54 protein-coding genes and 1 pseudogene (1 of these 55 running past the window's edge) are annotated in these 57,671 nt (G+C 48.4%); 43 read left to right on the top strand and 12 right to left on the bottom strand.

What is annotated here, in order from left to right:
* The 7 genes from DW922_RS05940 to DW922_RS05910 form a co-directional block, all read left to right on the top strand.
* Nucleotides 1-531: the 3' portion of a CPBP family intramembrane glutamic endopeptidase gene (locus tag DW922_RS05940; RefSeq protein WP_118726110.1), read on the top strand. It extends 423 nt beyond the left edge of the window; only the last 531 of its 954 coding nucleotides appear in the window; the start codon falls outside the window, past its left edge; its stop codon occupies nt 529-531.
* A complete protein-coding gene (locus DW922_RS05935; protein ID WP_118718540.1) occupies nt 528-1,547 on the top strand; it encodes a glycosyltransferase family 2 protein in 1,020 nt (339 codons plus the stop codon). Before DW922_RS05940 ends, DW922_RS05935 begins: the two co-directional genes overlap by 4 nt.
* Nucleotides 1,548-2,091: 544 nt before the next feature.
* Nucleotides 2,092-2,583 (top strand): TRAP transporter small permease, encoded by a 492-nt coding sequence (locus tag DW922_RS05930; protein ID WP_118726109.1) that lies wholly within the window; start codon nt 2,092-2,094, stop codon nt 2,581-2,583.
* Complete coding sequence (locus DW922_RS05925; protein ID WP_118718539.1) at nt 2,580-5,924, top strand: TRAP transporter large permease subunit; 3,345 nt, start codon at nt 2,580-2,582, stop codon at nt 5,922-5,924. The genes DW922_RS05930 and DW922_RS05925 overlap by 4 nt, the downstream gene beginning before the upstream one ends.
* 127 nt (nt 5,925-6,051) lie before the next feature.
* Entirely contained in the window at nt 6,052-6,294 is a 243-nt protein-coding gene (locus tag DW922_RS05920) for a response regulator (RefSeq protein ID WP_243032074.1), read from the top strand.
* 62 nt (nt 6,295-6,356) lie between these two features.
* Nucleotides 6,357-6,929 (top strand): M48 family metallopeptidase, encoded by a 573-nt coding sequence (locus DW922_RS05915; protein ID WP_118726108.1) that lies wholly within the window; start codon nt 6,357-6,359, stop codon nt 6,927-6,929.
* Nucleotides 6,930-7,041: 112 nt separating this feature from the next.
* Nucleotides 7,042-7,311, top strand: a complete 270-nt coding sequence (locus tag DW922_RS05910) for an acylphosphatase (protein WP_118718538.1) — start codon at nt 7,042-7,044, stop codon at nt 7,309-7,311.
* Nucleotides 7,312-7,498: 187 nt separating this feature from the next.
* On the opposite strand, the gene DW922_RS05905 is transcribed toward DW922_RS05910, so the two are convergent.
* Entirely contained in the window at nt 7,499-8,545 is a 1,047-nt protein-coding gene (locus DW922_RS05905; RefSeq protein WP_118726107.1) for a sugar phosphate isomerase/epimerase family protein, read from the bottom strand.
* Nucleotides 8,546-8,557: 12 nt separating this feature from the next.
* Nucleotides 8,558-9,865: an MFS transporter gene (locus DW922_RS05900; RefSeq protein ID WP_118726106.1), complete on the bottom strand. Its 1,308-nt coding sequence runs from the start codon at nt 9,863-9,865 to the stop codon at nt 8,558-8,560.
* Nucleotides 9,866-10,169: 304 nt separating this feature from the next.
* Here DW922_RS05900 and DW922_RS05895 point away from each other — a divergent pair, with 304 nt between their 5' ends.
* Nucleotides 10,170-10,961 (top strand): DeoR/GlpR family DNA-binding transcription regulator, encoded by a 792-nt coding sequence (locus tag DW922_RS05895; protein ID WP_118726105.1) that lies wholly within the window; start codon nt 10,170-10,172, stop codon nt 10,959-10,961.
* Between the two features lie 21 nt (nt 10,962-10,982).
* On the opposite strand, the gene DW922_RS05890 is transcribed toward DW922_RS05895, so the two are convergent.
* Nucleotides 10,983-11,282 (bottom strand): helix-turn-helix transcriptional regulator, encoded by a 300-nt coding sequence (locus DW922_RS05890; RefSeq protein WP_118718535.1) that lies wholly within the window; start codon nt 11,280-11,282, stop codon nt 10,983-10,985.
* A gap of 130 nt (nt 11,283-11,412) precedes the next feature.
* Here DW922_RS05890 and DW922_RS05885 point away from each other — a divergent pair, with 130 nt between their 5' ends.
* Together DW922_RS05885 and DW922_RS17380 are read left to right on the top strand one after the other, a co-directional pair.
* A complete protein-coding gene (locus tag DW922_RS05885) occupies nt 11,413-12,306 on the top strand; it encodes a GGDEF domain-containing protein (protein ID WP_195715011.1) in 894 nt (297 codons plus the stop codon).
* On the top strand, nt 12,255-12,542 hold the full coding sequence (locus DW922_RS17380) for a hypothetical protein (protein WP_147353362.1): 288 nt from the start codon (nt 12,255-12,257) through the stop codon (nt 12,540-12,542). Before DW922_RS05885 ends, DW922_RS17380 begins: the two co-directional genes overlap by 52 nt.
* Before the next feature lie 274 nt (nt 12,543-12,816).
* Here DW922_RS17380 and DW922_RS05880 read toward each other — a convergent pair whose 3' ends face one another.
* The 3 genes from DW922_RS05880 to DW922_RS05870 are packed head-to-tail and all read right to left on the bottom strand — an operon-like array spanning nt 12,817 to nt 15,993.
* A complete protein-coding gene (locus DW922_RS05880; RefSeq protein WP_118726103.1) occupies nt 12,817-13,716 on the bottom strand; it encodes an alpha/beta hydrolase in 900 nt (299 codons plus the stop codon).
* Nucleotides 13,655-15,391 (bottom strand): DUF2156 domain-containing protein, encoded by a 1,737-nt coding sequence (locus DW922_RS05875; protein WP_118726102.1) that lies wholly within the window; start codon nt 15,389-15,391, stop codon nt 13,655-13,657. Before DW922_RS05875 ends, DW922_RS05880 begins: the two co-directional genes overlap by 62 nt.
* 32 nt (nt 15,392-15,423) lie before the next feature.
* Nucleotides 15,424-15,993: an isochorismatase family protein gene (locus tag DW922_RS05870; protein WP_118726101.1), complete on the bottom strand. Its 570-nt coding sequence runs from the start codon at nt 15,991-15,993 to the stop codon at nt 15,424-15,426.
* 198 nt (nt 15,994-16,191) lie between these two features.
* Between DW922_RS05870 and DW922_RS05865 the strand changes: the two genes are divergently transcribed.
* The 22 genes from DW922_RS05865 to DW922_RS05765 all read left to right on the top strand — a co-directional run bounded on the left by DW922_RS05865 (nt 16,192) and on the right by DW922_RS05765 (nt 44,457).
* Complete coding sequence (locus DW922_RS05865) at nt 16,192-16,980, top strand: nucleoside phosphorylase (RefSeq protein ID WP_347560271.1); 789 nt, start codon at nt 16,192-16,194, stop codon at nt 16,978-16,980.
* A 217-nt stretch (nt 16,981-17,197) separates the two neighbouring features.
* Nucleotides 17,198-17,800 (top strand): ECF transporter S component, encoded by a 603-nt coding sequence (locus DW922_RS05860; RefSeq protein ID WP_118543812.1) that lies wholly within the window; start codon nt 17,198-17,200, stop codon nt 17,798-17,800.
* A gap of 120 nt (nt 17,801-17,920) precedes the next feature.
* On the top strand, nt 17,921-18,694 hold the full coding sequence (locus DW922_RS05855) for an energy-coupling factor transporter transmembrane component T (protein WP_118706877.1): 774 nt from the start codon (nt 17,921-17,923) through the stop codon (nt 18,692-18,694).
* The gene (locus tag DW922_RS05850; protein WP_118726100.1) at nt 18,685-20,382 is read left to right on the top strand and encodes an ABC transporter ATP-binding protein; all 1,698 of its coding nucleotides are present in this window, start codon (nt 18,685-18,687) and stop codon (nt 20,380-20,382) included. The genes DW922_RS05855 and DW922_RS05850 overlap by 10 nt, the downstream gene beginning before the upstream one ends.
* Nucleotides 20,383-20,516: 134 nt before the next feature.
* Nucleotides 20,517-21,890 carry a sodium-dependent transporter gene (locus DW922_RS05845; RefSeq protein WP_118726099.1) on the top strand — a complete coding sequence of 458 codons (1,374 nt, stop codon included), beginning with the start codon at nt 20,517-20,519 and terminating at the stop codon, nt 21,888-21,890.
* 275 nt (nt 21,891-22,165) lie between these two features.
* Nucleotides 22,166-22,303, top strand: a complete 138-nt coding sequence (locus DW922_RS17580) for a hypothetical protein (protein ID WP_182436785.1) — start codon at nt 22,166-22,168, stop codon at nt 22,301-22,303.
* A gap of 352 nt (nt 22,304-22,655) precedes the next feature.
* On the top strand, nt 22,656-24,149 hold the full coding sequence (locus DW922_RS05840) for a hypothetical protein (RefSeq protein WP_118726098.1): 1,494 nt from the start codon (nt 22,656-22,658) through the stop codon (nt 24,147-24,149).
* 43 nt (nt 24,150-24,192) lie between these two features.
* Complete coding sequence (locus tag DW922_RS05835; protein ID WP_118543823.1) at nt 24,193-24,576, top strand: VOC family protein; 384 nt, start codon at nt 24,193-24,195, stop codon at nt 24,574-24,576.
* Nucleotides 24,577-24,686: 110 nt separating this feature from the next.
* On the top strand, nt 24,687-25,148 hold the full coding sequence (locus tag DW922_RS05830) for an SseB family protein (protein ID WP_118726097.1): 462 nt from the start codon (nt 24,687-24,689) through the stop codon (nt 25,146-25,148).
* Between the two features lie 279 nt (nt 25,149-25,427).
* Nucleotides 25,428-26,051 (top strand): Holliday junction branch migration protein RuvA, encoded by a 624-nt coding sequence (gene ruvA / locus DW922_RS05825; protein WP_118726096.1) that lies wholly within the window; start codon nt 25,428-25,430, stop codon nt 26,049-26,051.
* Nucleotides 26,052-26,155: 104 nt separating this feature from the next.
* Nucleotides 26,156-27,163, top strand: coding sequence for a Holliday junction branch migration DNA helicase RuvB (ruvB, locus tag DW922_RS05820; protein WP_118726095.1), 1,008 nt, complete (start codon nt 26,156-26,158; stop codon nt 27,161-27,163).
* A gap of 116 nt (nt 27,164-27,279) precedes the next feature.
* Entirely contained in the window at nt 27,280-29,412 is a 2,133-nt protein-coding gene (locus DW922_RS05815) for a hypothetical protein (RefSeq protein WP_118726094.1), read from the top strand.
* Between the two features lie 189 nt (nt 29,413-29,601).
* Nucleotides 29,602-32,022, top strand: coding sequence for a DUF3656 domain-containing protein (locus tag DW922_RS05810; protein WP_347560270.1), 2,421 nt, complete (start codon nt 29,602-29,604; stop codon nt 32,020-32,022).
* A 6-nt stretch (nt 32,023-32,028) separates the two neighbouring features.
* Nucleotides 32,029-33,354 (top strand): FtsW/RodA/SpoVE family cell cycle protein, encoded by a 1,326-nt coding sequence (locus tag DW922_RS05805; protein ID WP_118726093.1) that lies wholly within the window; start codon nt 32,029-32,031, stop codon nt 33,352-33,354.
* Nucleotides 33,341-34,792 carry a penicillin-binding transpeptidase domain-containing protein gene (locus tag DW922_RS05800; RefSeq protein WP_243032073.1) on the top strand — a complete coding sequence of 484 codons (1,452 nt, stop codon included), beginning with the start codon at nt 33,341-33,343 and terminating at the stop codon, nt 34,790-34,792. Before DW922_RS05805 ends, DW922_RS05800 begins: the two co-directional genes overlap by 14 nt.
* Before the next feature lie 59 nt (nt 34,793-34,851).
* A complete protein-coding gene (locus tag DW922_RS05795; RefSeq protein WP_118726091.1) occupies nt 34,852-35,628 on the top strand; it encodes an FAD binding domain-containing protein in 777 nt (258 codons plus the stop codon).
* Nucleotide 35,629: 1 nt separating this feature from the next.
* On the top strand, nt 35,630-36,088 hold the full coding sequence (locus tag DW922_RS05790) for a 2Fe-2S iron-sulfur cluster-binding protein (protein ID WP_118543831.1): 459 nt from the start codon (nt 35,630-35,632) through the stop codon (nt 36,086-36,088).
* A gap of 3 nt (nt 36,089-36,091) precedes the next feature.
* The gene (locus tag DW922_RS05785; RefSeq protein ID WP_118726090.1) at nt 36,092-38,377 is read left to right on the top strand and encodes a molybdopterin cofactor-binding domain-containing protein; all 2,286 of its coding nucleotides are present in this window, start codon (nt 36,092-36,094) and stop codon (nt 38,375-38,377) included.
* Between the two features lie 115 nt (nt 38,378-38,492).
* Nucleotides 38,493-38,945, top strand: coding sequence for an NUDIX hydrolase (locus DW922_RS05780; RefSeq protein WP_118533268.1), 453 nt, complete (start codon nt 38,493-38,495; stop codon nt 38,943-38,945).
* Between the two features lie 180 nt (nt 38,946-39,125).
* A complete protein-coding gene (locus DW922_RS05775; protein WP_118706889.1) occupies nt 39,126-40,499 on the top strand; it encodes an FAD-dependent protein in 1,374 nt (457 codons plus the stop codon).
* Between the two features lie 169 nt (nt 40,500-40,668).
* Nucleotides 40,669-42,495 carry an ABC-ATPase domain-containing protein gene (locus DW922_RS05770; RefSeq protein ID WP_118726089.1) on the top strand — a complete coding sequence of 609 codons (1,827 nt, stop codon included), beginning with the start codon at nt 40,669-40,671 and terminating at the stop codon, nt 42,493-42,495.
* 345 nt (nt 42,496-42,840) lie between these two features.
* Nucleotides 42,841-44,457, top strand: coding sequence for a carboxypeptidase M32 (locus DW922_RS05765; RefSeq protein ID WP_118726121.1), 1,617 nt, complete (start codon nt 42,841-42,843; stop codon nt 44,455-44,457).
* Nucleotides 44,458-44,561: 104 nt separating this feature from the next.
* Here DW922_RS05765 and DW922_RS05760 read toward each other — a convergent pair whose 3' ends face one another.
* The 3 genes from DW922_RS05760 to DW922_RS05750 form a co-directional block, all read right to left on the bottom strand.
* The gene (locus tag DW922_RS05760; protein WP_118726088.1) at nt 44,562-44,909 is read right to left on the bottom strand and encodes a type II toxin-antitoxin system HicB family antitoxin; all 348 of its coding nucleotides are present in this window, start codon (nt 44,907-44,909) and stop codon (nt 44,562-44,564) included.
* Entirely contained in the window at nt 44,906-45,160 is a 255-nt protein-coding gene (locus DW922_RS05755) for a type II toxin-antitoxin system HicA family toxin (protein WP_118726087.1), read from the bottom strand. Before DW922_RS05755 ends, DW922_RS05760 begins: the two co-directional genes overlap by 4 nt.
* 296 nt (nt 45,161-45,456) lie before the next feature.
* On the bottom strand, nt 45,457-45,879 hold the full coding sequence (locus DW922_RS05750) for an MATE family efflux transporter (protein ID WP_118726086.1): 423 nt from the start codon (nt 45,877-45,879) through the stop codon (nt 45,457-45,459).
* Nucleotides 45,880-45,896: 17 nt separating this feature from the next.
* On the opposite strand from DW922_RS05750, the gene DW922_RS05745 reads away from it, so the two are divergent.
* The 4 genes from DW922_RS05745 (at nt 45,897) to DW922_RS05730 (ending at nt 48,895) form a co-directional block, all read left to right on the top strand.
* Nucleotides 45,897-46,091 carry an anion permease gene (locus tag DW922_RS05745; RefSeq protein ID WP_118726085.1) on the top strand — a complete coding sequence of 65 codons (195 nt, stop codon included), beginning with the start codon at nt 45,897-45,899 and terminating at the stop codon, nt 46,089-46,091.
* A gap of 117 nt (nt 46,092-46,208) precedes the next feature.
* Complete coding sequence (locus DW922_RS05740; protein ID WP_118726084.1) at nt 46,209-46,850, top strand: nitroreductase family protein; 642 nt, start codon at nt 46,209-46,211, stop codon at nt 46,848-46,850.
* A 92-nt stretch (nt 46,851-46,942) separates the two neighbouring features.
* The gene (locus DW922_RS17805; protein WP_207666297.1) at nt 46,943-47,101 is read left to right on the top strand and encodes an ArsR family transcriptional regulator; all 159 of its coding nucleotides are present in this window, start codon (nt 46,943-46,945) and stop codon (nt 47,099-47,101) included.
* Nucleotides 47,102-47,188: 87 nt separating this feature from the next.
* The gene (locus tag DW922_RS05730; RefSeq protein ID WP_118726083.1) at nt 47,189-48,895 is read left to right on the top strand and encodes a S8 family peptidase; all 1,707 of its coding nucleotides are present in this window, start codon (nt 47,189-47,191) and stop codon (nt 48,893-48,895) included.
* On the opposite strand, the pseudogene DW922_RS17950 reads toward DW922_RS05730, so the two are convergent.
* Both DW922_RS17950 and DW922_RS17940 read right to left on the bottom strand, forming a co-directional pair.
* Nucleotides 48,892-49,164: pseudogene (locus DW922_RS17950) on the bottom strand (LysR family transcriptional regulator substrate-binding protein); the annotation flags it as partial. The gene DW922_RS05730 and the pseudogene DW922_RS17950 overlap by 4 nt on opposite strands.
* 150 nt (nt 49,165-49,314) lie before the next feature.
* Entirely contained in the window at nt 49,315-49,602 is a 288-nt protein-coding gene (locus DW922_RS17940) for a LysR family transcriptional regulator (protein ID WP_279221323.1), read from the bottom strand.
* A 113-nt stretch (nt 49,603-49,715) separates the two neighbouring features.
* Between DW922_RS17940 and DW922_RS05720 the strand changes: the two genes are divergently transcribed.
* From DW922_RS05720 to DW922_RS05695, 6 genes are all read left to right on the top strand, one after another.
* Nucleotides 49,716-51,077 (top strand): MATE family efflux transporter, encoded by a 1,362-nt coding sequence (locus DW922_RS05720; RefSeq protein WP_118726082.1) that lies wholly within the window; start codon nt 49,716-49,718, stop codon nt 51,075-51,077.
* A gap of 135 nt (nt 51,078-51,212) precedes the next feature.
* Entirely contained in the window at nt 51,213-51,533 is a 321-nt protein-coding gene (locus DW922_RS05715) for a helix-turn-helix transcriptional regulator (RefSeq protein WP_118718508.1), read from the top strand.
* A 101-nt stretch (nt 51,534-51,634) separates the two neighbouring features.
* Nucleotides 51,635-52,306, top strand: a complete 672-nt coding sequence (locus DW922_RS05710; RefSeq protein ID WP_118726081.1) for a hypothetical protein — start codon at nt 51,635-51,637, stop codon at nt 52,304-52,306.
* A 139-nt stretch (nt 52,307-52,445) separates the two neighbouring features.
* On the top strand, nt 52,446-52,820 hold the full coding sequence (locus DW922_RS05705) for a GntR family transcriptional regulator (protein ID WP_118726080.1): 375 nt from the start codon (nt 52,446-52,448) through the stop codon (nt 52,818-52,820).
* Nucleotides 52,817-53,716, top strand: a complete 900-nt coding sequence (locus tag DW922_RS05700) for an ABC transporter ATP-binding protein (protein ID WP_118718505.1) — start codon at nt 52,817-52,819, stop codon at nt 53,714-53,716. The genes DW922_RS05705 and DW922_RS05700 overlap by 4 nt, the downstream gene beginning before the upstream one ends.
* Complete coding sequence (locus tag DW922_RS05695; protein WP_118726079.1) at nt 53,691-55,943, top strand: DUF6449 domain-containing protein; 2,253 nt, start codon at nt 53,691-53,693, stop codon at nt 55,941-55,943. The genes DW922_RS05700 and DW922_RS05695 overlap by 26 nt, the downstream gene beginning before the upstream one ends.
* A gap of 126 nt (nt 55,944-56,069) precedes the next feature.
* On the opposite strand, the gene DW922_RS05690 is transcribed toward DW922_RS05695, so the two are convergent.
* Entirely contained in the window at nt 56,070-56,501 is a 432-nt protein-coding gene (locus DW922_RS05690; protein WP_118543846.1) for an Rrf2 family transcriptional regulator, read from the bottom strand.
* A 245-nt stretch (nt 56,502-56,746) separates the two neighbouring features.
* Here DW922_RS05690 and DW922_RS05685 point away from each other — a divergent pair.
* A partial coding sequence (locus tag DW922_RS05685; protein WP_279221321.1) for a nitrilase-related carbon-nitrogen hydrolase occupies nt 56,747-57,671 on the top strand: 925 nt, incomplete at its 3' end.

The raw sequence follows: 57,671 nt of genomic DNA, 5'->3' as shown, positions 1-57,671 counted from the left end.
CTGAATATGGTGCTGCAGGTTTTCCTGCCACCATCAGAAGGCTGGAGCCATGTGCAGGAAGCCATTTACCAAACACCAGGTGCACTCCGGTTTCTGGTGACGGTTGTGTTAACGCCTCTGACAGAGGAACTCATATTTCGCGGTTTTATCCATAAGGAGCTGCGAAGACATATGGGAACCGCTGCGGCAGTGATTTTTGGGGCACTCCTGTTTGGACTGTATCATGGAAATCTCAGTCAGGGCCTGTATGCGTTTCTGACTGGCTTGTGCCTGGAGCTGGTGACTGTCTGGAGTGGCCGGTTAGCTCCCGCGGTCTTATGCCATGCAGCAGCGAATGCTACAGCAGCGGCGATCCCGGTAATTGCGGATTTTATCAGCCACAGGTCGGAAATCCCGTCGATGCCGGCTGAGTTTTCTTATGGAGCGCCGATGGCCCTGCAGCCGCAAACGGCGGTGATCTTGTCAGCAGCAGGTCTTTTGGTGACATTGGTATCGTTATATAAAACCAAGGAGGTTTTTGAGAAAGCATGAAATTATTATCGATAGCAATTCCTTGTTATAATTCTGAAGGCTATATGAGAAACTGTATCGAGTCTTTGCTACCGGGCGGAGACGAAGTAGAGATCCTGATCGTGGATGATGGCTCCACAAAGGACAATACCGCCCAGATCGCGGACGAGTACGAGGCGCGTTATCCGGGCATCTGCAAGGCCATCCATCAGGAGAATGGCGGCCACGGTGAGGCAGTCAATGCCGGTCTTAGGGCAGCAACCGGTGTCTACTTTAAAGTGGTAGACAGCGATGACTGGGTCAATGAGGAAGCATACAAAGAAGTATTGCAGACGCTGCGAAACTTTGTTATGGGTAACCAGACCCTGGATATGCTCATCACCAACTTTGTCTATGAGAAGCAGGGCGCAAAGCATAAACGGGTCATGCAGTACCGCACGGCGCTCCCGAAGCGCCAGTTATGCACCTGGAAAGATGTAAAGGTATTTATGCTGGGACAGTATATCCTGATGCATTCGGTCATTTACCGCACGCAGATGTTAAAAGAGTGCGGTCTGGAGCTGCCGAAGCACACGTTCTATGTCGATAACATTTTCGTATTCCAGCCGCTTCCGTATGTAAAGACCTTCTACTATCTGGATGTAAACTTTTACCGGTATTTCATCGGAAGACAGGACCAGTCGGTCAACGAGCAGGTCATGATCGGCCGCATCGACCAGCAGCTTTTGGTAACCCGTCTGATGTTAGGCTATTACCACGACGCGAAAATCACAAATTACAAGCTGCGTCATTATATGGTACGCTATCTTGAAATCATGATGACAATCTGCTCCATTCTTGCCATTAAGTCCGGAACCGATGAAAATATGGCGAAGAAAAAGCAGCTCTGGAAGGATTTAAAGGAGCAGGATATTGCCCTTTACATGCGCCTGCGCTGGGGCTTCTTGGGACAGAGCATGAATCTGCCGGGACAGAGTGGCCGGACCGTATCCATTGCCGGTTACAAGATCAGCCAGAAATTCTTTGGATTTAACTAAATCCCGGGTGCTCAGAAATCTGGCTGCCGTTCACAGCAATGAAACTTTTATAAAGTTTATGGAAAATTTAGAATTGACGATATCATCAAAATAGTGTATCATTGTTTCGTTAATACTTTACTGAGAAAAAGTAATAATGAAAGATACCGGTACACGTGTTTGTATCTGTTTCTTACTTGAAACAGGGTGGTTTCAAACGAGAGATGAAGGTCCGTCCCTGAATGGGATGGGCCTTTTTTCATCTGTAAACTCAGAGCATGCACATTGCGTGTCTGAGGGTGATCTGATTTCTGGATGTATGGGGCGACTGCCGACAGCAGGTCTTATGCATTTGGTGTCTGAAAATCAAAATCTGTAACTGGGAAGCTCTATACGGAACAGTTACCAAAACTCTTAATACATAGGGTGTCTGCCGACAGCAGGTTCTTTGTATGCCAAAAATTCCAAAATAAAACAGGTAGTATCAAAACAGGTATCGTAACTGTGTCTGTGCTATATGCAGGGCAGTTACCATTTATCACAAGGGAAAGGGGTTAAAAGGTATATGAAAACCTACAAAAAACTCATGAATGCCCTCGCAGGACTGGAAAAGCTGGTGCTGGAAATCGCAACTGTGCTGATCCTGGTTCTGACCGTGGGAAACGTATTTTCACGAAAAGTCATTCATCAGTCCTGGTCTTTTACCGAGGAACTGGTTGTTGCAGTTTTTGTACTGATCACGCTGCTTGCAGCAGCACTGGCATGCCGTGACGGCGAACTGGTCAATTTAACACTTCTGACTGACCGTCTTCCGACACAGGCAAGAAAGGGATTTCTGCTTCTAAGCACGATCCTTTCTGTAGCCTTCACCGCAGTTTTATTCAAGTATGGTCTGGATAAGGTCATCACCCAGATGCAGAACGGCAAGCGCACGTTCGTGCTGAACTGGCCGGAGTGGATCTTCTGGTCCTTCGTGCCGATCGGCGCAGCTTGCATGATCCTGCATTTTATCGAATTTTATCTGGACAGCTGTGGAAAGGAGGGCGATGACAAATGATCAGTGCGGTACTGTTTATTTCATTTTTCATTTTCCTGATCATGGGTATCCCGATCGGAATCTGCCTCGGACTTTCCTCCGTTTGTGCGATCCTGTATTCCGGGACATCCTTAACGATCGTTGCAACCAACATGTATTCCGGTATCAGCAAGTTTTTGCTGCTTGCCATTCCGTTCTTTGTACTGTCCGGTAACATTATGGCGAAGGCAGGCATTTCCAAGCGTCTGATCAAATTCGTGAATACCTGTGTCGGACACAGAAGAGGCGGTATCGCGATCGTGTGCGTTATCGTAGCCTGCTTCTTCGGCGCGATCTCCGGTTCTGGCCCGGCAACCGTGGCTGCACTGGGCGCCGTGCTGATCCCGGCTATGATCGAGCAGGGCGGCTTCTCCGCTCCGTTCTCCGCGGCTCTTATGGCAACCGCCAGCTCCATCGCGATCGTCATTCCACCGAGTATCGCATTCGTGGTATATGCATCCATTACCGGCGTTTCCATCGCAGATATGTTTACTGCAGGTATCGTTCCGGGTATCTTAATGGGTGTGGCTCTGGTCATCGTGGTTATGATCGAGGCGCGCAAAAATAACATCCAGTCCAGCCAGAAACGTGCAAGCGGCAAGGAGCGCTGGGAAGCATTTAAGGATGCATTCTGGGGTCTGCTGATGCCGGTCATCATCCTGGGTGGTATTTACGGCGGTATCTTTACCCCGACTGAGGCAGCAGCTGTTTCTGTTGTATACGGTCTGTTTGTTGGTATTTTCATTTATAAGGAAGTTACCTTTAAGGATTTAAGAGGACTTTTGGTAGAATCCGGAAAGACCACCGGCGGCATCATGCTGATCGTAGCCAGTGCGTCTCTGTTCTCTTTTGTATGTACCAAGTTTGGTATCGCACAGGCGGCATCCGACCTGCTTGGAAGCATTGCACACAACCAGTTCACCTTCCTTCTGATCGTGAACGTGATCTTCCTGATCGCAGGCTGCTTTATCGATGCAAACTCTGCGATGTACATCTTTATCCCGATCATGCTGCCGGTATGTAAGGCACTCGGATACGATGTCGTTGCATTTGGTATCGTGGCAACCGTAAACCTGGCGATCGGACAGGTAACCCCGCCGGTTGGCGTAAACTTATTCGTTGCAATTTCTGTCAAGCTGAAAAAGGGTATGGAAGTCGATATTCCGAAGATTTCCCGTGCAGTTATGCCGATGATCGGCGCATCCGTGATTGTCCTGCTTCTGATCACCTATGTGCCGGTTGTGTCCACTTTCTTGCCGAAGGCATTGGCCGGGGATTCCTACAGCGGGGCAGTTACTGCTTCGGCAGACAGTGATCAGAGCACAGCCGTGGATGGTGGAAGCGCAGACTTCGACACCATTGGCGATTACAGTGACTTAGACTGGAAAGAGCAGACCTGGAACTTTACCTGTTCCACCACAGAGACCAGTACCTGGGCTGAGGGCGGACGCAAGTTCGGCGAGCTTATGGAAAAGGCAACCGGAGGCAAGATCAAGGTCAATGTATATGCAGCAGACCAGCTGACTAACGGAAACCAGTCCGAGGGAATCCAGGCGCTGATGAATGGTGATCCGGTTCAGATCTCCATGCACAGCAACCTGATCTACTCTGCGTTTGACCCGCGCTTTAACGTGGTATCCCTGCCATATCTTTTCAGCTCCGTAGAGGAGGCCGACGCCATGTTAGACGGCAGAGCCGGTGATATGTTAAAAGACATCTTAGCCGAGTATGACTTGCACTGCATGGGTATTGCAGAGAACGGCTTCCGCCAGCTGACCAACAGCGTCCGCGAGATCAGATCCGTGGATGATATGAAAAACTTAAAGGTCCGTGTTGCAGGAAGCAACCTGCTGATGGAGTGTTACAAGAGATGGGGCGCAGATGCCACGAATATGAACTGGTCCGAGACCTATACCGCGCTGCAGCAAAAGACCGTAGACGGACAGGAAAATCCGCTTCCGGCAATTGACGCGGCAAGCGTACAGGAAGTACAGCCGTATTGCTCCTTATGGAACGCAAACTACGACTGTCTGTTCTTCTGCATCAACCAGAAGATCTATGATGCTCTGACACCGGAGCAGCAGGCAGTGGTCGATGAGGCAGGCCAGAAAGCGGTTGATTATGAGCGTTACATCAACCGTGCCGGTGATGAGGAGATCATGGACCGCTGGCAGAACACCAACGGCGTTACCATTACCAAATACGAGGATATGGATGTAGATTCCTTCAAAAATGCTGTTTCCGGCGTAGCTGAGTGGTATCAGAAAGAGCTGGAGAATCAGGGCTACAAAGATGCAGCAGACCTGATCGCAGTCTTTACCGAGAAATCAGACAGCAGCATCGGTGCGGATTCCGTAGAGGATCACAGTAATCTTGGATGGAAAGAGCAGACCTGGAACTTTACCTGTTCCACCACCGAGACCAGTACCTGGGCCGAGGGCGGACGCAAGTTCGGCGAGCTCGTTGAAAAAGCAACCGGCGGAAAGATCAAGGTGAATGTATACGCGGCAGACCAGCTGACCAACGGAAACCAGTCTGAGGGGATCCAGGCTCTGATCGATGGGGATCCGGTTCAGATTTCCATGCACAGCAACCTGATTTACTCTGCGTTTGACCCGCGCTTTAACGTGGTATCCCTTCCATATCTGTTTGATTCCGTTGAGGATGCAGACGCCATGCTGGACGGTGAGGCCGGTGAGATGTTAAAAGACATTTTAAGCGAGTATGGCCTGCACTGCATGGGCATCGCGGAGAATGGTTTCCGTGAACTGACTAACAGTGTCCGCGAGATCAAGTCCGTGGATGACATGAAGAACTTAAAAATCCGTGTAGCAGGAAGCAACCTGCTGATGGAGTGCTACAAGAGATGGGGCGCAGACGCCACCAATATGAACTGGTCCGAGACCTACACGGCCCTGCAGCAGAAGACCGTAGAAGGCCAGGAGAATCCGCTTCCGGCAATCGACGCAGCAAGCGTACAGGAAGTACAGCCGTACTGCTCCTTATGGAACGCAAACTACGACTGCCTGTTCTTCTGCATCAACCAGGAAATCTACGACAAGCTGACTCCGGAGCAGCAGGCTGTCATCGACGAGTGCGGTGCCTTAGCCACCCGCTACGAGCGTGAGATCAACCGTGCCGGAGACGAAGAGATCATGAGCCGCTGGAGTAGCAAAAACGGCGTGACCATCACCCCGTATGCAGATCTGGATATCGATTCCTTCAAAAATGCAGTAGACGGAATCGATGACTGGTTCATCAGTGAGCTGAAGGCACAGAATTACGATGATGCCGAGGCACTGGTAGCAGCATTCCGCAAGTAAAAAATAACAATATCGCACAGTAAATCTCTGTAGATACGGAAACACAAGCCAGCCGGTGGAGAGAAACGAGGAAAAATCTGAAAAGAAAGTTATTTCACCAGAGCATTATGCAGGAATGCGGATTCTTGTGGCAGAGGATAATGAACTTAACATGGATATCATGATGCCAGTCATGAATGGACTGGAGGCGGCCCATGCGATCCGCATGACAAACCGCAAAGACAGCCAGACCATCTCGATCATCGCAGTAAGTGCCAATGCGTTTGAGGAGGATACCCAGAGCTCGCTTGCAAGCGGCATGAATGCGCATCTGTCAAAGTCGGTCGAGGTGGAAAAGCTCAAGGAGACCCTGCACCGGGTACTGGGCTGACCAAAATTGGAAACAATTGTATGCCCGGAACTATACAAAAATCAGAAACAGGAAGCATAACCATGATACAGGAATTGAATCTACAGGAAAATGATCAGGAAATCCACATTCTGGTCATCCGCTCCGCAAGGAAAAGTCTTGGTCTTGAGGTGCGTGACCAGAATACGGTTCTGGCAAGGATCCCGGTCCGTCTCCCGGACCGGGAACTGAAGCAGTTTGTGGAAACGCACCGGGAATGGATTCTGAAAAAAACGCAGATCGCAGCGCAGCGGGAGGAAAACAGGAAGGCAACACCAGCCCCTCCGTTAGAGTCCTTATCAAAAACAGACCGGATGAAGATCCAGCTGAAGATTGGAAAACGGGTGCGGCATTACTGTGAGATCATGGGCGTGAAAGTAGGCTGGGTCACCGTGAAAAACCAGAAAACCCGCTGGGGAAGCTGCAGCGCAAAAGGAAATGTCAATTTTAATTACCAGCTTGCATTTTTGCCCGAAGAGCTTCTGGACTATGTGGTGATCCATGAACTGGCACACCGGCGGCATATGGATCATTCGAAGGAATTCTGGGCGGAAGTAGAGCGCTACTGCCCGGATTACCGGGAAAGACGAGAGATGTTGAAGCAGTTTGCTTTGTAATGACGGATGGTATGCGGTGGAAAACCAGAATGAATGATCATGAGTGGGATATTGGTGGATATGCCTGTTTTTGATCAATGGTGTATATCTGATGAAAGGATGGAGAATGCACATGGCAGACGTAAGAAAAAGAATTGTTTTCCGTGGACGGGTTCAGGGCGTGGGCTTCCGCTACACCGCAAAATACCTCGCACAGTCCCTGGGGCTGACCGGATGGGTGCGCAATGAATATGACGGAACTGTGCTTCTGGAAATCCAGGGAAGTGAATACATGATCAATAAGCTTCTGGTCGGACTCAATCACAATCAGTTTATCACGATCGAATGGATCGACACAGAAATCATTCCTCTGGAGGAGGAGAGCGGTTTTACGGTGCGGTGAAGCCGTTACTGTTCGCGTAATGTATGAAAAAAGAGCTGTCAGTCAGCTCTTTTTTTATGCCAGAATTCATCGGAACATCGTTTTACCTGTGGACATAAGAAATTTTGCTTCCATGGCTCCAGTAACGTCTTCTTTAAAATATAAGGGAAACGACGGATCTGTTTTGGCACTGCAGCGTAGTATTTGCTTATGATTGATTCCGGTATTCTTCGCACAGCTTTCTGGTGTAAGCAGCGCTGTGCATAACGCCATCCATCTGAAGCTTCAGACATTGTTCCAGTAATTCTTCGGAAATCTCCTGCGGATAGTAGTAATCTCCAGGTTTAACGGTTTCCGGGTCGAAAAGAGGTGCTTCTACCTTAAAACAGCCTTCGCCGACCTGCGAAATACCTCCGGTGCCGGGAGTACGCTTAAATTGTGCACAGTATGGGTAGCACATTTCCAGATTCAGCCGGGTGATGGAAGAATTATCCAGAATGATCTGAAGCAGATGCTTTAGATCCATATTTCCTTTTCCAACCGGGATACCGCATACGACATAACCATATGGATCATCCGGATAGGGGATGACGATGTGATCTTTAAAGTGTGTTGTGATGGTATATGGCGCCATGTTCCTTGCAGCCTGCGCCGGGTCTTCCCAGGCCATCATGGAATTACCAAAATCATAATGAAGACCGATCCATGGCGTGTTCAGCTTTTTCATAACCTGAACCAGTTCTTCGGAAGTTTCATATTCATGGTTTTCCAAAGCCAGGCGGATGCGGCGCTTTTTCAGCTCAGGGATGATCTGGCAAAGTGTCATGGCGGCTTCATCAAATACAACTGGATCGAAGTCACCGCGTACCTTTGCCTGGTCGTATTTCCCTTCTCCGCCGGTAGTGCGTGAGGCGAGCGGATTTAAGGTAATGGGAATGTAGGTGCGGATGATATCTGCTCCCAGGGCTTCTGCAACATCCAGGACTTTAAGAAGATGTTCTCTAGTGATTCCTTTGGTAGCCAGTTCCACATACATATGGTAGGATTCCAGCAATTCCCGTACCTTTTTCAGGTGTTCCGGATCATTACTTTCCAGGGTTCCCCATTCCGGGTCCAGGTTATAATCCTTCAGAATGTTGATCATAACACCATCGAATCCTAATTCATGTGCTTTTTCGATAAAACCGAAAATATCCATTCTCTTGTTCTGAAACCAAAGATGAAGACTTTCTGTATCAAGACCGATTTTTATCATAGATTCTTTCTCCTAGTTCTCATTTGTTTTGGAAGCCTGATGTTTTTTGATGCGGTGGATGAGGAATGTGGAAACAAATAGTCCGATCACAGCCCATCCGATCATAACGCTGAAAATGATACGGAATCCAGTCATGCCAGGGTAGCGGTCAAGAAAACTTCCGTACATCACGTAAGCGAATGCGTTTGGCAGATAAATGACCAGGGAAGCAAGGCTCATGGCCGCACCGGTAATTTCTGCCGGTACCTTGACTTCATCCATAGGAGCAAAGAAGACTGCACGCATGGTGAATACGATCGCACCAAAGCCAAGCGTGCAGGCAGCACCGAGAATCCAGTTTCCGTTCTGACCAAGTGCTTCATGAGGAACCATCAGGAAAGCGGCCATTGCGATGGCGCAGACCAGGAAACCGACACGGATATGTTTTGCAGCAGATTTATGTACTTTATCGGACATAAAGCCGCCGATCGGTCCACCCACCATCTTCAGTCCGTACTGGTTGATGATGCCGTACATGCCGACAGCAGTAGCTGGGAGCATGTAAATCTGATTTAAAAACGGAATGAAATAGGTCAGTCCGCAGTAAATGCAGTATACAACAAATCCATTGAGTGCAACAGCCCAGATATCAATATTTTTCAATGCCTGGACCATACCGCCGAAAGCGGCCTGCGCACGGTTCTGCTCGTTTCCGTTTTTATCGGTACGTTTTTCATCGTTTGGCACGAAAATCAGACAGAGGACGCCGGCAGTTGCGGTAACTGCGGATAAGAATAACAGACCACCTCTTAAGGCTGGAGCACCTTCCCCCATAGCTTTGAAGATTGCCAGTGCACTGGATGCGATGATTACATCGACAATGCCGCGTCCCATTTCCAGAAAGCCAAACATCCGTCCCTGTGTTTTTTCATCGCCAAGTAGCCGGATTGCTTTTAAAAGAACTGGCCAGTAGGTTACTTCTCCTAAAATAGCCATAACGCCGAATGCGATCAGAAATCCCCAGTATCCAGGGAACGTGGAAAGGTAAACGCCAACGGCACCAAGACCAATCAGGGAGCCACCGATCATATATTTTTTGCTGAACATATCACAGATATAGATTCCGAAGATCAGGCCAATGGTCTGAACAATGCCGTATGCGCTTAATGCACCGCCAATCTGCGTGTTTGTGAGTCCCATAAATTGCTGCATGGGAACATAGAACATATCTTTCATAGAAGAAAGCTTAAAAGCGATGCCTCCTGAAAGAGTCAGAATGCAGAAGACAAACCAACGGTTTGGAACTGCTTTCATAGCTTTTTGTTTCATTTCATTACTCATAACTTTTTCTCCTTCCTTAATATCAGTACTGCAGTTTTTTGAATTGCCCGGCATTCCTTGATTCGCTTTTTAGTATATCTGGTTTTTGTTGGGAAATCAATACAAAACACAATAAAACACAGAAAATCAACGAAATACCCAAAAATAAGGTTGGGATTTGTTGAAAATACTGGTGAAAAACAGGATAAATATTGATATAATGGGGAAAAGAAGATTTTGGAAAAGAAAAAGGTGCTAGGAGAATGCAAAAGAATACGTTATAATGGAAGTTAAGTGAAAAAGGCTGCAAATAGGAGGAATATTTATGCTGGCGCAACAGCGGTATGACCGGATTCTGGAATTATTAAATAAGAATGGCATTGTACATAATGCGGAGCTTGTAAAGGAAATGAAGGTTTCTTCGGAGACAGTCCGGAAAGATATGGATGCGTTGGAAAAGCAGGGAAAGTTAAAGCGCGTACATGGTGGTGCGCTTCCGGTATCCGGAAAACAGATGCAGGTTCAGAAAGAAGACTATATTTCTTTAGAGGATAGAAATACCAGCCATATGAAAGAAAAAGCTGCGATTGCTGCCTATGCAGCAGAGTTTGTCAGAGAAAACCAGGCAGTCGGACTGGATTATGGAAGCACAAGTCTTGTTATGGCAAAGGAACTGGCACGCAGATTCACTAGTCTGACTGTAGTGACCAACTCTATCCAGAATGCCGTGATCCTGTCTGAATGCCCTGGATTCACCGTGATTCTGGTGGGGGGAATTTTGGATAAAAAAGAATTATCACTGGGAAATGATTTTTCCCAGACATTGGAGAGCCTTCATCTCGATATCCTGTTTATGTCAGTGAGCGGAGTGCATCCGCAGGTCGGGCTGACAGATCAGGGATTAAGTGAGGCGAGAGTGCAGAAACAGATGTGCCAGATCGCAGACAGGACCGTGGTGCTGGCTGATTCCGGAAAGTTTGGAAAAGCCAGTCTCGTAAAGCTTTGTGTCTTAAATGAGGTGGATGATATCATTACGGATTCGGCAGTTGATGAGCAGATCAAAGAGGCGGTGAAGCAGACTGGTGTCTCCCTGCATGTAGTGCCTGCGGCGGAGTGATCTCTTTTCAAAAAATCGGAATTACTCATCCATACAATCTAAAAACTGAAGAAGTGCAGCCCTCTGTTTCGGACTCATCTGGTAGATCCGGGCCAGAAGCGGATCCTGCCGGAGGTGAAGCTCGAGGGAGTCATCAAAAAAGTCTCGCAGGGAAATGTCCAGTGCTTCACATACATAGGAAAGAACCTCTACTGTGGGGTTCTTTTTTCCTAATTCCACATCCCTCAGATAACTCTGGGATATGCCTGCCATTGTCGCAAGACGGTTTACACTATATTGCTTTGCATTTCTGAAAAAGCTGATTCTCTTACCAATATCCATGTGTGTACTCCCTATAAACTATAGAGATAGGATAACAAATTTAAGGTGAAAAAATTACATCTATAACAATTGATGATTATATCTATAGATGTTATAATGAGACTAAATCAGGTACAAAGGGAGTATGGTTATGGTTGACGAAAAGGGGATGGAGCAGTCTGATGCCTTACTGGCGGCCAGTACAAAAAGTGCGTGCATGAAGCTGCTGGCTTTGGCAGAAGATTGCCGGAAGGCTCTTGTGCAGGTTCTGGAGCTTTTGCAGCAGTATTATCACGCAGACCGGGCTGTTTTTCTGGAATGTGAAGAGCCGGAGACTGTCACTGGGGAAAATACACCAGAGGACAAGCAGCGAGAACTGATTACGGCAGCCGTGCAGTACGGGGAAAACTGTTACGGAATTCTGCAGATCAGGCATGCCCAGTTAAAAAACCGTGATCCGGAGCTAGTGGCAGAGGTTGCCCAGGTTCTTGCTGCTGAGATTGGAAAACAAGAGAAGCAGGAGTATCTGTTACGGCTTTGTTATTTGGATCAGCTGACCGGGATCCGGAATAACACGTCCTACATTCACAGTCTCAAAAGTCTGATGAAAAAAACAGGCAAGTCACTTGGGGTTGCCTTCGCAGATCTTAATGGCTTAAAGTATCTGAACGATACCTTTGGCCATGAATATGGAGACCGTGCCTTAAAGCACCTGGCAGAAGTGTGCAGGGAATATTTTGCAAAAGAGCAGCTTTTCCGGATCAGCGGAGATGAATTTGTGGTGCTTTGCCCAGATATAGACCGGAAGGAATTTATAAAACAGGCTGAGAGACTGAAAGAACGGCTGATGCATCAGGAAAAGGAATTGGCTGCCTTCGGTTACCTCTGGAACGATGGAACCGTCAGTGCAGATGAGTTGATCCACAAAGCGGAACGTCTGATGTATGAAGAAAAACAGCTCCATTACCGGGATGGCATGCGAAGGGTACAAGAGTGCCCACAGTATGCCGGACAACTGATTCTGCGGGAGCAGACGGAAGCATAGGAAAGAAAGTCTCAATTGGGAAAGAGCAAATTGTATCAAAAATACAAATAATAGAAACAATATATTCAGAAAATACAAGAAAAATAGAAAAATATTTTGAAATAATGCTTGACAAATTGTACTTAATGAAGTACAATGAAGACAACAAAAAACAAGAGAGGAAAAAAACAAAAGAACAAACGAAGAGAAAAAACAAAAATCTTCAGAACATGGAGGGCGGTCCAATGGGTTATTAAAATTTACCAGTAGAAAATCTCTTAACGAGTTTACATAGATGTAATCGAAGGAGGGAGATTCCAATGAAAGGCAGAGGCCCATAGCAATTTAACGAAAAAGCGAAAAACAAAATAATGGAAAGAGAGGTTATTAAGTGAAACTTCGGGATATTTCTTAAAAGAGCTATCTGATGACGAGAAAGTCAGATAGCTCTTATTTTGTGTGCATTCCATCGGATGTGGCATTTACAGCACTTCATAGTTTTATGAGATTGTTTGCGGCTGTTATGTTTTTTCACAGATTGTTTTCCTTCAGAAAATACAGGATTTTGCCCAGACAGGTCTGTTCCTGTGAAAACAGTACGTTATGTGTCCCGCCAGTAAGCAGGCATAACTGACTATGCGGAATCTGTTCTGCCATCCATTGCGTATGGGAGGTCTTGATGAGGTCATGGGTTCCGGCTAGAAGCAGGACCGGAGCCTGAATTTTCTGAAGGCGGCCGGGGGAAAGCTTTGGGGAGTCTGTTAAAAGCGTGTTCATCTGCAGCTGGTTGCCGAGCTGTTGATGGAGTTTTCCGCTTGGAAGGACCCTCTGAGCCAGTGTGAGAACGCTGCCAAGCATCAGCGTTCCAAGCCGCACCGGAAATATCAGACCATGCGGCAGGGCATTGCCGCTGGCGGAAATCACTGCAAGCGTACGTTCTGGATAAAGGCTTGCAAATTCCAAGGCAATGTTGGCTCCGTCGCTGTATCCAAAGAGGATGACTTTGGAGATGCCAAGGTGGTCTAACAAGCTGGCGGCGTCGCGGGCCATGTCCTGAATGGTAAAGAATTCTTTTTTGCGTACTGCGGAGTGTCCTGCCTTGCTGCAAAGCAGCTGGGAATGCCCATGTCCCCGGCTGTCCATTAGAATGACCTGATAGGATTTCTGAAGCTTGGAAGCATAGGAATGAAACACATGGTGCGACTGCTGGTTGCCATGGAGCAGGAGTATGGGAAGTCCTGCTCCGGATATTTCATAATAAAGGCGTGCTCCGTTTGTTTCAAAATATCCCCGGTCGGAGCGAAATTTTCGGTGTTTTCCAGACAGCAGCCCGGCAGGTACTGGGATTTGCGGGGCTGACTGCAGAATGTCAGCTGTTTTTTCTTTGATTTTCTGACTGCTTTTGTTGATCGTTTCTTGGATGCTCTTCATGATGTAGTTTCCCCTTTAAAAAAGACTGAACACCTTCACGGATCCCATTCGGGTTCTGGATCTTTACGACTGCGTAGAACATATCCGGGGTCGGGTGCTTTGGCAGATAAATATAGTAGGCTGGTATCCAATCTGTCGGGCTGTATTTTTCTTTGGCCCGGTACAGATCCTTAAATCCGTAACAGTCGTTCAGATTGTCGTAGACGAAACGCAGCAGCCGTTCAACCAGACTGGCTTTTTCATCATCGAGTCCGGCGAGTGGAGCAACGCCGAGACTTCCGTAGTGGATGCCTTCTACGCGGAAGGTCTGGAAAGCTTCGTAGATGATGGTTTCCATGACACCGCTTGGAGCGCCGTTTCCGTGCCGGGTGACATCGGCCATGTAGCCATCTTTGCCGAGAAACGGGACAAAGGCGATGAAGGCAACAATCTTTCCGTCCGCGTCAGCTGCGTAGAAATAGCGTTTATCCATCGGGTTATCCAGTCCGGCTTTTCCCATGGTAAAGGCAAGAAGCGAGCTTTTTTTCTGCCCGAGCCATTCATTGGTCACACGATCGAAGGCATCTTCGATTTCCTTGTTTCGCTGCTCGAGCGGACGGTATTCCAAAACCGTGACACCGGCTTTTTTCGCATGGTTGATATTCATGCGCATTTTTGCCCCCTTTTTGCCGCTGATCTCATAATCTTCAAGGGAAAACCGTGCTTCTTCGCCGCATTTTACATAGCCAAAGCCCTGACGCTTATATTCTTCGAGAAAGTGACCGGTGACACTTAGAAAGAAAAGCTTGTGGGCGCTTTTTTCACAGAATTCCTTAAACTCGGCAAGCAGTGCCGGAAAGTCCGGGTCTGCGCAGACCGGATCGCCGTTGACAATGATGGTATCGCCGGCAACTCCGTAGGGAATGACACCATCTACATTGCGTCCAAAGTAAAGCTGTTTATCGTCCTCCAAGGCGAGATAGGAGCAGCTGTTCTGGCTGTAGAGATTAAGCAGAGTGCGGGCGTGCTGCAGATCCGATTCACGCCGGGTGGATGGGGTAAGCCATGGGCGGACTGCATAAAGCAGGGCGGCCAGAATGCAGGCCCAGCTAAACCAGAACATCACAAGCTCCAGCATGTGGGCGCCATGGGAAACCGGAATGGAGGCACCGTTTCCGAGAAGAATATCGAGGCTTTCTTCAAAGCTGTCGAGCAGTGTATGCCGCCCGCCGCCGAGAATGGGAGTTAAATAATGGTAGCTGATGACTGCGTTGGCAGTGACTCCGACCAGACTGAGGAGCATGATAAAAAGCCCGCGTTTCCGGTTGGTTTTGGAAGCCGGACAGCAGAAGTCGGAGCGGAACCAGAAAAAGACCAGAAACAGGATCACGTCAGATGCCATGCACGCAAGGGAAAACAGGTCTGGAACATGGGGAATGTTACTTACAAAATCCAGCAGCAGAAGTGCCTGGGTAATGAACCGTGCGGCATGCTTCCGTTTCCAGAGCTGCATGCAGAGGAAGAACAGTACGACAGAGGAGGCACGCTGGACCATCCAGTCCATTTCTGTGGAAACTAACAGCGCGGCTTCGGCTGGCAGGTGATGAAAAAAGCTTAAGGCGAACATTCCGAGTGATAAAAAGCCTAAGATCAGAATACAAATATTTTCCACCCGGATGCGAAGAGATTGTGTCATGGAGATACTTCCTTTCTTTCATCAAAAACGGATTACTGTTGTTTCAGATATTCGTCCGTTGTCATGCATTCGGTATGGAGCGGCGCAAAGTAAGAGACGATTTTTTCAGTTTCCTTTTTGGAGTCCCCGGTGAGTCCGGCAACGGCATCGGTCAGGTAGATGACCTTACATCCGGCATCGATGGCAGCAAATACGGTGGAGAGCACGCAGCATTCAGCTACCACGCCGGAAATAATGATCCGGCTGGCTTTTCTTGCAGCAGCCACAACCTCTGGAATGGCAAAGGAAGAGTAGACATCCTTTTTGTAAACCGGCCAGATTTTGGTCCATGGAAGAAATTCCGGCATCATCTCATTCAGCCATGGGTTGGCATTGATAGAAGCATTGACCCGGTTGTATTCGGTCCAGACACCCTCTGGGTGCTCCGGTGCCAGATATTCGGTGAAGATGACTTTCTCTGGAGCATTACTTTTTAAAATGAGCTGGATGGAAGCGGAAGCAGCTTCTATGCCTTCGCAGGCCCATTCCTGCCCTTTGGTGTAAACATTTTGCATATCAATGACCAGAAACAGATCCTGGTTTTTCGATTCGGATTGCTTCATATGAAATTCCCTCCTAACTAAAATATAAAACACAGTATAGTTTTAACACAGAAAAAACTCAAGTCCAACTGCTTGTTATTTAATTAACAAACAGAGCTCTGATTACGCGCTTTTCATTGACTTTACCTAAAGTTAATGCTATCTTTATCATAAATTGTTGTTAAATTCGCAATTGAGTATACATTTTGAAGGGAGGGTATGAAATTGGAAGAAAATCAGCAGACACATTCCAGTAAAGTGCTGGATGTTCCGACTGCGAAGATGCCGCATATCCAGCTTCCGGAAAATCTGGGAATCCGCTATGCCGTGCTTCCGGGTGATCCGGCAAGGGCTGAGCGGGCAGCAGGGTATCTGAAGGATGCAAAGCTGCTTGCATGGAACCGGGAGTACAAAAGTTACAGCGGTTTCTGGAATGGGGTTCCGGTTCTGGTCATGTCTACCGGCATGGGAGGACCTTCCATGGCGATCGCGGTGGAAGAACTGCGAAAGATTGGGGTGACGGCGGCAATCCGTATTGGAAGTTGTGGTGCACTTCAGCCAGAAGCAGGAGTCGGTGACCTGGTTATGGTCGAAGCCGCTGTGCGCGATGAGGGAACGTCCCTTGGCTATGCGCCGCTCAGTTATCCGGCTGTTGCTGACCACAGGCTTTTGACTGCCTGTGAGGAAAGCGCAAGCGAGGCTGGTTACCGGTTCCACACGGGAATTGCCAGAAGTCACGACTGTTTGTATCGCGATGACAATCCGGCCATCTATGCGGACTGGGCGAAAAAAGGAGTCATGGCATCGGACATGGAGACGGCAGCACTTTTTGTAGTCGGCCGGATCCGTGGAATGAAGACGGCTTCTATTTTAAATGTCGTGGCAGCCTGCAAGGGCAATGTGGCAGAAAACATTGGCCGCTATGTGGACGGCGAGACATTGACGGCACAGGGCGAGGAGCATGAGATCCTGACGGCATTTGCGGCATTGGCAAAGCTGGACGCCTGACAGGAAACGCAACTGGCAAAAACGAATCCCGGGCCATCCGGTGAGCAATATGCCAAAACGGAATCCCGGACCATCCAGTGAGCAATATGCCAAAACGGAATCCCGGACCATCCAGTGAGCAATATGCCAAAACGGAATCCTGGATGATCCAGCCGGTAATGAAACAAAACATATCGTTCCGGAAAACGGAACAAAGAAGGGAAAGGGTGTGTGAGTTATGAACAATTTATTTAAAACAAAATTTGACGCGGCAGTGATCGTGCTGATCCCGGCCTGCATCGGTATCAACTATCTTGGAAAACTGTTTGCAAGTGTGTTAAAGCTTCCGCTGTGGCTGGATTCCATCGGAACCTGCATTGGCGGCTGCCTGGGAGGCCCGATCATCGGCGCGATCTGCGGAGCAGCCAACAACCTGATCTACGGCTTTTCAGCAGGTGATAACATTACCTTAATTTATGCGCTGACCAGCCTTGGCATTGGCGCGGCCGTTGGTATTATGGCACGTCTTGGATTTATGAAGTCCTTCCCGAAGGCAATCTTAACAGCATGTGTAGCCGGACTTACCGCAGTTGTGATTTCCACCCCGTTAAATGTTTTATTCTGGGGCGGCACCACAGGAAATGTATGGGGCGATGCGGTATTTGCAGCAACCCAGGCAGCATCCATGCCGGTATTTTTAGGCTCCCTGTTAGATGAGGTTGTGGTCGATGTGCCGGATAAGCTCATCACCCTGATCGTGGTCTTCTTTATCTTAAAGGGACTGCCGAACAAGCTGACCACACTGTATGAGGCAAACTCCGAGATTGAAACCCTGGATTAAGTGCGAAACCGTTTTATTGAACTTAGGTGACTGGGAAGGTACTGAAACAGTTACGAGTTACGAACTTAGAATAAGGAAATGCTTCTGCCTTGAGACAGGGCAGAGGCTGGGAAATAAAACATGAAAAGTATCAGTCTTTTTGTAGATAACGGGACCTACCTGACAAAGGTGCATCCCTTCACCAAATTAATGTACATTGCCGCGGCGATCAGCATTCCGCTGATTTCCGGGCGGCTGTGGATGTTCGGCGTGTTTATCGCAGTCAGTCTCTTGGTGCTGGCGAGTGGAAAAATCTTAAAAAAGACCGTTCCGCTGATCGCGTTTTCCTTTACGATCCTGCTGACTATTTTCCTGATCCACGGATTGTTTAACCAGAAAAATGAAAACGTCTTGTTTCAGATCGGCGGTTTGAAGTTTTACCGGGAGGGCATGTTGTATGCCCTCCGTATTGGTCTTAATATCTTAAACATGCTGCTTTCCTTCGCGGTATTCGTTCTTTCCACCAAACCGTCCGAATTTGTGGATGAACTGGAAAAGCGCGGATTTTCCCCGCGGTTTGGCTATATCGTTACTTCGGTATTCCAGATCATCCCGCAGATGATGGGAACCATGAACACGATCATGGATGCCCAGCGGAGCCGCGGACTCGAGACCGAAGGAAACTTAAGAACCCGTGCCAGGGCATTTCTTCCGCTGATCTCTCCGGTGGTCATGAGCTCCCTGATCAATACCAGAGAGCGTGCCATTGCCCTGGAGGTGCGCGGATTTGGCGCTGGTAAGAAGAAAACCTGGCTGGCAGAGCGAACCCCGCATAAGGGTGACCGTGCGGTCACAATTTTGCTCGGACTCTGCATTCTGGCGGCTGTGGTATGGAGGATCGTAGGATGTCTGTGATAACCGTTGAAAAATTACGTTACCGTTATCCCCACACAAAGGAGCTTGCGCTCGATGGCGTTGACTTTTCGGTGGAAAAGGGCGAGTTCATCGGCATCATCGGGGAAAACGGAGCCGGAAAAAGTACGCTGAGCCAGGCAATTATGGGGCTGGTTCCGCAGTTTTATAAGGGCGCCTACGGCGGCAAGATCATGGTGGATGGGCTCGAAGCCGGAAAAACTCCGGTGGCACAGCTTTGCGGCCATGTGGGGCTGGTATTCCAGAACCCGTTTAACCAGCTGTCCGGCGCGAAAGACAATGTTTACGAAGAAGTGGCATTCGGTATGCAGAACCTTGGCGTTCCGGCCGAAGAAATGAAAAAGCGGGTCGAGGAGGCCTTAAAGCTTCTGGATATCTGGCAGTACCGGGACCGCAATCCGTTCGATCTTTCCGGCGGTCAGATGCAGCGTGTCGCCATCGCCAGTGTGCTGGTCATGCGGCCGGATGTCATGATCTTAGATGAGCCGACCTCGCAGCTGGACCCACAGGGAAGCGATGAGGTCTTCCAGGCAGTTGAAAAGCTGACGAACTCCGGCATCACCATTTTGATGATCGAACAGAAGATTGAGAAAATGGCAGCTTACTGTGACCGGATCTTACTGCTTCACAAGGGAAAGCAGATTGCATTTGACACGCCGCAGAAAGTATTCTCCCTGAAAAACCTGGAAGAGTACGGAATCCTGGCACCGGCATTTACCCGCATCTGCAAAGCCGAGCAGGTGACACTGCCGGATGGAACCTATCCGGTGACGGTGGAAGAGGCTGCCGGGGTGCTGAAAGCGAAGCACGGAAGCGTAGGGAACGCCGGGAATGCGGAAGATGGAAAAAGCGTGGAAAAAGTCGGAAATGTGGAAACAGAGCAGTTTTGTATCGAAAACCTCGATTTCTCCTACCTGGCCGACGTTCCGGTCATCAAAGCACTGAATATGAAACTGGACAAGCGTCCGACTGCCATCATCGGTCAGAACGGCGCCGGAAAAACCACACTGGTGAAACTTTTAAAGGGCTTGTTAAAGCCGGTCTCCGGAAGCATTTATTTCCATGGGGAAGATATTTCCGGCAAGACCGTGGCTATGCTGGCTGGCAATGTCGGATATGTCTTCCAGAACCCGGATGACCAGATTTTTAAATACAACGTGATGGATGAGATCCTGTTTGGCCCGTTAAATATCAGCATGGACCCGGAGTGTGCGAAAAAAGAAGCAGAGCGGGCACTGGAACTGACCGGACTAAAAGGAAAAGAGAAGGAGAACCCGTATGATCTGGAGCTTTACGAGCGGAAGATGACGGCGATTGCCTCCGTCCTCGCCATGGATACCGATGTGCTGATCTTAGATGAGCCGACCATCGCTCAGGACTGGAAGGGCAGACAGATCATCGGCGGCATCATTCGGAGCTTGGCAGAACGCGGAAAGCTGGTCATCGCCATTCTCCATGACATGGATTTTGTGGCAGAAAACTTCGAGCGCGTCATCATCATGGCACACGGACAGGTGCTGGCCGACGGAACCGCAAAAGAGGTGTTTGCTCAGGAAGAAGCACTTCAGAAGGCCCGTTTGCAAAAGCCGTATGTGATGCAGCTTTGCGAGGCGCTTGGATATGAGAAGAGTTACTTAACCGTGGGAGAAATCCTGAAAGACCAGAAATAATCCTTCTTTAACAAATGAGCACTTAAGAAATGAAAGCGATATTTTCAAAACCCCTGCTTGATGCAGGGGTTTTCTTGTGGTATAATTTCCAAATATCCGCTTATAGTTTATTAATTAAAGGAGTTTATTATCTTATGAGCAAAAAACATACGAAGCGAAGCAGCTTCTCCGGAAAGCTCGGTTTCGTGCTTTCTGCGGCAGGCGCTTCGGTAGGACTGGGAAACATCTGGCGTTTCCCGTATCTGGCAGCAAAATATGGCGGCGGCATCTTTCTGCTGATCTACATTCTGCTGGCATTAACCTTTGGCTACACCATGATCGTGGCAGAGACATCCATCGGCCGCATGACGAAAAAGAGTCCGGTTGGTGCATACCATACGTTCGGAAAGTCTGGCTGGTTTTCCTTGGGCGGTTGGATCAATGCAATCATTCCGATTCTGATCGTGCCGTATTATTCTGTCATCGGCGGCTGGGTTATCCGGTATCTGTTTGGCTATCTGACCGGGCAGGGTGCGCAGCTTGCGGAGAATGGTAATTTTTCCGCATTTATTTCGAATGGGGCAGCAACCGAAATCTGTTTTATCGCATTTGCATTTTTCACCCTGTTTATTATCTATGCGGGTGTGAGAAACGGGATTGAACGTGTATCTAAGTTTATGATGCCGATCCTGATCGTGCTCTCCATCATCATTGCAGGTTATTCCATGACCCGGCCGGGGGCAGGCGCGGGAATCAAATATTTCCTGGTGCCGAACGTAGAAAACTTTTCCTGGATGACCGTGGTGACAGCTATGGGGCAGATGTTCTACTCCCTGTCCATTGCCATGGGAATCCTGATCACGTTTGGTTCTTATATGAAGCGCGATGTTTCGATTGAAGCATCCACCGGAAATGTAGAGGTATTTGATACCGCGATTGCCATTATGGCAGGACTGATGATCATTCCGGCGGTGTTCGCATTTACCGGCGGTGATCCGGATACTCTGCAGGCAGGACCGGCGCTGATGTTCATCACCATTCCGAAAGTATTCGCAAGCATGGGCTTTGGAAGTATTGCAGGCGTCTTATTCTTCCTGTTGGTACTCTTTGCGGCAGTTACCAGTTCTATCGCGCTGACGGAGAGTGCAGTGTCTACTTTTGAGGACGAGCTTGGCTGGAGCCGGAAAAAGGCTACGGTCATGATCGGTGGCATTATGCTGGTACTTGGAACACTTTCCTGCCTGGGATACGGTCCGTTAGCAAATGTAACCATCATAGGTATGCAGTTTCTGGATTTCTTTGATTTCCTGACCAACTCGGTCATGATGCCGATCGCAGCAATCGCAACCTGTCTTCTGGTGTCCAGAGTCATTGGAATCAAACGGATCGAAGAAGAGGTGCTCCATGGGGAAGGCAAATTCCACAGAAAGCAGGTCTTCAACATCATGGTGCAGTACCTATGCCCGGTATTTGCAGTCATTATCCTGATCAGCTCCGTGGCCAATGCGTTTGGGTGGATCTCAATGTAATTGAATTTAGAATCCCCGTTGCTGTGTGCGCGTGCATGCATGGCAACGGGGATTTTTTTCATTGCATTGCATATTGGAGAGATGCCGGTGGCGTGTCTGCTGATTCTGTCTGGAAATTGCAGAAAAGTTAGGAAAACGCAAAAGAAAATTGCGGGGTTATAAAGAAACTGTTATCAAGTCATACAGAACCCGTTAAGGGTCATGAAAACCTATTCCCATTTGTCTCATCTCTGAATAAAATACCAGAGGAGACAAAAAAGAAAGGGGATATGGGAATGTTCACATTATTGATCCTGATTATTTATGCAATCATCGGAGGCGTATCGACACTGGCTATGGTCATTGGAATTCCGGGTGTACTCGGCTGGAAAATTTACCGGAAGGTAAAGTACCATATTCCGGTCATGAAATAAACGTGAATAAGAAAAATATAAAGCTGGCAGCATGTTTCGATTTTCAGGGGAACATGCCGCCGGCTTTTAAAATACTTGAACTGTTGTTTTGCAGTTAAGTGGCGGGAGAGCGACCTCTACATAGATAAAATGGTGGCAACCAGTTTCTTACACTGCACAGGCAGACTGGATGGAATGGCATATTTATTCACAGAATGACCCTGACGGGGAGAGAAAATCTCTGGTCAGGGTCATTTTTTGCACAGCATATTGAAGTAAAATCAGTGGTATGTTCGCTGATTTGCGGTCTCAAAAAGAAAAGTGGTGGCGGCAATCGGAATATCCGTATATAATGAAATCAGGAGGAAGAATTGTGGAAAAAGAATTTTACATAAAGGATAAGACGCCACTGCAGTATTTGCAATCCATTGTAAATTTTGAGCGGTTTCAGACGTATTTACAGGAGAAAGATCTTGGCAGTGCATATAATTATCTAAACAATATCTATATGGTCATGCTGGATACAGATCAAGATACGAGGGGCGAAGCAGTCGGAATTTATGAAAGACATTTGGAAGAAATTCATAAGCAGATTGGGACGCTTAAGTCATTAAAAGAAAAAAGAATGAGTATCATAAAACCAGATGATCCTTTGCTTGGCAAAGTACATCTGGAAACCTTGAGGGAATCTTTGATCCATGCTAGTATTGCATACCTGTCTAACGTAGATTCGATTCGTTTTGAGCGGACATACGATGGACTAATGATCGACCGTCATATGAATAACATCCCGGAGCTGGCTTATGAGGACCGGTATTATAAAACTCCATATGCCATATTTTCGAAATACATACAGTTTTTTGCAGATACGATCTCCATGCTTGCAACGGCGGAAGAGTACAATCGATTGCCGCAGACTATTAAGCATGTCATTGCAGCGAATAATTCTGGAAAACCGAATGGGGCGAAGCCTGCATTTGATCAAAAAAAGAACAGCAATATAAAAACAAAGAAAAATGTTCGTCACAATCATGGCGGGCGAAAAATATGGAATTTTTTCAAGATAACAATTGTGATATGCCTAGTCTTTATCTTGAAAATTTCGAATACCGGGAAGAGTAATACCTATCAGTCTGCAGCGGGTGATACCAATACAACGGCAAGAATGGATAACGCAATACCGCAGCAAATTGCAGATAGGAATACCATGCCAGCAAAATTATTATTCGATGACCGTCAGCCGGACATGCAGCAACTGGCAAATCGTGTTTCTGAAGAAAACGTAAAAATACAATACGAATGGGAATCTCCTTCTGGATCATGGAAAAATGGAATGACCATGGAATTAAATATGGGTGTCTATATGTATTATCGCGGGTTACCACGCCAATATTCCAATGATTGTAAAAATTATATTTCTGATGAATACACGGTCAGCATGTTAAAACGCACGAATGAGACGATCGATGAGCTGTGTGAAAAAGAAAACATGAGCAGCGAATGGGCAAAGGTGCAGGAAACGGTTGCATTTGTACAGGCGATTCCATACAAGACCGATGAGGAATCGGTAGGGCAGGAAGAATGGTACAAATATCCGTATGAGACCTTGGTTGATCAGTGCGGGGATTGTGAAGACAAAACATTCCTGCTTGCAGGACTTCTGAAAGAACGGGGATACGATGTTGTTATCCTTATCATGCCCGACCATATGGCGCTTGGTATTGCAGGCACGGATATTCCGGGAAGCTATTATGAACGGAATGGGAAAAAGTATTACTATGTGGAAACGACATCTTCCGGGTGGAAAATCGGAGATATCCCGAATGAGTATCGTTGTCAGAAGGCAGAAGTCGTTCCAATTGTGTGATTGGGTTACATGAGTTATCTAAACAGGTGGAGGAATTACGTCTATGAAAATAGAACATATCGCACTGTATGTGAATGATCTGGAAAAGACGCGGAATTTTTTTGTGAAATACCTGGGTGCAAAATCAAATGACGGGTATTATAATATGCGGACAGGATTCCGGTCTTATTTTCTTTCTTTTGATGATGGGGCGAGACTGGAAATTATGAATAAACCGAAAATGTCAGATTTACCGAAAAATCTAGACCGGACAGGCTACGCACATATTGCGTTCAGTGTTGGCAGCAAGGAAAATGTGGAGCAAATTACAGCCAAATTGCAGGATGCTGGCTACGAAGTGATCAGTGGACCGAGAACAACGGGAGACGGCTACTACGAAAGCTGTATCGTTGCCATTGAGCAGAACCAGATTGAGATTACGGTGTAAAATCGTTAAATACAGTTATTGCAGCAGATTTTGCCGATTTGAAATGCGGAGGATTGGCAAAATCCGTTGCTGTTTAACAGTAACAGGATAAGAAAGAGCAGGACAATAGGATGAATACAACAGAGAACACGAAAAAGGATGAAGGCCTGATCGGAAATGAAAAAATTGAGGAAGCGATTGTTGCATTGCAGCAGGAACCGAGCGAAGAAATGTTAGCCCATGCTTTGACAGTGATCCGCCGGCGGATGCGGGAACAGGGACAGGTTATTCTGGCGGTGGATATGCCGCAGGATCAGAGCGGAATGCCGCAGATGATGGCAAATCCAGCAGCTCCGATGCAGATTCAGGCAGTGCAGACCGCAGATGGAAAAGCATGGTGGGTGGCATTTACCAGCTTTGAAGAGGAATTGCGCGGTGCGGATCAGGTGAAGTCCACGTTTCTGGCTGATCTGGAGCAGATTTTCCGGACAGCACTGACGGTGAACGAAATCGAAGGAGTCATCTTGAACCCTTGGAACCGCACGATGATGTTAAACAAAAACCTGATTCAGATCGTGTTGGGGGATTCATAGAAATTTGGTAACTGTTCAGTAGGTCTGCGCATTTACTGCGCTGACCGTAAGAAAACATAGGATGGCAGGCAAAAATCCCATTGCCGTAGGCAATTTTTCATGGATTTTTGCTCGTGACTGTGAAGGTACTGAACAGTTACGAACTTCGGCAGGTTCTGAAAGTGCTTGCCATAAAGATAAAATAGAATGTCTGTTCGATATTTGCCTTGCGTCAGGCAGTTTGATATGCTAGAATAAAAAACATGATAAAAGGATATTAGGAAAGGTCAGGTCAGTCATTTGTTTTCATATATCAAAGGAACATTAGAAGAATACTGGGAAGATACGGTGGTAATTGAGTCGGGAGGCATTGGGTGGAACATTCACGTTCCGCTGTCTGTGCTGGACCGGCTTCCTCATGTGGGGGAGCAGATGAAGGTTTATACCTCCTTTCAGGTGAAAGAAGACTCCATGACGCTTTACGGCTTTCTAAGCCGTCAGGATTTAAAGATGTTTAACCAGCTTCTCGGTGTAAATGGCATCGGCCCGAAGGCAGCGCTTGGAATTCTTTCTTCCCTCACCCCGGACGATCTTCGCATGGCGATCATGGCGGAGGATGCCAAGGCAATCGCAAAAGCACCGGGTATTGGCCCGAAGACAGCAAAGCGTGTGATTTTGGATTTAAAGGACAAGATTAGCATGGATGATGTGCTCCCGCTGCAGTTTGCGGGTGGACAGGCCGAGGCAAATGTTGCTGCAGCGGCTTCTGGTGTGGATGGAGCAGGAAAAGAGGCGATTGAAGCACTGGTTGCTCTTGGTTACTCACCGACAGAAGCAACCAAAGCTGTGCGGCAGGTAGAAATCAAGGAAGGCATGAATGCGGAAGCTGTGCTGAAGGCATCGCTGAAATTTCTGGCATTTTAAGATAATAAGCGGGAATCCCCAGTTATTCATTGCCAGTCTGGTTCACCAAAAGCGGGCAGGCATGCAGGTGCAAATCGATTAGAAAATCAGTATTGGAGCAGGAAATGGAACGACGGATCATTACCACTGAGGTGACGGAAGAGGATAAGGTAATAGAGCCAAATCTCCGTCCTCAGCTGTTAGACGAATACATAGGGCAGGAAAAAATCAAAAATAATTTAAAGGTCTACATCGACGCGGCAAAGGCGCGTGGGGAATCGCTGGACCATGTGCTGTTTTACGGACCGCCAGGACTGGGAAAAACAACGCTTTCTGGCATTATTGCCAACGAGATGGGCGTTCATATGAAGGTGACTTCCGGTCCGGCCATTGAAAAGCCGGGAGAGATGGCGGCTATTTTAAACAATCTCCAGGAGGGAGATGTATTGTTTGTAGACGAGATCCACCGTCTGAACCGTCAGGTAGAGGAGGTGCTTTACCCGGCTATGGAGGATTTTGCGATTGATATTATGCTGGGAAAGGAATCTTCCGCCCGCTCTATCCGGCTGGATCTTCCGCATTTTACTCTTGTGGGGGCGACGACAAGAGCCGGACTTCTGACAGCGCCGCTGCGTGACCGTTTTGGTGTGGTCCAGAAGCTGGAGTTTTATACACCGGCAGAGCTGCAGGTAATCGTAGAGCGCTCGGCAGCAGTGCTTGGTGTTGGAATTGATCCGGAAGGTGCTGCGGAGATTGCAAGACGTTCACGCGGAACGCCGCGTCTGGCAAACCGCCTGTTAAAGCGGGTCCGCGATTTCGCACAGGTAAAATATGACGGAGTCATCACCAAACAGGTGGCGGATTTTGCACTGGACATTCTGGATGTGGACAAGGTTGGTCTGGATAATAACGACCGGAGCATTCTTCTCATGATGATCGAGAAATTTGGAGGAGGTCCGGTAGGACTGGAAACTTTGGCGGCAGCTCTCGGCGAGGATGCAGGCACGCTGGAGGATGTTTATGAGCCATACCTTCTTATGAATGGCTTTTTAAACCGGACCCCGCGCGGCCGTGTGGCAACCCAACTGGCTTACCAGCATCTGGACATTTCTTATAAAGAAAGTGAAAAGTAGTTATAGTAACAAAACACTCTTGTTGAGACGGATGGAATATGTTAAAATGAGTGCGAATTGATAGAAACATGTATACAGTATTTTAAATTAATTGATTTATTTTATAAGGAAATTTCATGGAAAAGAAAAATTACACGGAAGTGTTTATAGATGGAACCGTTTTTACGCTGGGCGGCGAGGAAGATGAAGCGTATTTAAGACAGGTTGCAGCGTATTTAAATGAAAAGATCGGAGCAGTGCGGAAACTGGATGGTTTTTCCAGACAAAGCCCGGAATACCAGAATCTGACCATTCAGCTGAACCTTTCTGATGATTATTTTAAAGAGCAGATGCGTGCAGACGGTTTGGAGCAGCAGAAGGAAGAGCTGGAGAAGGATGCTTACAGCTTAAAGCATGAGCTGATCACCACACAGATGAAGCTGGATGCGCAGTCCCGTGAGCTGGAGGTGGCGAAGGCTGCCCCGTTAAAAGACAGGGAGGAACTGGAAACTGCGAAGGAAAAGCTGGAGACAGCCGGGCAGGAAATCGAGGCTTTGAAGAACCGCTGCGAGGCAGCAAGACAGGAGCTTGCTGCGGCAAAAGCAGAGACTGAGGCAGTCCGTCAGGAAAAAGCAGCCGCTGTATCAGCGCAGGAAGCTGCGGTTGCGGAAGCGGAAGCGGCACGTGAGGAAACTGCGTTAGCGAGAAGTGAGACAGAAGCTGCAAAAGCGGAAACAAAGACGGTAGAAGCAAGTCTGGAGCATGCCAGAATGGAACTGGAAAATGCAAAGGCAGAAGCTGAAACTGCAAGAAATGCAATAGAAGCTACGCAGGAAGAAGCAGAAACCGTAAAAAGTGAGGCTGAAAACGTAAAGGCGGAAGCAGAGGCGGCAAGAAGCGAGGCTGAAAACGCAAAGGCGGAGGCAGAAGCGGCAAGAAATGCGGCCGAGAGTGCGAAAGCAGATGCAGAAGCATTAAAGCAGAATCTGAAAGAAAAGACTGAGGAAACAGAACAACTGAAAAAAGATTTGGAAGGAAAATCTGCAGAGTCGGATCAGTTGAAACAGGAGCTGGAGGCAGTACGCGAGGAACTTGCGAAGCTGCAGTCTGAGCAAAGTGCAGCAGAAAATGAGTTGCAGCAGGCTCACTTGAAGAATGCTTCTTCGATTCAGGAATTGTCCCAGCTTAGAACTGAGGCGGAGACTACAAAGCAGGAGCTTAATCAGGCTAGAAGCGAGGCAGAGACTGCAAAGCAGGAGCTTAATCAGGCCAGAAGTGAGGCAGAGACTGCGAGACAGGAGCTTGCCCAGACAAAGGCAGAAAACGAATCTGTGAAACAGGAACTGTCCAAAATCAAAACTGAGGCAGAAAGTGCGAAGCAGGAACTTACTCAGAGCAGAAATGAAGCAGAAAGTGCGAAGCAGGAACTTGCTCAGAGCAGAAGTGAAGCAGAGAGTGCGAAGCAGGAACTTGCTCAAAGCAGAAATGAAGCAGAGAGTGCGAAGCAGGAACTTGCCCAGAGCAGAAGTGAAGCAGAGAGTACAAAGCAGGGACTGACTCAGTTTAGAAGTGAAGCAGAGGCTGCAAAAGAGAAATTGTCCCAGCTCAGGACCGAGGCAGAGACCGCAAGACAGGAGCTTGCCCAGGCCAGAACCGAGGCAGAGACTGCGAGACAGGAGCTTGCCCAGGCCAAGAGCGAGGCAGAGACCGCAAAACAAGAGCTTTCCCAGGCACATGACGAAACGGAAATGGCAGTTATGGAGCTTGATGAGGCACGCGAGGAGAAGCAGAAAGCAGCCGGCGAGCTTGAAAGCATTCGCACGACTGCAGAGGAAACAGCCCGTGAACTGAGACAGACCCGGGAAGCAGCAGAGCATACCGAGGCAGAATTAAAAGCAGCGCTCGCTGAGGCGAAAGCAGAAACAGAGCAGATGCGGATCAAACTTGAAGTAGCACAGAGAGATGGCGAGAGTGTAAGACTGGAACTGGAAACCTTGAAACAGTCAGCATCAGCAGTTCAGCCGGTAGAACAGGCTGCTTCAACTGCAGAGCAGGGAGTGCCAACAGTACAACCAACTGCAGAGAAAAAGCCAGAGCAGGCAACAGAGACTGTAACATCTGCAGCGGCCAGAGAGCAGGTAGCTTCCGTTCTTCCGAAGGCAGTAAAAACACCGGAAGAACAAAAAGAGGCAGACGACCTGGCAAAGCAGGCGGCATTTAGGGCGGCTTTGGCGGCAGCAACACATCCAAACCGTCATTTTATCCGTTAAAGGATACAATATTAGAGTTCCTTTTTGCGCAACGCGTGAACGGTAATGATATCAGATATACAGGGGCAAGAAAGGAGGGACGTTTCGAATCAGATCGGGACTCCCTTTCTTTGCATTGCATATTAGGAAAGCACCGGAGGTGCATCCGCCGATTGGATTTTGCCCTGGAATTGTTAATAGGAGGAAGTTTTGAATTCACGTGTAGAAATCCTGGCTCCGGCCGGGTCAATGGAAAGTATGATGGCAGCGGTCCATGCGGGAGCGGATGCTATTTATATGGGTGGCAGCCGGTTTGGTGCCCGCGCCTATGCAGATAATCCAGAAGAGGATCAGTTCCTGAAAGCGATCGATTACGCACATCTGCATGGCTGCCGTCTTTATATGACAGTCAATACGCTGGTTAAGGAAGAGGAGCTGGACCAGCTTTATGATTTTTTAAAACCGTACTATGAGCGGGGACTGGATGCGGTGATCGTTCAGGATCTGGGTGTGTGGAAATTTATCCGCGAGCATTTCCCGGATCTTCCAATCCACGCAAGCACACAGATGACGGTGACAGGATGGCGCAGCGCAAAAATCTTAAAGGAGCTTGGTGCGACCCGTGTGGTAACAGCGCGTGAGCTTTCTTTGCAGGAAATCGCGCAGATCCGCGATCATGTGGATGTAGAAATCGAGAGCTTCGTCCATGGTGCATTGTGCTACTGCTATTCCGGACAGTGTCTGCTTAGCAGTCTCATTGGCGGACGGAGCGGAAACCGTGGCAGATGTGCACAGCCGTGCAGACTTCCATACGATGTGCTGACGGTAGGTGGGACACCTCTGAAAGGTGCGATCCACCAGATGGCTGAGGTAAAAAAGGCAGCGAAAACATGGGATAACAGGAAGAAAAATGACAAAAAGTCAGGAGATAATCGCTATGTTTTGAGTTTAAAGGATCTTTGCACCCTCGACATTCTCCCGGATGTGATTGAGTCCGGCGTCTATTCCTTAAAAATCGAGGGCAGAATGAAGAGTCCGCGTTACACGGCCGGTGTCGTGAGCATTTACCGCAAATATGTGGATTATTATCTGGAACATGGCCGGGACGGCTATAAGGTAGATCCGGCTGACCGGAAAATGCTGCTGGATCTGTTTGACCGTGGTGGCTTTACGGATGGTTACTACCTCCATCACAATGGCCGGGAGATGGTCGCATTAAAAGAAAAACCGGCGTTTCGTGAAGGAAACCAGGCATTGTTTGACCGTTTGGACCGCGATTATGTGAATAAAAAGAAGCAGGAGCCACTTTCCGGTCATGTGACGGTAAAGGAAGGTGAGCCGTTGAAGTTTGCACTCTGGTGTGCAGCGCCGGAGCTGCTTTTGGAAGAAGCTGCTGATCAGAATCCGTATGTGGAAGTTACGGGAGCAGAGGTTCTGACGGCGCAGAACCAGCCAATGGGCGAGGAAAAACTGTTAAAGCAGTTGAACAAGACGGGAAATACACCGTTCTATTTTGAAAATCTGACTGCGGAAATCTCTGGAAACTGTTTTGTACCGGTACAGGCATTGAATGAACTGCGCCGGGAAGCCTTAGAGCAGATGGAAGAGAAACTGCTGGCACCTTTTTCCAGAGTGGCAGAGCAGGAGTCTGGTGCAGACAGAACCGCAGAAACTTGTGATAAAACAGAGACATGCGGCAAAACAGAAAAAGGAAGAACCGCAGAAACTGCCGTGGTATCAGAAAACATTCAGGATTCAGAAACACTCCGGATCGTGGAAGCAGCCCAGGAAAAAGCCCAGGAAGCAGCCACGGACAGAACCGGTCTCCACATTTCCCTTGAGGAGCCGCGTCTGTTAAGCACGGCCATTGCCCATCCGGATGTCAGCCGCATCTATCTGGATTCCTGCAGCTTCGGACCGGAGACCTGGGAAACGGCTGTGAAGGAATGCCATGAGCAGGGAAAACAGTGCAGTCTGATGCTGCCTCATATTTTCCGCACGGAAGCGGAAACCTATTTTAAGAAGCATATGGCTGCGTTAAAGGCAGCAGGCTTTGATGAACTGGTGGTAAAATCCCTGGATGAGATCTTCTTCTTAAAGGAACAGGGAGTGGATGAAATCCCCCTGGTTTCCGATGCAAACCTTTATGTGATGAACCATCTGGCCAGAGAGCAGATGGAGCAGCTTGGCATTTCCCGCATGACCCTTCCGCTGGAGTTAAACAGCAGGGAACTGGAGACACTGGGATGTGAGCAGATGGAGCTGTTTGTGTACGGTTACCTTCCGGCTATGGTATCGGCCCAGTGCATTGTGCGCACAACGAAGGGCTGCACGAAAAAGCCGGAGCTTTTAAAGATGAAGGACCGCACTGGAAAAGAGCTTCCGGTAAAGAATTTCTGCCGGTTCTGCTACAACACCATCTACAATCCGAGCCCGCTTTCGCTGCTCGGTCAGGAAAAGCTGGTCAGCCGTCTGCAGCCGGGGGCGCTGCGTCTGGCGTTTACCATGGAGTCACCGGAGCAGATGAAAGAAATCCTGGATGCATTCGCGGATCATTTCCTGCACGGAGAAGATACCAAGGACCCGCTGAAAGACTTTACACGGGGGCATTTTAAGAGAGGCGTAGAATAACCGTTTATGATCAATATTGTAATTGAAGTATCCAAATACCTGATGATCCTTCTGATCGCCGCATACACTTATTGGAATTTCAGTTATTTCCGGTTTCATGACCCGGACCGGCAGGGAAGTGTCTGCATCCGGCAGAATATCACGATGTTTCTGATGCATTTTGTCGCATATGCGGTATTGTTTTTAAAATCTGAGGATGAGAGGGTGCTCCTGTTTTATCTGGCCCAGGTGATCTTTCTGGCCGTTTACATGGGGCTTTACAAGATTTTTTATCCAAAGAGGTCAAGACTTTTAGTCAATAACATGTGTATGCTGCTGTGTGTCGGATTCATCATTCTGACCCGTCTGGATTTTGACAAGGCGATCCGTCAGTTTGTGATCGTTGCTATTTCCGCACTGGTGACCTGGATCATTCCATTTATTTTGGAGCGGGTCTGGCAGCTGGCAGAAATCCCGTGGGTGTACGGCTTTGCGGGATTGGCACTGCTGATCGTGGTGTGGGTGATCGGAAACAACAGCTTTGGAGCGCAGCTTTCTGTGAACATCGCGGGCATTGCATTTCAGCCGTCGGAGTTTGTTAAGATCCTGTTCGTATTTTTTGTGGCATGCATGTTTTACCGAGATACGGAGTTTCGGACCATCGCAGAGACAACCGCCATGGCGGCTGCCTATGTGCTGGTGCTGGTGCTCTCCAAGGACCTTGGAAGTGCGCTGATCTTCTTTCTGACGTATCTGACCATGCTGTTTGTGGCAACGGGCAGCTGGCTTTACCTTTTTTCCGGACTCATCAGCGGGTGCGGGGCATCAGTGGTTGCGTACCAGCTGTTTGCCCATGTGCGGACGCGTGTAGCGGCCTGGAAAAATCCGTGGGCAGACATCGATAACCGCGGCTACCAGATCACGCAGTCGCTGTTTGCCATCGGTACGGGTGGCTGGTTTGGCATGGGACTTTACCAGGGTATGCCGTATAAGATCCCGGTCGTGGAAAAGGACTTCGTCTTTGCGGCAATCTCGGAAGAGCTGGGCGGAATTTTTGCCCTCTGTGTGCTGTTTGTCTGCCTTGGCTGCTTTTTGCAGTTTGTGCTTCTGGCAGCGCAGATGCAGGCGCTGTTCTTTCAGCTGATCGCGTTCGGGCTTGCCATGGTATATGCAGTCCAGATTTTTCTGACGGTTGGAGGTGTGACCAAGTTCATCCCGTCAACCGGAGTGACCCTTCCGTTTGTCAGCTATGGCGGAAGTTCTATCTTGAGTACCTTTATCATTTTCGGGGTGATTCAGGGCCTTTACATTCTGAAGCGGAATGATGAGGAGGACTACGATGAAATCGACTGAAAAGAAGAAAACAGGAAAACGCCTGAAGGAAAAGCGGACAGACCGTAACATCCTGTTTATTACTTATGTGATGGTGGGGCTGTTTGTCTGTCTGATGGGCTATTTCGGCTATTTTCTGCAGGTGCAGAGTGAGACGGTCATCAACAATTCTTACAATGCCCGTCTGGACAGTTTTTCGGACCGGATCATCCGCGGAGAGATCTTAAGCAGCGACAGAACCGTCTTAGCGAAAACAAATGTCGCGGAGGATGGAACCGAGGTGCGGGAATATCCGTATGGCAGTTTATTTGCCCATGTGGTCGGTTATTCTGACCAGGGAAAAACCGGTCTGGAATCGCTGGCAAACTTTTATCTGCTAAGCTCCCACATGAATCTGGTGGAGCAGGCAGTCAATGAGCTTTCGGATGTAAAAAATCTGGGCGATCAGGTGGTGACCACGCTGGATGTGCAGCTGCAGCAGGCGGCTTCTGATGCGCTTGGAGACCGGAAGGGCGCTGTTGTGGTAATGGAGCCGGACACCGGAAAGATCCTTGCCATGGTCTCGAAGCCCGGGTTTGATCCGAACCAGCTGAGCAGTCAGTGGGAGAGCCTGATCTCCGGGGATAATACCGAGGCGCAGCTGTTAAACCGTGCATCCCAGGGGCTTTATCCGCCGGGATCGACGTTTAAGATCGTTACGCTTCTGGAATACATCCGGGAGCATCCGGATACCTGGGAAGGCTTTACTTTCGATTGTGACGGAAGTTATGAATATGGAGCCTACAAGATCTCCTGTTACCATGGAACCGCCCATGGGCACCAGTCCCTTTTGCAGGCATTTGCCAATTCCTGCAACGGTGCGTTTGCCAGCCTTGGGCTTACCATGGATCTGGAGCACATGAAGCGCACAACGGATGAGCTTTTGTTTAACCGGGACCTTCCCTTGTCCCTGGCTTACAGCAAGAGTTCTTTTGCGATGGGAACCGGTGCTTCGGACTGGGAGCGGCTGCAGACCGCCATCGGCCAGGGCAACACCCAGATGACGCCGCTTCACAATGCCATGATCACGGCAGCCATTGCCAATGGCGGTGTGCTGATGAAACCATATCTGATCGACCATGTGGAATCCGCAGCAGGAGAAGAGGTAAAGAAATTCCTGCCTTCTTCCTATGGAAATCTCATGACCTCTGCGGAAGCGGATACCCTGGCGATGTTTATGCGCAGCGTAGTGACGGATGGAACCGGTTCGGGTGTCCGCACGGATGCGTATTCCGTAGCCGGGAAAACCGGATCTGCGGAATTTGAAACAGGAAAAGAAACCCACGCATGGTTTACCGGATTTGCCCCGGCGGAGGATCCGAAGCTGGTGGTAACGGTCCTGGTGGAAGAGGCGGGCTCGGGCGGCCATGTGGCAGCACCGATCGCCAGAACAATTTTTGATACCTATTTTTCAAGATAAAATAGAGTGATATACCGTTTACACAAACAATCTTTAGGAGTGACGAAGGAGGAAGGCGCATGTTTCATGCAAAGGAGTATGTGAAAGCAGAAAGCCTTGAACAGGCATACGCGCTGAACCAGAAAAAAAGCAATGTTCTGGTCGGCGGCATGATGTGGCTCAAAATGGGAAATGAAAACCGGAATACGGTGATCGACTTAAGTGGTCTCGGACTCGGTCAGATCGAGGAGACGGAAGAAGAATTCCGGATCGGCTGTATGTGCAGTCTGCGGGATCTGGAACTTCATGAGAGGTTAAACCAGTATTTTGGCGGAGTTTTTAGGGAATGTACCCGTTGGATCGTGGGAACCCAGTTCCGCAACAGCGCTACTGTGGGCGGCAGTATTTTTGGCCGTTTCGGTTTTTCGGATATTTTAACCTGCATGATGGTTCTGGATACGTATGTGGAGTTATACAAGGGTGGAACCGTTTCCTTGGAAGAATTTGCAAAGATGAAATATGAGCGGGATATCCTGGTTCGTATCATCATCAAAAAGGACGGCAGAAAAGCCGCTTATGTCAGCCAGCGCCGTTCCAAGACCGATTTCCCACTGATCGCGGTTGCGGCAGCAAAAAAAGACGATATGTGGTACCTTTCTGTGGGTGCAAGACCTTCCAAAGCAGCGCTTGTGGTACGGCCGGTCCAGACCGGCTGTGAACTTTCGGAGCAGGCGAGGGAAGCAGTCAGCCAGTTTTCTTTTGGCAGTAATCTGCGTGGCAGCGCAGATTACCGGAAGTCTCTGGCAGAAATCTATGTGAGACGGCTGATGGAAGCATTAAATGGGGAGGAGGCATAAGATGAAGATCACACTGATATTAAACGGAAAAAAGACTGAGGCAGAGATCAAGGCCGATACCCTGCTTTTAGACCTGGTTCGCGAAAAGGGCTGTTACAGCGTAAAGCGCGGATGTGAGACATCGAACTGCGGTCTCTGCACGGTATGGCTGGACAAAAAGCCGGTGCTTTCTTGTTCGGTCCTTGCGGCAAGAGCGGACGGACACGAAATCACCACGCTGGAAGGGCTTCAGAAGGAATCCGAAGAATTTGCAGGCTTTCTCGCGAGAGAAGGTGCTGACCAGTGCGGTTTCTGCAGCCCGGGCCTGATCATGAATGTGCTGGCCATGGAGCGGGAACTGGTAAACCCGACGACGGATGAAGTAAGGGAGTATCTGGCTGGAAATTTATGCCGCTGTACCGGATATGCCAGTCAGCTGCGTGCACTGGAAAAGTACTTAAACCGGAAAAAGGAGGCGTAGACCATGGAACCAAAGAAAAAATATGTAGGAACTTCAGTGGTGAAAAAAGATTCAAAAGCACTTCTTTCCGGAAAACCTCTTTACACCGATGATATTGCTCCCAAGGATTGCCTGATCGTGAAACTGCTGCGCAGCCCTCATGCGCATGCATGGATCGAAGAGATCGATCTTTCCAGAGCCTTGAAGGTAGAGGGAATCGAGACGATCCTGACTTATAAAGACTGTTCCCAGAAGCGTTTTACCATGGCGGGTCAGACTTTTCCGGAGCCAAGTCCGTATGACCGCCTGATCCTGGACCAGAGAGTCCGTTTCGTTGGAGATGCAGTTGCGATTGTGGCAGGTGAGACGGAAGAAGCGGTTGATAAGGCACTGCGTCTGATTAAGGTAAAATATCAGGTGTTGGAGCCGGTTCTGGATTTTCACACAGCCAAGGACAATAAGATCCTGGTACATCCGGAGGACAGCTGGAAAAGTCTGTGCCCGGTCGGTGCAGATAACAAACGGAATCTTTGTGCTTCCGACGAGGATAGCAACGGGGATGTCGATGCTATCTTAGCAGGCTGTGCACATGTCATTGACCATACGTATCATGTCAAAGCAAACCAGCAGGCGATGATGGAGACGTTCCGTACTTTTACGACCATGGATGCATATGGCCGCTTAAATGTTACTTCTTCGACACAGATTCCGTTCCATGTGCGCCGGATCGTGGCACATGCGCTGGATATCCCAAAATCAAAGGTGCGTGTCTTAAAGCCAAGAATTGGCGGTGGCTTCGGTGCAAAGCAGACGGTTGTGACCGAGGTGTATCCGGCACTGGTTACGTGGAAGACCGGAAAACCGGCGAAGCTGATCTACACCCGTTATGAGTCCCAGATCGCATCCTCCCCGCGCCACGAGATGGAGGTCCATGTAAGGCTCGGAGCCGATGAAAATGGAATTTTCCAGGCAATTGACATTTATACCCTGTCGAATACCGGAGCATTTGGCGAGCATGGGCCGACCACGGTTGGTCTGTCCGGACACAAATCGATCCCGCTGTACTCCACAACCAAAGCATATCGATTCGCTTATGATGTGGTTTACACCAATACCATGTCTGCAGGTGCGTACCGTGGTTATGGTGCGACGCAGGGCATTTTTGCACTGGAATCTGCAGTCAATGAGCTTGCGCGGGAATTGCATATGGACCCGACGGTCCTTCGTGAGAAAAATATGGTACATGAGGGTGACTTCATGCCGGCCTATTACGGCGAAACAGCAAACAGCTGTGCGCTGGACCGCTGTTTGGCAAGAGCCAAGGAACTGATCCACTGGGATGAAAAATACCCGTGCCGCGATATGGGCAATGGAAAGGTGCGTTCCGTAGGCGTGGCGATGTCCATGCAGGGTTCTGCGATTTCGAACTGTGACGTGGGTTCCATTACCCTGAAGTTAAATGACGACGGCTTCTACACCCTGATGCTGGGTGCTTCCGACATGGGTACCGGCTGCGATACAACACTGGCCCAGATTGCGGCAGATGTGCTGGGGTGTGATCTTGACAATATCGTATCCCATGGTGTTGATACGGATGTTTCTCCGTACGATTCCGGCTCTTATGCGTCCAGTACCGCGTACCTCACTGGTATGGCAGCTGTGAAGGCATCGAAGTCCATGATCCGTCTGATCACCGAAAAGGGAGCAGAGTATCTGGAAAAAACGCCAGAGGAAGTAGAATTTGACGGCGAACGGGTGATGGCAAAGGACGGCTCCGCTGCGATCAGCTTAAAAGATATCGGAAACCGTGCCATGGCGAACAATGGAAAGGCACTCGAGGTGACCGAAAGCCATTCTTCACCGGTATCTCCGCCTCCGTTTATGGTTGGTATCGCGGAAATCGAGATGGACAAGGAAACCTGTGACTTTGAGCTGGTCAACTATGTGGCAGTCGTAGACTGTGGAACCCCGATCAACCCGGCACTGGTCCGCGTCCAGACCGAAGGTGGTCTGGGACAGGGCATTGGTATGGCGATGTTTGAGGATGTGACCCGCTCCGAAAAAGGACAGGTTTATGAGAATTCCTTTATGCAGTACAAGCTTCCGAGCCGTGTCGATGTCGGCAATATCCGCGTGGAGTTTGAGAGCAGCTACGAGCCGACCGGACCGTTTGGTGTCAAATCCATCGGTGAGGTTGTCATCAACACGCCATCCCCGGCGATCGCAGGCGCGGTAGCCAATGCGACTGGCGTGCAGATCCGTGAGCTTCCGGTCACACCTGAGAAGATTTTCCGGGAGCTTCATAAATAAAATAAAGTAACGCAATAAGAAACTTGCAAGTTGTCCGAAATAGAGGTATACTAAAGCCAGTCTATGCGACACACCAACACCGTGTTTGTAACACGGTGCAACAGGAGGAATTGCAATGATAGAAGCAACGAGCTGTGGAGGTGTGGTTATATTTCGCGGCAAGATCCTGGTTCTCTATAAGAATTACAAGAACAAGTATGAGGGCTGGGTCCTTCCAAAGGGAACTGTAGAAGCAGGAGAGGAATACAAGGAGACCGCTCTTCGCGAGGTCAAAGAAGAAACCGGTGTCAGCGCTTCCATTATCAAGTATATCGGAAAGAGCTCTTATTCCTTTAACACGCCGCAGGATATGGTGGAGAAAGACGTACACTGGTATCTGATGATGGCAGACAGCTATTACAGTAAACCACAACGGGAAGAGCATTTTGTGGATTCCGGGTATTACAAGTTTTATGAGGCGTACCATCTTCTGAAATTCTCCAACGAGAAGCAGATCCTGGAAAAAGCCTACAACGAGTACCGGGATTTAAAAAAGGCGAACCTCTGGGGCAGCAAGAAGTATTTTTAAGACTGGTTATAAAAACAGGGAATCCAATGGATTCTCTGTTTTTGTGCGCTACGAATGCGGTATGACTACATTTGAGGACTGCCGCGCAGCAGATAAGATCCGCAAAGCAGGTTTTACCTCTGCATACGTGACGCATAGCAAAGAAAACAGAGAAGTATAAGAAGGAGTTTTGAAAGAAATATGAAGTATGATGTCATCATTGTAGGAGCAGGTCCGGGCGGTATCTATTCCGCTTATGAACTTACCAAAAAGTGCAGCGGCAAGAAGATCGCAGTGTTCGATTCCGGTTATTCTTTGAAGAAGCGTCACTGCCCGATCGATGGAGATAAGATCAAGGCCTGCATCAAGTGCAAATCCTGCTCCATTATGAGCGGATTTGGCGGAGCTGGCGCATTCTCTGATGGAAAATACAATATCACCAACGATTTCGGTGGTACGCTGTACGAGTACATCGGCAAAAAAGTAGCAACGGAGCTGATGGAGTATGTCGACGAGATCAACATGGCTCACGGCGGAGAGGGTACCAAGATGTATTCTACCGCAGGAACCGGATTAAAGAAGGTATGTATCCAGAACCGTCTGAAACTGCTGGATGCATCGGTGCGTCATCTGGGTACCGATATCAACCTGGTTGTTCTGGGCCAGCTTTATGATGAGTTAAAGGACCAGGTGGATTTCTATTTCGAGTCCCCGGTCAGCCACATTGAAAGCCTGGAAGACGGCACTTACCGCGTATGGGTCGGAGAAGAGTCTTACGACTGTGGAAAATGTATTGTTTCCGTAGGAAGAAGCGGAAGCAAATGGATGGAGAAGATCTGTAAGGAACTGGATATTCCGACCAAGTCCAACCGTGTTGACCTGGGTGTGCGCGTAGAGCTTCCGGCTGTTCTGTTCTCTCATCTGACCGATGAGCTTTACGAGAGCAAGATCGTGTACCGCACCGAGAAATTCGAGGATAACGTGCGTACCTTCTGCATGAACCCGAGAGGCATTGTCGTAAATGAGAATACCAACGGTATCGTAACCGTAAACGGACACAGCTACGAGGACCCGGCAAAGCAGACCGAGTGCACCAACTTTGCGCTGCTGGTATCCAAGCATTTCTCTGAGCCGTTCAAGGACAGCAACGGCTACGGCGAGAGCATTGCGCGTCTGTCCAACATGCTGGGCGGCGGCGTTATCGTACAGCGTTTCGGTGATTTGGTGCGCGGAAGACGAAGCACCCAGAAGCGTATCGAGGAGAATATGTTTATGCCGACCTTATCTGCAACTCCGGGCGATTTAAGCCTGGTACTGCCGAAGCGTATCTTAGACGGCATCATCGAGATGATCTATGCACTGGATAAGATTGCACCTGGTACCGCAAATGACGATACTTTACTTTACGGTGTCGAGGTCAAATTCTACAACATGGAAGTAGATGTCGATGAGAACCTGGAGAGCCGCCACAAAGGCCTTTACATCATCGGTGACGGAAGCGGTGTGACCCACTCCCTGTCCCATGCATCGGCAAGCGGCGTTTACGTAGCAAGAAAGATTGCAGAAAGTTTATAAAAGATCGATGAAGTGCGGTTTTCCCTGGTTGTAATATTGGGAAAATGTTACTGTTTACAGGTAGGAATTTTGCTGCACTTCTGATCAGAAAAATGGTTGCCGGATGTTTGTGCAAAGCAGAGAATTCTGCAGCCAGACGTCCGGTAATCGCGTATATGAGGAGAATAGTATGAAATCATCCAATGAACTTCGCACGATGTTGCGGGGCATTGACCGGAAAAGCTATCCGGCATACAAAGCACTGGCCGGGGCATATCAGTTTGGAAGCTATATTCTGGTGATCGACCATGTCCAGGGAGATCCTTTTGCGTCCCCTTCTTCGGTTCATGTGGAAATCCCGTGGAAGGTATCTGGCTTTGCGGAAAACCTGCGGGACCGGGTGTGCAAGCGTGTTGCTTTGCAGGATCATCTGACGAGGCTGTTTTATGCCCAGACAGAGCGCTTCAGCTTCCAGACAAAGGGCTCTGGCAAGAGCGGACTGATTTCTATCAGCCGCTGCGGCCAGGAGGTTTTAGAGCGCAGTGCCTGTGAGATCAGCCGTGACACCATTACGGTGCGCTTTCATGTGGGATTTCCGGCATTTGGACGTACCATCGATGCGGGCGGGCTGGAAAAGATCCTGTTTGAGTTTCTGCCAAAGGCAGTGGAAAAGAGCTTTGTTGCAAAGAATCTGGACCGCCGGGCAGTGCAGGAGGCCGTATGGATGGCAGAAGACCAGGAGGAACTGCGCAGACAGCTGCGGGAGCGAAAGCTGGCTGCATTCGTGGCAAACGGAGCCATCTTACCACGCAAAAGCGGTGTTTCCGACCAGCCTATGAAGGACAGTGTGCCGTTCCTTTCCCCAAAGAGCATGGAAGCTTCTTTTGTGCTGCCGCATCACGGCGAAATCCGCGGGATGGCGGTGCCGGAGGGCATTACCCTCATCGTGGGAGGCGGCTACCATGGAAAATCAACTCTGCTTTCTGCTTTGCAGATGGGCGTTTACAACCACATCGCGGGAGATGGACGGGAGTTTGTCCTGGCGGATGACACGGCAGTAAAGCTGCGTGCAGAGGAAGGACGCTCCATCAAAAATACGGATATTTCATTATTTATCAACGATCTGCCAAACCGCAAGGACACCAGAAGCTTTTCCACCACCGATGCCAGCGGAAGCACTTCCCAGGCGGCGGGGGTTGTGGAAGGAATCGAAGCCGGGACCAGACTTTTCCTCATCGACGAAGATACCTCTGCGACCAACTTTATGGTGCGCGATGACTTTATGCAGCAGGTCATCAGCCGGGAAAAAGAACCGATCACCCCGTTTCTGGAGCGGGCACGGGACTTATATGAAAAGGCCGGGATCTCAACCATTCTGGTAGCAGGCAGCTCCGGAGCCTTTTTCTATATTGCAGACCAGATCATTCAGATGGACTGCTACCGACCGGTGGATATTACAAACCGGGTGAAGGCACTCTGCAAGGAGCATAAGGCACCGAGAACGGAGGCGCCTGGTTTTGTATTGCCAGAGTTTACGGTGGCGTATGGGAAAGAAACTTCCGGTGCAGTGCGGACAATGAGCGATGCGAAGGGCATGGGAGAAGGTGAGGCAGGCTCAGGCTATATGCAGGGACACAGCGAAAAAAGTGGACGCAGCGTGGATGTAGCACAGGAACGCGGCGGAAAACGTGGACACGGTGCAGGTCGTACACAGGAACGCAGCAAGGTGAAAATATTCGGCAAAGATTCGTTCTCGCTCGACCGCGAAACCGTAGACCTGCGCTATGTAGAACAGCTTGCGGACTCAGAGCAGACCGCGGCGCTTGCCTATCTGACCCGCTATGCGCTGGAGCAGCTTGCAGACGGAAAGAGGACATTGTGCCAGATTGCGAAAGAACTGGAAACACAGTATGCGGCAAAGGGCTGGAACCATTTAACCGGATCCTATGTGCCGGGTGGACTTGCAAGGCCGAGAATCCAGGAGGTGTTTGCAGCACTAAACCGATACCGGGGATAAACATTGCATGACGGAAAGACGTCAGAGAAGCGTCTTCTGATTTACCATGTGGAACAACATAAGAGATAAGATTAAAAACGAGATAGAAGAGAAACTACCAAGAGAATTTCATAGGAAAATCCAAGGGAAAATACAAGAAAAAATACGCGACAAAACGTACGACAAGACAGGGATCACACGACAAAACAGTGCTTTCCGGAAGAAAAGCGACAAAAGAGACGCTTGAGGAACCGGTAACAGCAGAATCAGAGCTTGCAAACAGCAGAAACGATGTTACAGCAGAATAGGATCAGTGGAAGAAGGAAAAAATAAAAACATTGGATGATGATGGCTCAGGAGGACGATATGAATACAGAAAACAAAAATTCAGATTACGAAGAACTGATGAAGTATTTAGAAGAGGCTCAGGCATATCAGACTGCCCTGATCCTGTTTGAGTGGGACGATGAGACGCTGGCTCCCGAAGCAGCAGGAAGCCGCACTGCCCGGATGCAGGGCGTGCTCTCCGCTTCTTATCAGCGAATCATGATGGATCCGCGGATGAAAGAACTGGTGGACCGATGCTTAGATGAACTGGAGGAAAGCAGAAAAACGGTTTCGGACGGGAAAACGAAAGAAAAAGAACATCTGCAGACGGCAGAAAATGGAGCGGCATGTTCCACGAGGACAGATGATACAGAACTTACGGAAGAAAACATCCGCCGTGCTATTTTGAAAGCCGCAAAGCGCGAGATCGAGGAAGTCTCCTGCATTCCGCCGGAAGAATACCGCGCTTATCAGGAACTGACTGCAAAATCGACCCGTATCTGGACCAAAGCACGGAAAGAAAACGATTTTGAAGCTTTTGCGCCGGTTTTGCAGGAAATCATCGATTACCAGAAAAAATTCGCCTCTTACCGTCAGAAAGAAGGGCAGAAGCTTTACGATGTCATGCTGGATTCTTTTGAACCAGGTTTTACCATGGAAAAGCTGGATGAATTCTTTGGTCTTTTGAAAGAGCATATTGTTCCGCTCTTAAAACAGGTTATGGAAAGTCCAGTCCGCGTCCAGGACGATTTTCTGGATGGAGATTATCCGGAAGAAAAACAGCGCGAGCTGGCAGAGTATCTGGCAAACTATGTGGGCTTTGATTTTTCCAAAGGAGTATTGGCAGTCAGTGCACATCCCTTTACAACCAACCTTCATAACCGTGATGTGCGCATCACGACGCACTACAAATCCCGTGTGGATTCCTCGGCATTTTCCGTGATTCATGAGAGCGGACACGCCATCTATGAATTTGGTATCGATGACCGGCTGAGCCAGACACCGGCAGGGCAGGGAACTTCTATGGGGATGCACGAATCCCAGTCCCGTTTCTTCGAAAATATTATCGGTCGGAGCGAAGCTTTCTGGATCCCGGTATACGGCAAGCTGAAAGAGCTGTTCCCAGAGCAGTTAAAGGGCGTAGGGCGGGAAATGTTTGTCCGCGCCATCAACAAAGTACAGCCGGGTCTGATCCGCACCGAAGCGGATGAGCTGACCTACAGTCTTCACGTTCTGGTTCGTTATGAACTGGAAAAAATGCTGATCGAGAAAAATCTGGATGTAAAAGAACTTCCGAAACTCTGGGCTGATAAATATGAAGAATATCTTGGTATCCGTCCGGAAAATGATGCAGAAGGTGTGCTGCAGGACATCCACTGGGCGCAGGGATCCTTCGGATATTTCCCGTCGTATGCTCTTGGAAGTGCCTTTGGCGCACAGATGCTGGTACAGATGAAAAAAGAAATGGATTTTGAAAAGCTTCTGGAGGAAGGACGGCTGGATGTGATCCGGGAGTATTTGAGAATACATGTACACCGCTATGGAAAGATGAAGACCAGCCGGGAAATTTTAAGGGATATGACCGGGGAGGATTTTGAGCCGCGGTATTACGTGGAGTATCTCGAGGAAAAATATAGGAAGCTGTACGCAATATAACAAACAAGAAATTACAGAAAAATAAATAGAAAAAAGACCAAAAGAAACAGTGGATTGCTACGAAAAAAATCCCGCTCAGTTATTATAACTGGGCGGGAAAATACTTAAACGATAACGTGTGCTGCTGGAGAATTTTCCAAAGTATTTTCGATATACTTGTTTATGGACATTTGGTGAGCAGTTGTGTAAATGAATAGTTTTTTGTGAAGCTCAGGAGAAAGGCGGATATTGAAGCTACCCTTAAAAGCAATCTCAGGCTCTTTTCCTTCAACTTTGCAGGTTTCCAGATAATCATCGATAGCGCTGTGAAAATCATCAAGAAGGTCCTTAGCACTCTCGCCTTCGTAAGAAATCAGAGAACGAATGCCCATGACTTTTCCATAAAAAATACCATCTTCTTCGGAAAATTCAACGCTGCCGATATAGCCTTTGTACTGAATGGTGTTATTCATATGAGTCCCTCCTGTTCCAAAATTTCTATCAATTGCTTAATCTGATAAGATTTTAATTCTTTTTGTGGGTGTGGTTTATGAAGTAATATGCTTCCATGTTTATCGCTCACAAATACGACGCGAGAACCGCTTGTTTTACCTTTGTTTGAGCGAATATAGTCCAAATATTTTAATAACGTTTCGGCATCATCGAAGGTAAAGTCTTTCGGCTTCGATTTAAGACGTTGAATCAGTTTCTCTTTTTGTCCCATAATATATCCCCCGTTAATTATATTATACGCTGTGATCAAGAAAAGTGCAACTAATAATAGTTGCAAAAGGACGTTTTATATTTTGTTATTTTTTGTTACTTCGTCTCAGCATCATACTCTAGAACACATTCACCAGCACCCAGCCGATTCCGGTAGCGACAGCCACCGCTTTCAGCTGATACTGCCCAATCAAGATCCAGGAGAGAATCACGCGCAGTGTGATATGGCTGCGGAGCCGCTGTCCACAAAGGAATTTGCGAAGCCCTCCACGTGCGTGGCAGCAGTGTAAGCTGCGATCAGGTCAGTGCCGCCCGTGTTGACAGCGCCCTGTACCAGCATTTTTCCGATGTAAAGGCCAGACTGGTGCAGCGCTGTGACGGAGCCAAAATGCAGGGTTTCCCGGAGTCTGTCCGGGACAAGCTGGCAGTCTTTTTTTTGAAACAGCAGTTCCCTATGACTGTGAAGCAGATAAACGATGCAGGCAGGCTGGAAAAACCGGTGCATACCCCAACAAGAGCGAACAAAAACAGATTCATGACCGTTCCCGCGATGCCGATTGCGGCAAATTCACCGGTTCCCGCGAAGCGGCCAATGACGAACGCATCGATGGTATTGTAAAACTGTTGCAGGATATTTCCGAGGATCAGAGGAAGTGCCAGGGTACACAGATGCCGATAGAGACTTCCCTCAGTGAGAGATTTGTTGGTTTGTGAATTCATAATAAAAACTCCTTTTGATGAACATTATTTTCTCCTGTGGTTTTGCCTGTATGCTTCCGCAGGGAACACCTCCGAATGCTTTGGCAGCAGGTTCCGGATTAGTAGAGAACCAGCAGATGCTGAAGACAGGTACGATTGTAAAGATCGTCATTCTGATCTTATATCCAATTACATTATATGCGTTAAACGCAATCGGCTTGATTCGTGTTTAATGTGCTGATTGTTAATGGTCTTGATTTTCTTTCCCATTGAATTTTTTGCCGGAATCTGTGCTATGATTGGTTTAAACGAATCAACGATAAACCAATCAGCGAAAGTGAGGCTATCCTATGGAAATGTTAGAGATCATAAAAAGCAGACACAGCGTCCGCCAGTACAAAGAACATGCAATTGAACCTTCAAAACGAGCGCAGATCGATTCCTGTATCCAGGAGATTAATGCGGAGAGCGGCTTAAACATCCAGATATTTTATGACGAACCGAAGTGCTTTGACTCTTTTATGGCGCATTACGGAAAATTTTCGCATGTGAACAATTACATTGCGATTGTTGGACGCGGGGAAGACCAGGAAAAGGCAGGTTATTATGGAGAAAAGCTTGTTCTGAAATGTCAGGAGCTTGGTTTAAATACATGCTGGGTGGCAATGACCCATGGAAAAGCGCGTGTGGAGAAGAAAATGGGAGAGAAACTTCTCATTATCTTATCTCTGGGCTATGGGGAAAATCAGGGTGTTCCACATAAGAGCAAAGATGTGAAAACGCTTTGCCGCGCAGACCAGGAGACAGACTGGTTTCAGAAAGGCATGGAAGCAGTCTGTCTCGCTCCGACAGCCATGAACCAGCAGAAATTTTTCTTTGAACTGAAAGATGGAACAGTAACAGCAAAATCACTCAGAGGCTTTTATTCCAAGATCGACCTTGGAATCGCCAAGTATCATTTTGAAGCAGTTACCGGACATAAGGTAAAATGATGGACGCAAAAGAACAGATTGAGTAGCTGACGGCTGATTTTGAAAAAAGCAGGAAGATTCTGATTGCGCTGGGCGACGAAAACCGGCAGCACATGATCCTGAAAATGATGAAAATGGGAAACTGCTCTGGAGTGCGGGTCAATGAAATCACGGAAAAGACGCATCTTTCAAGACCGACGGTTTCGCATCACCTGCAGATTTTAAAAGATGCAGGGGTTTTGAAGGTGAGGAGGGAAGGAACGAAAAAATGATATCGATTTTTTGCTTGATTCATCATAGTGAAATCCAGCGCATAGAATACTGAAAAATGTGAACGGTTTATAGGTTGGAACATTGTTATGCCGACGAACCAGAAACTGGAAAATCTTTTGAATCTTTCTCTTGATACAAGCCCGGAGGAACGAAGCCGTTCCTCGGAATTAGAAACTGGCTTTGACCCGGAAGAAAACACCTGGGAGCTGATCGTGAAGTACTCGGGAAATCTGGATGAGGTGAGAAACCTTGGCGCTTCCGTGGAGGAGATGCGCAATGAATATGCGATTCTTACTGTGAAAGAAAGCCAGATACCACTCATCAGTGCGCTTCCACAAATTGAATACATCGAAAAACCGAAGAGGCTGTTCTTTGCCATCAATCAGGCAAAGACAGCCTCTTGTGTGAATATTTTGCAGGAAGCACCACCGAACTTAAGCGGACGCGGAGTTTTGATCGCAGTGCTGGATTCCGGGATCGATTATTTTTACGAAGTCTTCCGAAAGGAGGACGGTTCCACAAGAATCCTGGAACTGTGGGATCAGACCCAGAATCACATTTATACATCCGAAGAGATCAATACGGCTTTAGAAAGCGGAAACAGGGCTGCAGCCAGACAGATCGTTCCTTCTGTGGATGTGAGCGGCCATGGAACTGCGGTTGCGGGGATCGCGGCGGGTCTCGATTCCGGATATCGCGGAATTGCCTATGAAAGCGATCTTCTGGTCGTGAAGCTTGGGACTGCCAGACCCTGTGGCTTTCCTCGCACAACAGAATTAATGCGGGCCGTGAACTATGCTGTTTCGTTTGCCGCAGACCGGTTTTTGCCATTGGTGATCAATATCAGCTTTGGAAATACCTATGGCTCTCACGACGGAACTAGTCTTCTGGAAACTTTTTTAGATGATATTGGCAATTACGGTCGGACGACGATTGTGGTGGGAAGCGGAAATGAAGGCGCCGCGAGTGGTCATACATCTGGTATTTTGCAGATGCGGACAACAGAAACAGTGGAGTTTACGGTTTCTGCGTATGAAAGCAGCTTCAGTATCCAGCTCTGGAAGTCTTATAGTGATCAGTTTGAGATCAGCCTGCAGGCACCATCGGGAGAACAGTTTGGTCCGTTTTCAGAAAATCTGGGTCCGGCACGTTTCCGCTACCGCAGTACCCAGATTCTGTTATATTACGGGAAACCGGGACCCTACAGCGCGGCGCAGGAAATTTATTTTGATTTCATTCCGGATGAAGGAAATTATGTGGAAGAAGGAATCTGGACGTTCTTTTTAAGACCGGTAAGTTTGGTGCGCGGACAGTATGATTTCTGGCTCCCCTCTGCCAGAGTTTTAAATACAGCTACCCGTTTTCTCAGGCCGACACCCGATACGACACTGACGATTCCGTCTACAGCATCGAAGGTCATCACGGTAGGAGCTTATAACAGCTATTACAATTCCTATGCAGATTTTTCCGGGCGCGGATTTACGCGCTTGACCAATCAGGTCAAGCCGGATCTTGCTGCTCCCGGAGTCGGAATCATGGCTCCGGCGGTGAATGGAGGCTACCAGTCCGTCACAGGTACCTCATTTGCGACACCGGTTGTCGTGGGTTCGGCAGCGCTTCTGATGCAGTGGGGAATCGTGAATGGAAATGATCCGTTTTTGTATGGGGAGAAGGTGAAGGCTTATTTGAGACGCGGGGCGAAAAAGCTTCCGGGGATTGCGGAGTATCCGAACCCGCTGGTGGGGTATGGGGGTTTGTGTGTTTCGAATAGCATACCAAAATATCTTGTCTAAAACTCTGTTTTTCCGATGAAATTCGTCTCTAGAAAATCCTGTACCTCTGCCGGAAGTCTTCCTTTTCTCCATACGAGGAGCACTTCTGTTGCCAGGCCGGCGCCTGTGATGGCGCATGCTTTTAAGCTGGAGGACTGGTTTTTCATGGATTCCGGTAAAATGGCTATGCCAAGTCCTTTTTCGGCCATGATCATAGCTGTACGTGCATCTTCGCATGCAAGATAAATATCGCAGATGAGTCCTGCCTGCTCAAAGGCAGAGAGCATATATTTCCGGTAGCGTTGTTACGTCGATCTGACGGTTTTCAAGCTGGTCTTTCAGCGTAAACGTCGAACTTTCATGTACATCGAAGCGGATCTGCGGATATTTTTTCGCGAAACGGAGTAGATAATCCGACATAAGGGAAACCGTAGAGGGTGTCATTCCGATATGAAGCGTTGCAGCCTGGCAGATTTTGTTACCTCGCGTTTGGTAAGGTCGGAGAGCATCAGAAGATTTCCTGCCTGTTCGTAAAGGGTTTTGCCGGCTTCTGTCAGCTGTACCCGCTTGCTTCCGCGCAAAAACAGGGAAACCTGCAATTCTTCTTCCAGCATTTTCATTTGGTAGCTGAGCGGTGGCTGTGTCATATGGAGTTCCCGGGCAGCACCGCTGATCGTCCCGGCATCTACAATAGCACGAAAGTATTCTAATTGTCTGAGTTCCCAAATAGCCTCACCTTTCTATACAAAAAATATTTATTTCCCATATAAAAACAATAATTTACATATAGAATACCTCGTGCTATACTCAAATGCAAGAATAAAAAAGGGATGAAGGATTTATGAAACGAATCGATTTTGAACATGGCACGGTAACCGGCAATATTCTGGGAGCGGCAGTCCCAATGCTGGTAGCCCAGATGCTGAATCTGCTATATAATATAGTAGACCGCATTTACATCGCCCGGATCCCGGAGGTGGGAACAGCAGCACTTGGTGCAGTGGGACTGTGCTTTCCTCTGATCGTGATCATTACTGCATTTTCTAATTTATATGGAAGCGGTGGTGCACCGTTATTTTCTATCCGCAGGGGCAAAAAGGAAGAACGCGAAGCAAACGATATTATGAACACATCGTTTACCATGCTTTGCTTTACCGGAGTTGCACTCATGCTGGCAGGATTTTTGTTTATGCGTCAGATCCTGATTTTATTTGGTGCCTCCGAAGGAGCCATGGTTTATGCGCTTCCTTATATGATGATCTATCTGACTGGCACACTGCCGTCGATGATCGCGGTTGGCATGAACCCGTTTATTAATGCGCAGGGATATTCCCTGATCGGAATGCTTTCGGTTGCGATCGGTGCGGCTGCCAACCTTGTTCTGGATCCGCTGTTTATTTTTGGCCTTGGTTTTGGAGTACGCGGGGCAGCAATTGCTACCGTTATTTCGCAGTGTATGTCAGCGGCATTTGTACTGTTTTTCCTAACCAGGAAATCGGAATTAAAGGTGCGCTTTCTTAGAAAACATGAGATGAAAGCGTGCACAGGTTATGCGAAGGATATTGTCAGTCTTGGCACAGCTGGCTTTGTGATGCAGCTGACAAATAGCCTGGTAACGATCTGCTGCAACCATGTGCTTGGTGTCACAGGCGGTGATATTTACATTTCGGTCATGACGATCGTGTCCAGCGTGCGCCAGCTGGTAGAAACCCCGATCTCTGCGATCAATGATGGATCATCCCCGATTCTGAGCTATAATTACGGTGCCCGCCGCCCGGCGCGTGTCAGAAAGGCCGGAATCGTGATGGGGCTTATGATGCTTTGCTATACGGCCATCATGTGGAGCAGCATCATACTGGTGCCGGACGTTCTGATCCAGATATTCAGCTCCGATCCACTTCTTTTACAGGATGCGGTTCCGGCATTGAAGCAGTATTTTGCAGCATTTATTTTTATGGATCTGCAGTACTTTGGACAAACAGTATTTAAGTCATTGAACAAAAAGAAGCATGCGATCTTCTTTTCGCTGCTCCGGAAGGTGTTTATTGTCGTTCCGCTTACTTATTTCATGCCTTATGCTTTACATATGGGGACGGACGGTGTGTTTCTGGCAGAACCGGTTTCTAATGTCATCGGAGGAAGCCTGTGCTTTGTGACAATGCTGTGCACGGTTCTTCCGGAGTTAAAGCGGATGGAATGTTAATGTATACGGCTGGATATTTTCTGAATTGAAGATTCCGTACAATACAGTTGCAGCAGACTTTACCGATTTGGAATGCGAAGCACCAGAAACAGTAATGATGGGATCAAACGAAGCGATATCTGCGAGGTGAAAAATATGGAGAGAAATGATCAGTATCCGGGACTGGATGTCAGCCAGAGCGGAAAGTCATTGCGGTATCAGATCCGCAGGGCTGGCTATAATATCCGTGAAATACAGGATTACCTGCACCTTTCCTGTCCCCAGCCTGTTTACCGGTGGCTCCGGGGGAAAACACTTCCCTCTGTAGATCATTTATATGCGCTCAGCAGGCTTTTCGGGGTACATATGGAAGATCTTCTGGCCGGATGCGGGGAAAAACCAGTTTACCTGGAGGCATTTCACGGAAAAGAGTATCTGGTTTCTTATCTAAAGTATTTTCAACAAAAGACAGCATAATATCATAAATAAAAAGCATTGGACCATTTGTCCAATGACAAAAACGAACTGATGTTTTATCCTCTTGTCATAACCGGTTTGGGAATGACAGGAGGTTTTTTATGAAAAAAGGAAGACTTATTTATGCAGACGAAGACGGAACCTGCTATGTGACGCGCAGGATCGAATGCGATATGCGTCCGGTAAGAAGCGGGTGTGGCATGCACATTGTTAATAGCTTTCGTTATGGTGGTTTCCGTTCCTTATACGAATTCGATTGTTTTGTAGTTCGTTTTATCCAGAAGCAGGAAAAAGAAAAGGCAGAGGACCTTTCCGGGCTTACGGCAATATGGCCTGAGTGTGAAGACCTTACGGAACTATTTGCCAGGCTGAATACGGAGGAATATTGTTATTTCATTAATGAGGGAGGGCAGAAGCAATGGCCGGGCGGCACGCTGCATCCAGACAGTATGCTGGTTATCTGCGGGCAGGAACCGGCAGAGGTGGTTTACCGCAGGACGGACGTATCGGAGCCACCGGTAGGGGAAACAGAGTTTGTCAATATCCTGGAGACATTAAGAATAGAAGAAAAGCTTCCGGTTCTGGCGAAAGACCATATCATTTACCTTCTGGAGCTTTTGATGCGTGACCAGGGAGGCGAGATTTCTTATTTTGTCCACGATCTGGACTTTGGAAGAAATTATGAACCAGGGCTGCTTTCAGACGAATTGGGAAAGATCGATCTAAGCTGCAGCCAGTCTCTTTACCAGGAGCTGGTGCAGACTGGCTTTTAGGATAACAAGCCGGCAGCTAGGTGATATTATGAAAAAATATAGTATTTTGGAAAGATGTGGTTGCATTTCCAGCTTGACTGTGATATAAGTGTATTAAGATGATTAATACACTTATACAGAAAGGAGAGAACGCAGGAACATGATTCATCTGGATTATAAAGACAGCCGTCCAATCTATGAACAGGTAGCGGACCGCTTAAAGGAGCTGATGATCCTTGGTGTTCTGGAAGAGGATGTGCAAATGCCGTCGGTACGTTCACTGGCAACAGAGCTCTCCATCAACCCCAATACCATACAACGGGCTTATGCAGAGCTGGAGCGGAATGGTTTTATTTATTCCGTGAAGGGGCGTGGCAGCTTTGTGGGAAGCATCAGCAAGCTCCGGGAGCAGAAGCGCCGGGAACTAGAAGAGAAGGTGGCAGCTCTTGCAGCAGAGGCAAGGAGCCTTGGTATAGATAAAAAAGAGTTTACCCGCATGGCGGAGGAACAGTTTGGAGGAGAGGAAATAGTATGATAGAGGCAACCAACCTTACAAAAAAATTCGATGATATCCTCGCGGTGGATCATATCAGCGCCAAGATCCGGGAAGGAAACGTATTTGGCCTCATCGGGACTAACGGAGCCGGGAAGAGTACATTTCTGCGCATGGCAGCAGGTGTTTTGAAGCCGGACGAGGGAAATATTACGGTCGATGGCATGGATATTTATGAGAACGAGGCAGCAAAACGGAAGTTCTTTTATATTTCCGATGACCAGTATTTCTTCGGGAATGCGACGCCACAGGACATGATGAACTATTACCGCATTGTCTACCCGGACTTTGATGTGTCCCGTTTCGACACGCTTATGAACAGCTTTGGCCTGCAGAAAAACCGCAAGATCAATACATTTTCCAAGGGCATGAAAAAGCAGGTTTCCATTCTCTGCGGAATTTGTGCGGGGACAGAGTATCTGTTCTGTGACGAGACCTTTGACGGCCTTGACCCGGTCATGCGCCAGGCGGTTAAGAGTATTTTTGCCAATGACATGGAGGAACGGAATCTGACACCGATCATCGCTTCCCACAACTTACGGGAGCTGGAAGATATCTGCGACCATGTGGGGCTGCTCCATAAAGGCGGTATCCTGTTAAGCCGCGATCTGGACGAAATGAAAATGAATCTGCATAAGGTGCAGTGCGTATTAAAAGAAGGAACAAGGCCGGAGGACATTGAGGGGCTTGAAATCTTAAAGACAGAGCGGCGTGGAAAGCTTCTGACTCTGACCGTGCGTGGGGAGCTGGGGCGTGTGGAATATCTTATGCAGAAGGCAGAACCTGTATTTTATGAGACTATTCCTTTGTCTCTGGAGGAAATCTTTATCAGCGAAACGGAGGTAGTCGGCTATGACGTCAAAAAACTTATATTTTAAGCTCATGCGTGAGGATTGGAAAAACCGTCTGTGGGCACCGGCTCTCATTGCACTTGGCTGCTTTTTCCTTTATCCGGTATTTCTGGTATTTCTGGCAGGAAGAGCAGTGCGGGAGTGTGAGACAGCGGAGCTGGGGCTTAAATGGTTTACAACAGAAGCGATCAAGTGGCTGTCTTTTGAGAATGGCATGACGGTGTTTGGGGTTGTCCTTGTTTCCCTGATCTGCGGACTTAGCAGCTTTTCCTATTTAAATTCGAAAAGCCGTGTAGATTTTTACCACAGTATTCCGGTCCGGAGGGAAAAGCTGTTTCTTGTGCATTACCTCGATGGAATCCTGATGCCGGCAATCCCCTATGCAGTAGCACTGATCGCATCTGTGATTGTGTGTGCAGCAAACGGAGTCGATATGGAGCTTTTGTGCGGGACTGCAGCCAGTGCCTGCGCATTTCACCTGATCTATTATATTTTGTGCTATACCACTGTGGTGATCGCGTCAATGCTGACCGGGCATCTGGTGGTGGGCTTTTTTGGAAGCATGGTGCTGATGTTTTATGTACCTCTGGCAGCGGTAATTGTGGAATCATTTTTCAACACATTTTTTCTGTCCTACAGTTATGAAAACTATAACGGGATAACCGAATCTGTTTCCCGCATTTCTCCGGTCATGGAATACATACACTCCATCTCCTGCTATGTGGATGGAAAGCCGGTCTGGCCTGCGGCGGGAGCTGCCTTTCTGGTTTCCGTGATCCTTGCTGCAGCGGCTCTGTTCCTTTACCGGAAACGCCGGTCGGAAGCAGCAGGGCGTGCCATGGCTTTTGGACCTAGCTGCCCGATCGTCCGTGTGCTCATCACGGTGCTGAGTGGACTTGGCATGGGTGGATTTTTGTGGTCGATGCAGAATTCTAACGGCTGGATGGCATTTGGCGTCATTTGCGGAAGCATGATTGCCCACTGTGTGATCGAGAGTATCTATCATTTCGATTTCCGAAAGCTGTTCGCACAAAAAATGCAGCTTGTATGCTGCGTGGCTGTGGCACTGGCTGTTGTGTTTTCCTTCCGCTTTGACTTGTTTGGGTACGATGCATACCTGCCATCTGCACAAAAAGTACAGTATGCCGCGGTGGACATCAGCAATCTGAACCGCTGGGTTTCTTATGGAAATGTGGAGAAAGAAAATGACGGACCTTATACCGTGTACACCTATGCAGACGAACTGTCTGGCAGTTATATTGCAAAGCACATGCAGTGCAACGACCTGGATACAGTGCTGAATATCGCAGCAGCAGGTATCGAAGAAAACAGACGGCTGAAAGAGCAGTGGAATGCGGCAGGCGGAAGGCAAATGGTTTATCAGGAGGCAGCGCAGCAGGTGGGAGCAGCTGAAACGGCCGCGCAGGAGGTACAGCCGGTTTATACCATGGCAACAGTCTTCTATACTTTAAAGAGCGGCCGTGTGGTGAGCAGGAATTATACCATCGATATGACAAAGAGCTATGAACTGCTTAAAGAATTACAACAGGACGCGGAGTACCAGAGTGGAGCCTATCCGATCCTTTCTGCACAGCCGGAGCAGTTTGCCAATGTCCGCTACCGGAAGAGCCGTTCCAGCGGAGACCAGAATCTGAAAAACCTGACTGACAGCCAGCGGGCAGAATTACTCCATGCTTACCAGCAGGAGTTTGCAGCATTGACACTCGACACGATGAAAGAAGAAATGCCGCTTGGCCTGATCCGCTTTACCACAGAAGAAGAGGAACAGGCTATTGCATGGTGGAACCAGAAGGAAAACCGCAATCAGGCCGAAATGTATCCGTGGCGTTATTCTTACAGCAGTGATGTGCGGGACGAGGCATTTTATCCGGTATATCCTTCTTTTAAAAAGACGATTGCTTTGCTGGAACAGTCTGGCATATCGGTTGACGATAGCAGTCTTTCTGACAAGATCGTTTCCGTAACTGTGCGTGGCTATGCACCGGGAAGTGACGAATACCAGGTGATCACATTCACAGATCCTTCTGAGATCAGGGCGCTCGGAAATATGACCAGAAATGAGCGGATGCTGCATTATGACCCAATGTATGAGGAGGAAGACCTTACGGTAGAAGTGACCGTGGCAGATACCACGCAAAAAGCAGAAAATGGAGATGAGACCGAGAATACATACAACAGTTTCTTCAAAAAGGGAGAGATCCCTGCTCTTGTAAAAGAACGGATGGGATTTTAAAAACGAAAAGGAGTATCGCAGATGAAAGCGCAGTTGGCGCTGTGCGATACTCCTTTTGGATTCCATGGCATATTCATTAAAAATTTGCATAAATATGCAGACGGATAAATATACAGATGGAAAAAATCACATTAAGTTGGCTTCCGGCATGTTGCGCTGTTCCTCGATCAGGTCGGCCAGCGTGGTGTGGTCAACGACATCGTCGATGGCATCTTTTAATTTCTGCCAGACAGTCAGGGTGGTGCAGCGCCCGGCGTGTTCACAGTGGTTGATGTCTTCATCCAGACAGGAGACCGGCGCAAGGCTTCCCTCTGCAGCGCGGAGGATCATGCCTACCGTGTATTCTTCCGGTTTTCTGGTAAGCATATAGCCGCCCTGGGCTCCGCGGATACTCCGCACATAGCCTGCTTTGTGAAGAAGTGAAACAATCTGTTCCAGATATTTATCGGAAATGCCCTGACGCGCAGCTACCTGGCTGATCTTGGTGCACTCATCCGGATTCAGCCCGAATTCGATCATCATACGCAGTGCATATCGTCCTTTGGTTGATACTCTCATGGTTATTCCTCCTTGTATGCTGCCGCACACGTATATGTGTCCGACAAGTGTTACTGTTTGCGCATTACGCAGACAGTAACGGCAATCACCGTATGTCATTGTACAGGAAAATGTCAGGAATGTAAATGGAATTGGAGGTTTCTCATGCTTTATTTTTGATGCAGGATATGGTATACTGTCTGCAATAGTATGCACTGAAACGGGACCTGTTTTTTGCATACACATTCCGTCAGGAGGAAATGAACATGAGAGACGGCTTTATCCGCGTTGCGGCAGCCACACCAAAGATTAAGGTTGCAGATCCTGTCTATAACCGGCAGGAAATCTGCAGGATCATAGAAGAAGCCGGAAAAAAGGGCGTAGAGCTTCTGGTATTTCCGGAGCTTTGCCTTTCCGGGTATACCTGTAACGACCTGTTTTTACAGGAGGTTTTACTGGAGCAGGTAAAAGAAGAACTGAAAACAGTCGTATCATTCACCAGAAATAAGCATATGCTGGTATTTGTGGGACTCCCATGGGAGCATGAAGGCAAGCTTTATAATGTAGCGGCAGCAATCTGCAATGGCGGGCTTCTTGGCCTGGTTACAAAAACGAACCTGCCAAACTATTCGGAGTTTTATGAGCTGCGTCATTTTACTCCGGGTATGGAAGCTCCGGTTATGACAGACTGGCAGGATACCCAGGTGTCTATGGGAACCAATCTTTTGTTTACCTGCAAAGAATACCCGAAGCTGACAGTAGCGGCAGAAATCTGTGAGGATGTATGGGTTCCGTGCCCGCCGAGTATCCGGCATACGCTTGCAGGCGCAACGGTCATTGCAAACTGCTCTGCAAGCGACGAAGTGGTCGGAAAGGATTCTTACCGGAGAGAGCTGATCTGCGGGCAGTCTGCGCGACTGATCTGCGGCTATGTCTATGCTAATGCGGGGGAAGGCGAATCTACACAGGACCTGGTGTTTGGAGGCCACAATATCATTGCGGAGAATGGAACACGTCTGGCAGAGTCCAAGCGGTTTGCACCGGAAACGGTCTGCGCTGACATGGATCTGGAACGGCTGAACGCGGAACGGCGCCGCACGACCACGTACCCGGCACCGGACCGCAGCGGTTATCAGACGATCCATTTTTCCCTTGCTCCTGTGGCTGGAGCGGAGAACAGCAGCAGTTGCA

The organism is Clostridium sp. AM42-4, from assembly GCF_003480105.1.
Taxonomy (GTDB): Bacteria; Bacillota; Clostridia; order Lachnospirales; family Lachnospiraceae; genus Brotaphodocola.
This window is presented reverse-complemented; position numbering and strand designations above follow the sequence as displayed.

What these genes read in the sequence shown, in the direction of transcription:
- DW922_RS05935 (WP_118718540.1), top strand. Translation starts at nt 528, where the DNA reads ATGAAATTATTATCGATAGCAATTCCTTGTTATAATTCTGAAGGCTAT.
- DW922_RS05930 (WP_118726109.1), top strand. Translation starts at nt 2,092, where the DNA reads ATGAAAACCTACAAAAAACTCATGAATGCCCTCGCAGGACTGGAAAAG.
- DW922_RS05925 (WP_118718539.1), top strand. Translation starts at nt 2,580, where the DNA reads ATGATCAGTGCGGTACTGTTTATTTCATTTTTCATTTTCCTGATCATG.
- DW922_RS05915 (WP_118726108.1), top strand. Translation starts at nt 6,357, where the DNA reads ATGATACAGGAATTGAATCTACAGGAAAATGATCAGGAAATCCACATT.
- DW922_RS05910 (WP_118718538.1), top strand. Translation starts at nt 7,042, where the DNA reads ATGGCAGACGTAAGAAAAAGAATTGTTTTCCGTGGACGGGTTCAGGGC.
- DW922_RS05905 (WP_118726107.1), bottom strand. Translation starts at nt 8,545, where the DNA reads ATGATAAAAATCGGTCTTGATACAGAAAGTCTTCATCTTTGGTTTCAG.
- DW922_RS05900 (WP_118726106.1), bottom strand. Translation starts at nt 9,865, where the DNA reads ATGAGTAATGAAATGAAACAAAAAGCTATGAAAGCAGTTCCAAACCGT.
- DW922_RS05895 (WP_118726105.1), top strand. Translation starts at nt 10,170, where the DNA reads ATGCTGGCGCAACAGCGGTATGACCGGATTCTGGAATTATTAAATAAG.
- DW922_RS05890 (WP_118718535.1), bottom strand. Translation starts at nt 11,282, where the DNA reads ATGGATATTGGTAAGAGAATCAGCTTTTTCAGAAATGCAAAGCAATAT.
- DW922_RS05885 (WP_195715011.1), top strand. Translation starts at nt 11,413, where the DNA reads ATGGTTGACGAAAAGGGGATGGAGCAGTCTGATGCCTTACTGGCGGCC.
- DW922_RS05880 (WP_118726103.1), bottom strand. Translation starts at nt 13,716, where the DNA reads ATGAAGAGCATCCAAGAAACGATCAACAAAAGCAGTCAGAAAATCAAA.
- DW922_RS05875 (WP_118726102.1), bottom strand. Translation starts at nt 15,391, where the DNA reads ATGACACAATCTCTTCGCATCCGGGTGGAAAATATTTGTATTCTGATC.
- DW922_RS05870 (WP_118726101.1), bottom strand. Translation starts at nt 15,993, where the DNA reads ATGAAGCAATCCGAATCGAAAAACCAGGATCTGTTTCTGGTCATTGAT.
- DW922_RS05865 (WP_347560271.1), top strand. Translation starts at nt 16,192, where the DNA reads ATGAAATTGGAAGAAAATCAGCAGACACATTCCAGTAAAGTGCTGGAT.
- DW922_RS05860 (WP_118543812.1), top strand. Translation starts at nt 17,198, where the DNA reads ATGAACAATTTATTTAAAACAAAATTTGACGCGGCAGTGATCGTGCTG.
- DW922_RS05855 (WP_118706877.1), top strand. Translation starts at nt 17,921, where the DNA reads ATGAAAAGTATCAGTCTTTTTGTAGATAACGGGACCTACCTGACAAAG.
- DW922_RS05850 (WP_118726100.1), top strand. Translation starts at nt 18,685, where the DNA reads ATGTCTGTGATAACCGTTGAAAAATTACGTTACCGTTATCCCCACACA.
- DW922_RS05845 (WP_118726099.1), top strand. Translation starts at nt 20,517, where the DNA reads ATGAGCAAAAAACATACGAAGCGAAGCAGCTTCTCCGGAAAGCTCGGT.
- DW922_RS17580 (WP_182436785.1), top strand. Translation starts at nt 22,166, where the DNA reads ATGTTCACATTATTGATCCTGATTATTTATGCAATCATCGGAGGCGTA.
- DW922_RS05835 (WP_118543823.1), top strand. Translation starts at nt 24,193, where the DNA reads ATGAAAATAGAACATATCGCACTGTATGTGAATGATCTGGAAAAGACG.
- DW922_RS05830 (WP_118726097.1), top strand. Translation starts at nt 24,687, where the DNA reads ATGAATACAACAGAGAACACGAAAAAGGATGAAGGCCTGATCGGAAAT.
- ruvB (WP_118726095.1), top strand. Translation starts at nt 26,156, where the DNA reads ATGGAACGACGGATCATTACCACTGAGGTGACGGAAGAGGATAAGGTA.
- DW922_RS05815 (WP_118726094.1), top strand. Translation starts at nt 27,280, where the DNA reads ATGGAAAAGAAAAATTACACGGAAGTGTTTATAGATGGAACCGTTTTT.
- DW922_RS05805 (WP_118726093.1), top strand. Translation starts at nt 32,029, where the DNA reads ATGATCAATATTGTAATTGAAGTATCCAAATACCTGATGATCCTTCTG.
- DW922_RS05800 (WP_243032073.1), top strand. Translation starts at nt 33,341, where the DNA reads ATGAAATCGACTGAAAAGAAGAAAACAGGAAAACGCCTGAAGGAAAAG.
- DW922_RS05795 (WP_118726091.1), top strand. Translation starts at nt 34,852, where the DNA reads ATGTTTCATGCAAAGGAGTATGTGAAAGCAGAAAGCCTTGAACAGGCA.
- DW922_RS05790 (WP_118543831.1), top strand. Translation starts at nt 35,630, where the DNA reads ATGAAGATCACACTGATATTAAACGGAAAAAAGACTGAGGCAGAGATC.
- DW922_RS05785 (WP_118726090.1), top strand. Translation starts at nt 36,092, where the DNA reads ATGGAACCAAAGAAAAAATATGTAGGAACTTCAGTGGTGAAAAAAGAT.
- DW922_RS05780 (WP_118533268.1), top strand. Translation starts at nt 38,493, where the DNA reads ATGATAGAAGCAACGAGCTGTGGAGGTGTGGTTATATTTCGCGGCAAG.
- DW922_RS05775 (WP_118706889.1), top strand. Translation starts at nt 39,126, where the DNA reads ATGAAGTATGATGTCATCATTGTAGGAGCAGGTCCGGGCGGTATCTAT.
- DW922_RS05770 (WP_118726089.1), top strand. Translation starts at nt 40,669, where the DNA reads ATGAAATCATCCAATGAACTTCGCACGATGTTGCGGGGCATTGACCGG.
- DW922_RS05765 (WP_118726121.1), top strand. Translation starts at nt 42,841, where the DNA reads ATGAATACAGAAAACAAAAATTCAGATTACGAAGAACTGATGAAGTAT.
- DW922_RS05760 (WP_118726088.1), bottom strand. Translation starts at nt 44,909, where the DNA reads ATGAATAACACCATTCAGTACAAAGGCTATATCGGCAGCGTTGAATTT.
- DW922_RS05755 (WP_118726087.1), bottom strand. Translation starts at nt 45,160, where the DNA reads ATGGGACAAAAAGAGAAACTGATTCAACGTCTTAAATCGAAGCCGAAA.
- DW922_RS05750 (WP_118726086.1), bottom strand. Translation starts at nt 45,879, where the DNA reads ATGAATTCACAAACCAACAAATCTCTCACTGAGGGAAGTCTCTATCGG.
- DW922_RS05745 (WP_118726085.1), top strand. Translation starts at nt 45,897, where the DNA reads ATGAACATTATTTTCTCCTGTGGTTTTGCCTGTATGCTTCCGCAGGGA.
- DW922_RS05740 (WP_118726084.1), top strand. Translation starts at nt 46,209, where the DNA reads ATGGAAATGTTAGAGATCATAAAAAGCAGACACAGCGTCCGCCAGTAC.
- DW922_RS17805 (WP_207666297.1), top strand. Translation starts at nt 46,943, where the DNA reads ATGATCCTGAAAATGATGAAAATGGGAAACTGCTCTGGAGTGCGGGTC.
- DW922_RS05730 (WP_118726083.1), top strand. Translation starts at nt 47,189, where the DNA reads ATGCCGACGAACCAGAAACTGGAAAATCTTTTGAATCTTTCTCTTGAT.
- DW922_RS05720 (WP_118726082.1), top strand. Translation starts at nt 49,716, where the DNA reads ATGAAACGAATCGATTTTGAACATGGCACGGTAACCGGCAATATTCTG.
- DW922_RS05715 (WP_118718508.1), top strand. Translation starts at nt 51,213, where the DNA reads ATGGAGAGAAATGATCAGTATCCGGGACTGGATGTCAGCCAGAGCGGA.
- DW922_RS05710 (WP_118726081.1), top strand. Translation starts at nt 51,635, where the DNA reads ATGAAAAAAGGAAGACTTATTTATGCAGACGAAGACGGAACCTGCTAT.
- DW922_RS05705 (WP_118726080.1), top strand. Translation starts at nt 52,446, where the DNA reads ATGATTCATCTGGATTATAAAGACAGCCGTCCAATCTATGAACAGGTA.
- DW922_RS05700 (WP_118718505.1), top strand. Translation starts at nt 52,817, where the DNA reads ATGATAGAGGCAACCAACCTTACAAAAAAATTCGATGATATCCTCGCG.
- DW922_RS05695 (WP_118726079.1), top strand. Translation starts at nt 53,691, where the DNA reads ATGACGTCAAAAAACTTATATTTTAAGCTCATGCGTGAGGATTGGAAA.
- DW922_RS05690 (WP_118543846.1), bottom strand. Translation starts at nt 56,501, where the DNA reads ATGAGAGTATCAACCAAAGGACGATATGCACTGCGTATGATGATCGAA.